We start from the raw sequence: 57671 nt of genomic DNA, 5'->3' as shown, positions 1-57671 counted from the left end.
CTGGAGCGCCACGACGGCGTCTCCGCCGCACAGCTCGCGCGCGACTCCTTCGTCACCGCCCAGTCGATGGCCGACATGGTCCGCGCACTGGAAAGCCGGGACCTGGTCCGCCGCGAGCCCAATCCCGCCAACCGCCGCGAACGGCTCATCCTGCTCGCCCCTCCGGGGCGGCGACTGCTCGAGGAGTACGCCGGGCCGGCCCGCGCGCTGGAGGAGCGCATGGTCGCCGACCTGAGCGCCGAGCAGATCGCCGTACTCCGGGAGGCCCTGGTGGGGGCGTGGCGGTCCCTGTCCTAGGGAGTACCTTGCCGACCGTTCGACGGGCGCGCCGTGGGCCGCGCGGATGGCTCGCGGGCCACGGGGGCCGACGCCCGCGACAGCAATCCGCCTGCCGTCCGACCTCCGGAACGGGAATGCGGAGGAGCCAAGGAGAAGTCGCCGTCCGCCACAAGGTGTTCGACGTGCCGAGTGCGGAAGCCACCTACGGTGACGCGGCCAAGGAACTCCTGCAAAGCCCCAGTCCTACCGGGCCGGCACGGTACTCAAGCAGTGAGGCGGACCGATTCGCGGGTCCGATCAGCCTCACGTCGGAACCACCCGGGTTACCAGTCGGCGGTGTCTGCGGACTGACTGTGCCGGGGCTCCTCACGGACAGTGAGATCAGTGAAGGGCTGGGCGGCTTCCCGTGCAAGACACGGCTAGCTTTGAGCCCCACGTCGCCGAGCGTCCCGATGATCCCGTGGTGTCAAGCGGCGGTCAGGTCGTGAGCCGAGCGAGCAGGGCCGGCCTGACGTGCGGCGGGAAGGCGCCGCCACCGTGTCCCAGACTCCTGCCGCCTGGCTGCCAGTAGTCCGGTCAGGAACCGCGAGGTAGGGCTGGACAGGTCAGTCGACTGGGGTCTCACTTGCTCGGGCGGAGCCAAGAGCTTTGGGGGAAGGGCAGGCAAGCACGCGAAGCTCATGGCGGACACGGGTGACCTTGGTCGAGAACCCGTCCGCCAGAAGCTTCGTCGTTGCGCAGGACTGCCCAGCTCGCGGTCAGCACCCCCCACTCGGAAAGGGCTCATGGACGCACCCGCCGATCTCAGGCCGGTTCGTGCAGGGTTGCCTCACCGGTGACCCGGATGCCGATCCGGCCGCCCGGCCGTACCTGGAGCGGACCGGGTGCGCGGATGTCGATCCGCTGCTCCAGGCCGTCGACGGCGACGGTGACCATGGAGTCATGCCCGAAAAAGCGGACGTCGGTGACAGTGCCTTGAGCGGTCGCCTCGTCCGGGCCGGTGAGGTGGAACTGCTCGGGACGGAGAAGGACCCGGCCCTCGCGCAGGCCCACGGGCGCGGCGGCAAGGGGAATGCGGCCCAGTCGGGTGGTGGCGGTGTTCTCGTCGGCCGTGCCGGTGACGAAGACGGCGTCACCGACGAAGGAGGCCACCCAGGGGTCGGCGGGGCGTTGGTAGAGCTCCTCGGGAGTGGCGCATTGGGCGACGCGACCGTCGCGGACGACCGCGACGACGTCGGTGGTGGAGAGCGCCTCCTGCTGGTCGTGCGTGACGAGGACGGCGGTGGCCCCGCTGGCCCGGAGCACCGCGCGGACCTCGGCTCGTACCGCTCCACGCAGACCGCTGTCGAGGGCGCTGAACGGTTCGTCGAGAAGGACGAGATGGGGTTCGGGGGCGAGGGCGCGGGCCAGGGCGACGCGTTGCTGCTGGCCGCCGGACAGCTCGTGCGGCATCCGATCGCCGTAGCCGCCGAGTCCGACGAGGTCCAGCATCTCGTCGACGCGCTTCGCGCGGGCTCCGCGCTCGCTGCCGGTCAGGCCGAAGGCGACGTTGCGGGCCACGCTCAAGTGGGGGAAGAGCGCGCCTTCCTGGGGGACGATGCCGATGCGGCGGCGTTCGGGCGGGATGTGGACCCCGGGGCCCGCGAGGGTGCGACCTGCGACGGTGACGGTGCCCGCGTCGGTGCGCAGGAAGCCGGCGATCACGCGCAGCAGGGTCGTCTTGCCGCAGCCGGAGGGGCCTAGGACGGCAGCGAGGTGACCACCCGGGACGGTGAGGTCGAGCCCGTCGAGAACGGTGGCGCCGGGCCCGTACGACTTGACTACGCCGCTGACCTGGAGGTCGTTCATGTGCGGTGCCTTCCGAGGAGGTAGGAGGGAACGGCGGCCAGCAGGATGAGGACGGCGGCGTACGGGGCCGCGGCGGCGAAGGATCCGCTGCCGGTCTCCGTCCAGAGCCGGGTGGCCAGGGTGTCCATGCCGGTGGGGCGCAGCAGCAGGGTGGCGGGCAGTTCCTTCATGCAGACGACGAAGGTGAGGGCCGCGCCGGCGGCGACGCCCGGTGCGGCAAGCGGCACGGTGACCTCGCGCAGCACCCCGAAGGGGGTACGGCCCAGGGAGCGGGCGACGTCGTCCAGGACGGGTGGCGCCTGGAGTACGGCGGCGCGGGTGGCGGCCACGGCCACGGGCAGGAAGAGCACCACGTAGGCGCAGATCAGCAGGGGCGCCTCCTGGTAGATCGGCCGGGCGTAGCGGACCGCGAAGAAGACCAGGGCCAGCGCGACGGTGATGCCGGGGACAGCGTGGCCCGCGTACGCGGCCTGTTCCAGGAGGTGGGCGAGGCGGCCCCGATGGCGGGCCGCGATGATGCCCACGGGCAGGGCGAGCAGCGTGGTGAGCGCGGCACCGGCGGCGGCGACGCCGAGGGTGGTGAGTGCGGCGCTGGTGAGAGTGGCGGGGTCCCAGGTCGCGGAGGAGCCGACAGCGAGCCAGTACCCGAGGGTGGCGAGCGGGAAGCCGACGGCGGTCGCGACGACGGCGCAGCACCAGGCCAGGGCGGGCAGCCGCAGTCGCCCGAGCGCGGCGGGAACGGCCCGCCGGGCGGTTCCCGCTCCGGTACGGGCGTACCCGGCCCGGCCGCGGGTGCGGGTCTCCGCGGCGACGAGCGCGATGGTCATGAGGACGAGCACGGCGCTCAGCGCGGCGGCCGGGGTGCGGTCGAAGCTGGCGCGGTAGGACGTGTAGATGCCCCGGGTGAACGTGTCGTACCGCATGAGGGACACCGCGCCGAAGTCGGAGAGCACATAGAGCGCGACGAGCAGTCCGCCGCCCGCTGCGGCCGGTCGGAGCTGGGGCAGGGTGACGCTCAGGAAGGTGCGCAGGGGGCCGCGCCCGAGGGAGCGCGCGACCTCCTCGTGACCGGGGTCGGTTCCACGGAGCGCTGCGGCGACCGGCAGGTACACGTACGGGAAGCTGGCGAGGGTCAGAGCGAGGGCGGAGCCCGTGAAACCGGCCAGCGAGGGGGCCGCGGAGAGCCAGGCGAAGGCAGTGACGTAGCTGGGCACGGCCAGGGGCAGGGTGACGAGGACCGACCAGGCGCGGGCGCCGGGAAGTGCGGTCCGCGTGGTCAGCCAGGCCAGGGAGACGCCCAGGAGCAGGCAGGCGACGACGACGGTGGCGGTCAGGCCGAGGCTGCGCAGGAGCAGTTGCCCGGTCCGTTCGCCGGCGATGACGTCCCAGGCGAAGGCGGGGCCACGTTCGAGGGCGCGCACGGCAAGGTAGCCGAGGGGCAGGACGGCGAGCGCCGCCGCGAGGCAGGCGGGCACGATCAGGACCCATGAGGGTCTGGCGGCGCGGTCGGTGCGGCCGCCGGCACGCTTCCGTTCGTCGGCGCGGTTCCGCCCGGCGGGCGCGGGGGCGCTCGCCGGGCGGGTGTCGTGCCGCGTCCGGACGGGGGAATCCGGTGAGGTCACGTCAGACCAGTCCGGCTTCCTGGAGCATGGCCAGGGTTTCCTTGAGCGAGTCGAGCTTGCCGAGGTCGATCTTCGGCGGCTGGAGCGTCTCCAGTGGCGGTACGCCCGCCGCGGACTTCACCCCGGCGGCGAGGGGGTACTCCTTGGTCTCCTCGGCGAAGTAGCTCTGGGACTCGGCGGAGAGCAGGAAGTCGACGGCCTTCTGGGCGTAGGCCGCCTGCTTGGCGTCGGCGCCCTTGAGGATGCCCACGCCGGCCACGTTGACGAGACCGCCCGGGTCGCCCTTGGGCAGGAAGTGGACCTTGGCCTTGACCTTGGCCTCGCCCTTCTCGGCGACTTGCTCGTACCAGTAGTAGTGGTTGAGCAGGCCGAGCGAGACCTCGCCCTTGTCGACGGCCTCCAGGACGTTGTTGTTCCTCTCGTACGCCTTCGGCTCGTTGGCCTTGAGGCCCTTGAGCCAGGTACGGGCGGCCTCGTCTCCCTCCAGGATGCGCATGCCGGTCACGAACGCCTGGAAGGAGGCGTTCGTCGGGGCGAAGCCGATCTTGCCCTTCCACTCCGGCTTGACGAGTTCGTGGACGCTGTCCGGGGGCGTGGGCACCTTGTCGGGGTTGTACGCGATGACGCGGACGCGGCCGCTGACGCCGGTCCAGTCGCCGGCCGCACCGCGGTATTCCTGGGTGACCTTGTCCAGGGTGGTCTTGGGCAGCGGGGCGAGGCGGTGCTCCTTGGAGAGCGCGCCGAGGGCTCCGGCGTCCTGGGAGAGGAAGAGCCCGGCCTCGGTCTTGTCGCCCTCCTCCAGGAGCTGCGCGGAGAGCTCGGCGCTGTCGCCGTAGCGGACCTCGACGTTGGTGCCGAGGTGCTTCTCCAGCTTCTCGATGAGTGGCTTCACGAGGTTCTCGTTGCGGCCGGAGTAGATGACCAGTCCGGCCGGTTCGCCGCTGCCGCAGCTCGCGAGCGCAGGGACGAGGAGGGCTGCCGCGGTGAGCGCGGTGAGCGTGCGGGCCAAGGGGCGGCGCATGGTGAGGTGATGCCTTCCTGCCGTGCCGGTCGCGGCCGTCGCCTGTGGCGACGGGTCGTACGACGAGCGACGAAGCGATACCGGGAGAACCTGTGAATACGGCATTGATAAGGTAAAGCTAACCTAATGGTCAAGGCAGGGTTTGGTAACGGACCGGTCGCAAATGAGCATCCGGTATCAGCACCCCCTCTTCTCGATTAGGAAAGCCTTACCTACGATGCGCCCGTGACGCTCCTCCCTGCCCCGCCCGTCGGCGGCCACACCCTCCCCCTCGCCCACGGCCTCGCGCTGCACGGCGACCGCACCGCCCTGGTCACCGCCGAGGGCGAGGTCTCCTACGGCGAGCTGGCCCAACGGGTCGCGGACACCGCCAGGCGACTCGGCCCCGGACGCCGCCTCGTACTCCTTCCCGGCGGCAACACCGTCGGCGCGCTCGTCGTCCACCTGGCCGCACTCTCGGCGGGGCACCCGGTCCTGCTCGTGCCCGGCGACCATCCGGAGGCCGTGGAGGCCCTGACCGCCGCCTACGATCCCGACGTCGTCGCCCACCCGAGCTCCGGCTCGGGATCCGGCTCCGGCGAGTGGCGGATCGAGGAGCGGCGGACGGGCTCCGCTCACGACTTCCACCCCGATCTCGCCCTGCTCCTGAGCACCTCGGGCTCGACCGGCTCCCCCAAGCTCGTCCGGCTTTCGTACGAAAATCTCCAGGCGAACGCCGAGTCGATCGCCACGTACCTCGGGATCCGCGACACCGACCGCGCCGCCACCACCCTGCCGATGCACTACTGCTATGGCCTGTCCGTCATCCACAGCCACCTACTGCATGGCGCCGGCCTCGTCCTCACCGAGCTCTCGGTCGCCGACGCCTGCTTCTGGGACCTGTTCCGTACCGCCCGCGGCACCGCTCTGCCCGGAGTCCCGTACACCTTCGATCTCCTCGACCGGGTCGGCTTCGCCGAGATGGAGCTTCCGCACCTGCGGTACGTGACCCAAGCCGGCGGCCGCCTCAGTTCCGAACGTGTGACCGAATACGCCGAGTTGGGACAGCGACGCGGCTGGGATCTCTTCGTCATGTACGGCCAGACCGAGGCGACAGCCCGCATGGCCTACCTGCCACCGGAGCTCGCGACCGCACATCCGGAGGCGATCGGGGTTCCGGTTCCCGGCGGTGCGTTCTCCCTCGAAGCCGTCGACGAGACCTCCGGAGAGGACGTCGGCGAACTCGTCTACTCCGGTCCGAACGTCATGCTGGGCTACGCCCACACCCCCGACGACCTCGCCCTCGGCCGCACCGTCGGAACCCTGCGCACCGGCGATCTGGCCCGGCGCACCGAGGAGGGCCTGTACGAGATCGTCGGCCGGCGCAGCCGGTTCCTGAAGATCCTCGGCCTGCGGATCGACCCCCAGCAGGTCGAGGCCACACTCGACGAGCGCCACGGCCTCAGCGCGCTGTGCGCGGGGGACGACGAGGGGCTCGCCCTCGCCGTCGTGCGCGAGCCGGGGTGGGACGAGCGGCGGATCCGAAGACGCGTGGTGGACGAGTTCGGCCTGCCGGCGCGCGCGATACGGGTCCACCTCCTGCCCGAACTCCCCCGCCTGCCCACGGGCAAGCCCGACTACCAGGCCGTCCGCGCCCTGGGCCGACCGGACGACACCGACGTCCCGCCCGGTGGCGCGGGCACCGACGACCTGTGCGCCCTCTACGCCCGGATCCTGGACCGTACGGACGTGACTCCTGACAGCACCTTCGTGGGACTCGGCGGAGACTCCCTGTCCTACGTCGAGATGTCACTCCACCTCGAAGAGCGCCTCGGCCACCTGCCCACGAGCTGGCACACGACGCCGATCAGCAAGCTTCGGGTCCCCGAACGCAAGACCTGGGGCCGAGGCAGGTCCCTGGAGACCAGCGTCGCCCTGCGCGCGGTCGCGATCGTGTGCATCGTCGGCTCGCACGTCCGGCTCTTCGAGGTCCGCGGCGGTGCGCATCTGCTGCTCGCGGTGGCCGGATTCAACTTCGCCCGCTTCCTGCTCACCTCCGCCGAGCGACGCGAACGCGTCCGCCGCACGGGACGGAGCATCGCGCGCATCGCGCTGCCTTGTGCGGCCTGGACAGCCTTCGCGATCCTGATCGGCGCCGACTACGACCTGAGCAACCTCCTCCTCCTGCACAACGCTCTCTTCCCCCAGGACATGGGGCCGGGACTGCACCTGTGGTTCGTGGAAGCACTCGTGTACATCCTGCTTGCGACGCTCGCACTCCTCGCACTGCCCGCCGTCGACCGGGCGGAGCGGCGCTTCCCGTACGGCCTTCCCCTCACCCTCGTCGCACTGGGCCTGCTGACCCGCTACGAGCTGGTCGGCCTCCCCGAGCGCTCCCAGATCACGGACGCGGTCACCGTCTTCTGGCTGTTCGCCCTCGGCTGGGCGGCCGCGAAGGCCCGCACGACGCCGCATCGGCTGCTCGTCACCCTCGCAGCGCTCGCCACGGTCGCCGGCTTCTTCCCCGGCGAACCCCGGCGCGAGGCGTTCGTCCTCGTCGGCTTCGTCCTGCTGGTGTGGTTCCCGACTCTTCCCAGCCACCACCGGGTCAACCAGGCAGCGGGGCTCCTCGCCGCCAGTTCACTCTCCATCTACCTGACGCACTGGCAGATCTACCCGATCCTGGACGACATCTCCGAACCCCTGTCGTTGGTCACGGCTCTCCTCTTCGGCATCGCCTACGCCAAGGGTGCGGACCATCTGACCCGGAGGCTGTCGGCACTCCCCCGCCTGGCCACACTGCGCACAGGATGGCCCGGCTCCCGCCGGAAGCGCTCCTGACCCCGTACCACGACCGGCGCGGCAAACCGACACACGAGGAATGACGACGTCCTCAGCACCGCCCGGTCAAGGGGGCAGCGCTCAGCAGCAGGCGGATCCACCACGAGCCCCGGGAACGGCCCACGCCGCCCCCGGGACCTCGCCGTCTCACCGCCCATCCGCAACATCGATGTCAGATTGTCCGGCTGCCTGTACCACCCACCCATCACCCGTCGCTCCTTCGCTCCCGACCCACCGCAGGCCGCCGGGAGCGGGCGACACCGTCCGCCCTTCAGCTCCGGTTCAGGCGGCACGGGTCACAATCAGGGCATGCGGGTTCTGATCGTGGACGACGAGGAGCGCTTCGCCGAGGGGCTCCGCAACGGCCTGGAGGCGGAGGGCTTCGCCGTCGACGTCGCTCTGGACGGTACGGACGGCCTGTGGCGGGCGCGCGAGCACGCGTACGACGCGATCGTCCTCGACATCATGCTCCCCGGCCTGAACGGCTACCGCGTCTGTGCCACCCTGCGCGCCGAGGGGAACTGGACCCCGATCCTCATGCTCACCGCCAAGGAAGGGGAGTGGGACGAGGTGGAGGGCCTCGACACCGGCGCCGACGACTACCTGAAGAAGCCCTTCTCGTACGCCGTGCTGCTGGCCCGGTTGCGAGCGCTGCTGCGCCGCGAACCGCGCGAGCGGCCCGCGGTCCTCACCGCCGGCGACCTGCGGCTCGACCCGGTGGCCAAAGAGGTGTCGAGGGGCGGGGTACGGGTCGAGGTGACCGCCCGTGAGCTGGCGCTGCTGGAGTTCCTGCTGCGCCGGCGCGGCGAGACCCTGTCGAAGCGAGAGATCCTCGCGCACGTCTGGGACGACGCCTTCGAGGGCGACCCGAACATCGTCGAGGTCTACGTCGGGCACCTCAGAAACAAGCTGGACCGGCCCTTCGGCCGGGCGTCCATCGAGACCGTACGGGGCTGCGGATACCGCCTGGCCCCCGACGGAGGGTAGGCGGCCATGAGCGTGCGGTTCCGGTCGACCGTGGCGGCCGTCCTCGTCGTGACGGTGGGCCTGGTCGCGGGAGCGGTTGCCCTGGTCGCGCTCCTGCGGGCCGAACTGACCGACGACGTACGACAGGCCGCGCGGGCCCGCGCCGAGCAGGTGGCCGCCGTCATCGAGTCGGGGCGCGGGGTGCCGTCGCTGACCGTGAGCGATCCGGACGAACAGTTCGTCCAGGTCCTGGACTCCCGCGGGGACGTGGTCGCGGGCAGCACGAATGTCGAGGAACTGCCGGCCCTGGCCGACCCCCGACAGGGCACCGAGTCCACCCTCACCACGCCGCTGGACGAGGACCCGTTCCTGGTGGTGGCGGTGACCGCCGAAGGGCCGGGCGGGGACCGGACCGTACTGGTGGGGCGGGCGCTGATCGCCGTCGCCGAGTCGACCCGGATCGTCACCCGGCTGCTGCTCGCGGGGCTGCCGCTGCTGATGGTCGTGGTGGCCGGCGCGACCTGGATGGCGGTCGGGCGGGCGCTGGCGCCCGTGGCGGCCATCAGGTCGGAGGTCGAGGCGATCTCCGCGGCGGAGCTGCACCGCAGGGTGCCGCTGCCACGCGGCCGCGACGAGATCGCACGCCTCGCCACCACGATGAACCGCATGCTGGACCGGCTCGAACGTGCGCAGAGCGCCCAGCGCCGGTTCATCTCCGATGCCTCGCACGAGCTGCGTTCCCCGGTGGCGTCCATCCGCCAGCACGCCGAGGTCGCACTCGCCCACCCCGACCGGCTGACAGACGCGGCGGCGCGCGAACGGCTGGTCAGAACGGTGCTGGCCGAGGATCTGCGGATCCAGCGGCTGGTCGACGACCTGCTGCTGCTCGCCCGTGCCGACGAGGGCGCGCTGCGCCCCCGGCTGCGGCCGGTGGACCTCGACGACCTGGTTCTGGACGAAGCGCGCCGACTGCGTGGGGCGGCGCCCGGGCTGCGGATCCGTACGGTCGGGGTGTCGGCGGCGCGGCGGCGGGCGGACCCGCAGGGCCTGGTCAGGGTGGTGCGCAACCTGGGCGACAACGCGGCCCGGCACGCGCGCTCCGAGGTCGCCTTCGACCTCGCTGAGCAGCCGGACGGCCGGGTGGTGCTGGGCGTGGAGGACGACGGTCCGGGCGTGCCGGCGGCGGACCGGGAGCGGGTCTTCGAGCGATTCGTACGCCTGGACGAAGCACGGGCCCGCTCGACGGCCGACGGGGGCGATGCGAGCGATGCGAGCGATGCGAGCAACGCTTCCGGCAGTGGTCTCGGGCTTGCCATCGTCGCCGAACTGGTCGCGGCGCACGGCGGTACGGCGACGGTGGCCGACGGGCGACTGGGCGGGGCCCGTTTCGAGGTGGTGCTCCCGGCGGACCCGCGGGTCTGAGGCCGGGTCGCCGTTCCTGAAGGCCGGTTCAGTTCCGTTCAGGCTGCCTTCAGGAGCCGGGTGGCAGCGTCGATGTCACGGCGGAGGAGGCAGTCATGAGGAACATGCGGAGCAGACGTCCGGCGGCAGCCTTGAGCGCGGCCCTGGCCGCGACCCTCACGACCGGCGCGTGCACGGCCGGTGCCCTCGGCGGCGGAGCCGCGAGCGGGACCCTCGCGGCGGGCGTGGACTGCGTACGGGTCGTGGACAGCGGCACCGGCAAGAAGACCGACGTGTGCCTGCCGCTCGCCCCGGAGCAGGACCGGGTCGACCGGGGCACGCCCGTGTTCAGCCGGCCGACCGCCGTCACCAACCCGCTCCACCCCAGTTCGGAGATCCAGCAGGTGATCTACGGCGGTCAGGTCGACGGGAAGCCGTTCCGTACCGAGTTCACCCTGCTGCCCGACATCAAGACCGTCACCGTGAACGGCGAGCAGGTCCGGGCGCGCACGCTCCAGTACATGGCCTTCTCGGACGGGCGGATCCACGAGGTCGCACTCGACTGGTTCGCGCAGGCCGACGACGGATCGGTGTGGTACCTCGGCGAGGACGTCTTCAACTACGAGAACGGGGTGGTGGCGGACACCGGCGGCACCTGGCTGGCCGGGAAGACCGGACCGGCTGCGATGATCATGCCCAACGAACCGAAGACCGGTGACGTGTACCGGCCGGAGAACGTCCCGGAGGTGGTCTTCGAGGAGGTCACCGTCAAGGCCGTCGGGCAGACGGTCCCGGGGCCGTACGGCCCCGTCAAGGGCGCGATGACCGTGACCGAGCTCCACATGGACGGCACGCGCGAGGACAAGGTCTTCGCCCCCGGGTACGGCGAGTTCTCCACCGGCCGGCCCGGCGCCGACCTGGAGGCGGTCTCGCTGGCCGTACCGACGGACGTCACCCCAGGCCCCGTACCCGCCGAGCTCACGGCCCTCTCCACGTCGGTCCGCGCGGCGCACGCCGGGGCGACCGACGCGAGCGTGGCGAAAGTGCGCGCCGCCTGGGACATGTACCGGGCTGCCGACCGCGTGCCCCAGCTGCTCACCCAGCAGATGGACCGTGACCTCGACTCGCTCACCGCGGCCGTCAAGGCACGCGATGCCGTGCTCGTCCGCGGTGCGGTGCTCCGGGTCGCACAGAACGACCTCGACCTGCACGTACGCTACGAACCGCTCGCGACCGTCGAGGCCGATCGCATGGAGCTCTGGGCGCGCCAGTCGACGCTGGACAGTGCCGCCCGGGATGCGGGCGCGATCGCCGGTGACGTGACCAGCCTCGAACTCACCTGGGACCGGGTCCGGCACGACACCGACTCCGCCAGGGCGGACCGGATCGACGCCTCGCTGCGGGCCTTGCGTGACGCGGCCGATCGAAAGGACGCGTCGCTCGCCCACCAGGCGGCAGCCGGGCTCACGTCTGCCCTGGCAGGCTAGAGGTGTCGTGGAGCAGGCCGGACGTCTTGGTCGGCAACATCGCCGCCCACCCGGGCCTGACGCGCCGAACCACGTCCGCGAACACCCCACGGCGACGGTTTCCGCAGGTCAGCGGTATAGGGGCGACGACTTCCAGAAGATGTCGTCGCCCTGTCAGGCGTTCACGGCCGACAAGCCCGAGAACCGCCGGCCTGCAGATCGGTCGATGTACTGAGAGCGTGTGTCGTAGGGCTCCTTGTCGAACGTGGGGTCCATGCGACGGTCCGATCTCCGGATCGTCGCTCTTGTCGTCCTCCCGGTGTCGGTGCACCACGGGAGGGCTCAGTAGCGGAGCAGTCCCGCGTCGGTCCGTTCCCAGGCGGCGCGCAGTTCGGTGAGGCGCGCCTGCTCGAACGGTGCGCGGTCGGCTTGCTCGCGGGCGTCTTCGGTCAGGTGGAACAGCTGGTCGCGGCCGGACTTGCCCCGGTAGTACTTCCAGTCGCCGCGGCGCAGGGCCCGCTCGCCGCGCACCCGCCAGAAGAGGTCTCGCTCGGGCACCTCGGTGCCGCGGAGCAGGTATCCGGCGAGGCTGGTGCCGTCGAGGGGGTACGCGGGGTGGGGGCGCGCGCCGGCCAGTTCGAGCAGGGTCGCCGTCCAGTCGGGTGTGAACACCGGCAGGTCGCTGACCTGGCCGCCGTCGATCCGGGCGGGCCAGCGCAGGATCGAGGGGACGCGGATGCCGCCTTCCTGGAGGGAGCCCTTGTTTCCGGCGAGCGGCCAGTTGTAGGAGAAGCGTTCGCCACCGTTGTCGCTGGCGAAGAACACGAGGGTGTCCTGGTCCTGGCCGGAGCGCTTCAGCGCGCGGAGGACCCGACCGACCGAGCGGTCGAGGTCCTCGACCATCTCCTTGTACTTCTCCACGGAGCCGCCGTCCTGGTGCCAGAGCGCGGAGCGGTCGCCGGCCTTGATGCGACGGACGATCTCGTCGCTGGCCTCCTTGTCGCCGTCGGCGATCCAGGGCCAGTGAGGGGTGGTGAAGTTCAGATTGAGCAGCCAGGGCTTCTCGTGGTCGCGGGCGACGTACTGCTCCGCCCGCTCGGTGAGGATCCGGGTGTAGTAGCGCAGGTCCTTGTACTCGGCGTCGCCCTCGTAGAGGTCGTACTCGCCGCCGAGGCCGAGCTTGGAGTAGTACTCCAGGGCTCCGCCGAAGTTGCCGAAGAACTCGTCCCAGCCGGAGCGGGTGGGCGAGTAGTCGGGCAGGTAGCCGCAGTGCCACTTGCCGATGAGGGCGGTGGCGTAGCCGGAGTCCCGGAGCAGCGAGGCGAGCGTGGGATGGGTGGGCTCCAGGCCGACGGACTTGTCGGCGATCGGCTCGGCGAGCCCGCCCTTGGTGCGGCCGGGGTAGCGGCCCGTGTAACAGGCTGAAGCGGGTGGGTGAGCAGGTCGCGGAGCCGGAGTAGGCGTCGGTGAAGCGGACGCCCTCGCGGGCGAGGCGGTCCAGGTGCGGGGTGCGGATGTGCGGGGCGCCGTAGGAGGAGAGGTCGGCCCAGCCGAGGTCGTCGCCCAGGATGAAGAGGATGTTGGGCCGTCGGGAATGACGGCGGGGGTGGGCGGATCGGAACGGACGCTCCTGTACTTCGGTCGCGGGGGCCGGCTGTGCGGCGGCCGCGGGGGTGCCGAGGGCGGCCGCGGCGGCGGCGCCGGCGGCGACCCCGCCGAGGGCACGGCGGGACAGGGGCGTGGACATATGAGGCTCCAGAAAGGGCGTGCGAACGTGCGGGCATGACTCCGTGGCCCCGCGGGCGGGGGACGGCGCCGCGGGCAGAGCGGGAGGAGGAGCGTGGGGGGTACGGCGAGTTGAGCGGGACGCGCCGTCAGACGCAGCGACAGACCGCGCTCGCTACGCGGACGAGGTCCACGTGGCGGCGCTGGACGAGGGTGACCGAGTGGTCACGTGCGGGCTGCATGGGCCAGGAGTCTCGTCGACACGCACGGGGGGCGTCAACGGCGTACGGCGAGGTCGACGCGCGTAGTTCGCATGATCGCAACGCCTGCGGAGCAGAGGCGTGAAGGGGAGCCGTTCGGACCGTGCGGGCCGCGGGCTCCCGGCGAATCGCGAACCACGAACCACGAACCACGAACCACGAACCACCCGGGCAGCACCCACGACCGTGGATGCTGCCCGGGTGGTTCCGCGCTGGGGTCCGGGCCGTGCGGGCCTGGTCATGCATAGGCGGCGACGGCAGCGAAATAGATGCCCAGGCTGGTGGCTGCCGCGCCGGCGCCGATGAAGATCGCTTGGGGGATGTCGGTGCCGGCACGGCGAGCCAGCAGTCCCGCGGTGATCGCGATGTTGAGTGCTGTGGACAGGGCGAGCAGAAGGGACAGGATCTGCAACGGGCTCATCGAGGTAACTCCCCCTGGGTGGTGACGGCCCGGGGCGGGCCGTGCGGGATGACCTCGACGCTGCCTGTCCAAGGGGGCGTCCAGCAGGAGTCCGGTCGCGGATCGCGACGTATCCGGCCGTGTGGACCGGCCGGCGTTAGAGTTCAGTTGCGGCCGGAAGTGCGTGTCCACCGGGGTGTCCAAGGGTAGGGCGGACACGCGCGCGCAGGCCGGGGGAGGGAGAAGCGCCGTGCCCACAGAGCCCGCGGGGCGGGAGCCGTCGTACGCAGCGTTGATCGCAAGGCTGGTCGCGTTCCGTGAGACCCGTCTCAGGGGTCTGCCGTCGGACCGCGCGATCGCCAAGGCAGCCGGAGTAAGCCCGACCACGATCGGAAAATGGCTGCGCGATGGTCAGTTCCCACAGCAGATCGATCCGTTGCTGACACTCGTGCGAGCGGTGCGCGCCCAGGCCGAGCGTGTCGGGGTGGCCGGTGGCCAGGCGGAGGCGGAAGCGGAGGCGGTACTTGACCCGGGGCGGTGGCGACGGGCCTACCTGGGCGAAGCCCGCCGACGCGCAGACGCGACGGGCACCGCGGTCGAGGCGGAGCAGGCGCGGGCAGCGCTGCGGCGCCTGCGACCCGGCCGGCCTCTGTCGGAGGTGACCGACCCCTTCACCTCCGATCTGGAGGTGCACCGCGCGATCCGATCCCCGGTCGCCGGCCTGCCGGCACTGCCCGCCTATGTGCCGCGCGAGCACGACCGTGCGCTGGCCGAGGCGGTGGCACACGCCGCGAACGGCACCAGCCGGATCGTGGTGCTGGTCGGCGGATCCTCCACCGGTAAGACCCGGGCCTGTTGGGAAGCCCTCCACCCGCTGCGCGCACGGGACGAACCCTGGCGACTGTGGCATCCCCTTGACCCCACCCGCCCCGACGCCGCCCTGGCGGGGCTGAACGACCTCGCCCCGTACACCGTGGTGTGGCTGAACGAGGCCCAGTTCTACCTGACGCCCGACGCGGTCGGCGAGCGGGTGGCGGCGGGCCTGCGAACCCTGCTGCACAACCAGCCCGGTCCGGTGCTGGTACTTGCCACGCTCTGGCCGGACCAGTGGGACACCCTGACCACCCGTGCCGTCCCCGACCGGCATGCCCAGACCCGGGAGTTGCTGGACGGGCACAGCATCAGGGTGCCGGATGCGTTCAGTGGAGTCGACCTGGCCACTCTGGCCGACACAGCCGGCCGCGATCCCCGGCTCAGAGAAGCCGCCACACATGCTCGGGACGGCCGCATCGCCCAGTACCTGGCCGGCGGACCGGCCCTGTTGGACCGTTATGAGAACGCCCCGCCCGCCACCCGGGCCCTGATCGACACCGCCATCGACGCCCTCCGCCTCGGCGCCGGACCGCACATCCCTCTGACCTGGCTGACCGAAGCCGCCCCCGGCTACCTCACCGACAGCGAATGGAACCAGACCGACGACGACTGGGTGGAACAGGCCCTCGACTACATCACCACCCCTTGCCACGGCACCCCGGGCATCCTCCTCCCCGTCAAGACCGGCACCAACCGCAATCAGCGCGCCACCGGCCCCGCTGCCGGACACGGTCCCGGGGCATCGGGGCCTTCGTACCGGCTGGCCGACTACCTCCACCACCACGGCCGCCGACACCGTGCCGAGACGATCCCGCCCATCGCCTTCTGGACCGCCGGCGCCGATCACGCCCACCCCGCCGACCTGACCGTCCTGGGCAACGCGGCCATGGCCCGCGGCCTGTTCCGCGACGCAGCCCAACTCCGCAAACGCGCGACCGCGCATGGTGATCCCCACGCCGCGGCCGCTCTCGTCGACCACATGCACCGCCTCTCCCCCGCCGACCACCGCCCCGCCCAGTACGCCGCCGCTCACGTCTCGCTCGACGACGTCTCCGCCGTAGTGGAACTCCTGAACGTCTTGGAACGGAGGGGAGCAGGGGAACAGGCTGCGGCCCTGGCCCAACGGGCCGCCACACAGACCCCCCTCGACAACCCACGTGCCGTGGCCGGGCTGTTGCATCACCTGACGGAGGTGGGAGCGCAGGAACAGGCAGCGGTCCTGGCCGAACGGGCGGCTCTGCACACGCCGCTGGACGATCCGTCCGCCGTGGCCGAGCTGCTGAACGGCCTCAGGGAAGCCGGGGCGCGGGAACACACGGCGTCCCTGGCCCAGCGAGCCGCGACCCACTCCCCCGTGGACGACCCCCACGCCGTGGTCGAGCTGCTGAACCAGCTCACGGGGCCCGAGACTCCAAACCAGGCAGCCGCCCTGGCCCAACGAGCCACCGCACACGCACCCCTGGACAACCCGCGCGTCGTCCGGGCGCTGCTGACTGGCCTACGGCAGGTATGGGAGCCGGCGCCTGCGGCAGCCTTCGCCGAACACGTCGCCAAGCACGCCCCCCTCGACGACCCATGTACCGTGGTCGAGCTGCTGGCCGTTCTGCGCGATGCCAGGGCTCAGGAGCAGGTGGCCACGCTCCTGAGCCGGAATCCGGCCGCACACGTCTCCCTCGATGATCCGTCGGCCGTGGGCATGCTGCTCGCACCGCTTGGCAGGGCCGGGTCACGGGAGCAGGCAGCGGCTCTGGCCCAACGGGCTGCCCTCCACGCCCCCGTGGACAACCCTGGCGCCGTGGCCTCACTTCTGGCTGATCTTCAGCAGGTCTGTGCACAGGAGGAGTTACGAACCCTGGCCGAACGAGCCGCCACGCACGCCCACCTCGACAACCTGGACGCAGCGGCCGCACTGTTGCATGGCCTGGTGGAAGTCGGAGCGCACGAACAGGCAGCGGCTTTCGCCGAACGCGCCGCCGCACATGTCCCCGTGGACGACCCTCGCGCCGTGGCCACCCTGCTGCTGGATCTACGGATGGCAGGTGCCCAGGACCAGTCGGAAGCCCTGGCCCGGCGGGCCGCCGCACGCACTCCCGTCGACCGCCCCGTCGCCGTTGCCGTCGCCGAGGTGTTGCGGCATCTGGTGAGGGCCGGGGCGCGGGAGCAGGCCGCAACCCTGGCCCAAGAGGCGGCCGTGCACACGCCCCTCGACAATCCGTACGACGTGGCCAGGGTGCTGGTCGGTCTGGTCAGTGTGGGGGCGAGGGACGAGGCAGCAACCTTGAGCGAACGGGCCGCCGCACACGCCCCCCTCGACGACCCGGCCGCCGTGAGCGACCTGCTGGACGCGCTGGAGGCGTGCGGGGCCCACGAGCACACTGCCGCATTGCTGACGCGGGACCCCGCCGAGCACGTACGCCTGGACGAGCCGTCGGCCGTCGCTGTGCTGCTGCAACGTCTTCATGGTGCCGGAACACGCGATCAGGCAGCCGCCTTGGCCGAACGGGCCGCCGCACACGCCCCGCTCGACAGCGCAGCCGCCGTAACAGACCTGCTGGTCACACTCCAGATATGCGGTACTCAGGAGCAGGTAGCCACGCTGCTGGCCCGAGACCCCGCCGCGCGGGTTTCCCTCCACGATCCGCCCGCCGTGAACCTTCTGCTGGACCTTCTGCAGAACATCGGGCAACACGGACAAGCTGCGGCCCTGGCCGAACGACAGCCTGGCGCAGGGCAATTTGATGACTTCGCGACGATCGGCGATCGCCGGAAGCAGTTCACGTTCGGCAGGGAACCCGACGGGAGAGCCGCGCTCCGCTGGTCATGGGATGACCTGCGGTGATCCGAGGAGCCAGCGCCTGACAGACGGCTTCCGCCCAACGGAGAACAGGGACCGGCCACCGAAGGGGGCGGCGTGACACGCGGGCAGGAATCCGCGCGCTCGACCGTAGTAGGCCCGCCGGCGGAGCGCCGGATCGGACGGCAGCGAGCTGGACCGGCTGCAGCCGGTGACCTGACCGCTGCGGGCCCGCCGACCGTCGGGGGCCGGCAGAGCGGCCCCTCGCGACAGCACAGGGCCGATTCACCCGATCATCCGTCAGTTCTTCTTCAGTTCCTCGGCGAGCATCACCAGGATGCCGCTGGGACCGCGGACGTACGTGAGTTTGTAGACGTCCTCATAGGTGGCGACACCGCGAAGGGGATGGCATCCGTGCTTTGCGGCTGTCTCGAGGGCTTTGTCGATGTCGTCGACCGAGAAGGCGACGCGGTGCATGCCGATCTCGTTGGGACGGGTGGGTTCCGACTCGATCGCTTCGGGGTGGATGTACTCGAAGAGTTCAAGGCGACCATGGCCGTCTGGTGTCTGGAGCATCGCGATGTTGGCGTGATTGCCATCAAGGCCGACGGCGGTGTCGGTCCACTCGCCACTGACCGTGGTACGGCCGACGACCGTGAGGCCGAGGTCGGTGAAGAAGGAGATCGTCGCTTCGAGGTCGCGTACGGCGATCCCGACGTTCTCGAGTTTGATGGCCATGCTTTGCATGCTATCGAGCCGGGCCGATCAAGTGCTGTCGGCAGGCCCGGGCTCCTGCTGTTCATCCGCGTGAACGGGCGGGCGTCGGGCAGGTGCCCGGCGCCCGCCCAGGGTTCTACCAGTCAACGGCCTTGATGCTGAAGCTCTGGTTGGGGTTCTGGGTGCACGACCACAGCCGCACGGGGGCGCCCGGCTGCGTGCTCCAGTCGGCTATCTCCAGGCACTTACCGCTGTTGGCGTTCACGTAGTAGTACGCCCCGGGGTCACCCGCAGGGGAGTAGCGGTGCCACTTCTGGTTGTCGCCGCCGGTGCAGGGCCACTGATGGGTTTCATGGTCCTCTGCAATCGATAAGGGAAAATCCGGCGAAGCGACCGGAAAGCGCCGTTCGTGATCGCATGGGTTTGCGACTAAATGATCTTCACCATCGCCCACTTGGGCCGTGGCACGTCGCGCGGGCCCGGCAGAGGCGGGTCGCACCCCGACAGGGTTCCGTCGGGGTGCGACCCTCAGCTGCTCGGATCAGTGGGCCGAGGCTGCGGCGGGGGCCTGGGAGCCGCCGCCCATGGTGACCCGCAGTCGGTCGGGCTTCAGTTGCCCGTCAGTCTGCTTCAGGGTCACGTCGATCCACCCCCGGTGGGCGTCGGGCAGGGCGACGTAGTAGACGTCCCGGCCCGTCCGTTCCGGACTGAGTTTTCTGACGAGTCGCCAGGACAGCTCTTGTCCGCGGTACTTCACGGATGTCACCGTCACTCCCGGCTGGGAGGCGAAGACGATGTACGACTCCGCGAAGCCCATTCCGGGGCCGAAGAGTGCCGCGAGGCTTGAGTTCTTCTCTTCCGGTGTTGCTCGTCCGGCGCTGCAGGCGATCTCCTGCGCCGCGCCGGAGGAGGTCTGTCCGAAACAGACTTTGCCGCGGGTGGTCTCCCATAGGTAGGAGGCGGATCTCCCGGACTGTCGGGCCAGGCTGAGTCCTTTGTTCGTGGGGGTTGCGCCGGACTGGCGAGCCTGGGCCGCGAGGGCCGTCTCGAGTGGCGCCGGGTCGGGTTCGTGCGTGCTGGGAGTTGCGTGGGTGGTGGGGGTTGCGAGGCCGACTGGTGTGACGGCCGGCGGGTTCGCCGTCGGTTGGGGTCCACAGCCCGCTGCCAGGAGCACAGCTGTGGTGGCTGCCAGGAGCAGGCGTGCGGCGCGGGTTCGGTGGCGGGTCATCGGCCGCAGGTTCCTACCTGGGTGCACATGACCACGTCCAGTCTCACCAGGTTGGGCGGGGCTTCCTTGAACTTGTTGCCCTGCCAAGTGTGGATGTCGAACGTGCCCCAGCTCTTGGTCGAGGTCTTTCCGTCGGCGTCCTGGTAGATGGTGTCGTACCGGGTGACGTAGCCGGAGGGCACGTAGCCGTAGAGCTCTCCCTTCTTGAGCTGCATGGTGCTGGCTTCGGCGGCTGTCGAGGTGTTGGTCTTGGTATCGGAGTTGGTCCAGGTGTAGTCGCCGTTGAGGCCGAACGTCGTCTCGACCGAGCCTTCGGCGACCAGGGGGATGCTCGCCTTTCCGCCCGCCTTCACGGACGCCGACCAGCCGAACTTGTCGGCGAACTGTTCCATCGCCGCGTACATGGCGGCGTAGGTGTAGGTGAACTGCAGCGTCTGGTCCTCGGTGACCTCGCGGACGTTGGCGCCGGTGGAGAAGTCGGTCCACGGACCCTGGTAGGTCACGACGGTGGATATGGCCTTGGTGCCGGGGGGGCCGTCGGGCACGACGACGCCCTTGGGCAGCCTGGGCGGCAGCGGCTGGCATCCGTCGCAGTAGTGCTTCGCGGACGAGCTGCCGCCACCGCCGCCGCCACCGCCACCGCCGCCACCGCTTCCTCCGGGGTCGCTGGTGGTCTTCGGGGTGTAGCCGACGGAGTCCTGGACGTCCTTGGAACAGTAGGCCAGGTCGTACAGGCACGAGTTGGGCGGGGAGCCGATCTCGGTGCCGGCCGGGTCGCTCAGGGTCAGCGGGTTGTTGTTGCTGTAGGTGTAGGCGTTGTGCTGGCGCGGGTCCTCGGTGACGAACAGCGGGTCGACCGAGATGAAGCGTCCGGTCGCCGGGTCGTACTCACGGGCACCGAGGTGGACCAGGCCGGTGGCGGTGTCGTTCGTGCCGCCGACGAAGCCCTTGTCCCCGGACCAGCCGGTGGGTGAGGTGCCGCGCGTGGCGCCGAAGAGAGTGGACTTGCGGCGGGTGATGGTCTGCGCGGCGTCGGCCGTGATCTGAGTGGTGCCGGTGCCGTGGTGGTCGCCGAGTGCGAACGTCAGCTTTCCGCCCTTGCGGACGGCGATGGTCTGCGTGCCCGACATGTAGTAGCGGGTTCCGCTCAGTACCCCGCTGGTGCTGCGGCGCAGCTCGTTGCCTCCGGGGAGGTACAGGGTCGTGCCGGTGGCGTCCTTGGCGAGGAGCCGCTGACCTTGGGTGTCGTAGAGGTAGCCGGCCTTCTCGGTCGTGCCTTCGGTGACCGATGCCAGGTGTCCCTCGTCGTCCCAGCTCAGCGTCTGCTCGGCGGCGGTGCCGATCTTCCGGGTACGGGTGTTGCCGGCCGCGTCGTAGGAGAAGGTCTCCTCGTGCGCGTCGGCGCCGGTCTGGGTGACCTTGGGCAGATCGTGCTTGCCGGTGGTCGGCGCGGCGTACGAGCGGGTGGCGGCCGGGCCCGACGACGTGGTGTGTCGGGTCTCGGTCGTCCGGTTGCCCATCACGTCGTAGGTGTAGGACGTCCAGTAGGCGTCCTGTCCGCCGACGACGGACGTCGAGGGCGTGCCTGCGCACTGCTGACCGGTGTTGGTCCAGGCTTCGGTGATGCGGCCCAGCGGGTCGAGGTCGACGCACTGGGTGTCGGTGGTGCGGTTCGCGTCCTGGCCGTAGGCGGTGGCGACGGAGACGACGTTGCCCGAGGGGTCGTAGCCGTAGCTGGTGTCCTCGACGCGCTGCGGGGCCGCTTCCCGGTCGGTGTAGGTGCGGCTGAGGACGCCGGAGTGTTCGTCGTACTCGTTGGACACCCATACGTGCTGGGCGAACTCGCCGAGTTCCATACGGGTGTTGCGGCCGTAGTGGTCGTAGGTCATGGCGGACACGATCGGGTCGACGCCCGCGCCGACGGTGTTCAGCAGACCGGTGCCGGACGTGTAGGTGTTGACGACCTTCTCGGCCGGCAGGTCACCGATGGCGGGGTGCTGGGTCCACATCACGTCGCCGGTGTTGAGGTTGTACGAGGTGGTCCACTTGTAGACGCCGGCGGGCGCGCCCGCGCCGTCGGGGATGGTCAGCTGGGTGACGACCGGCTTGTAGAGGCTGTTGTACGCGGTGATCGCGGACTCGTACGCCTTGCCGCCGGCCCATCGGGTCGCCTTCGACAGCTGGCCCTTGGCCACGGTGTCGTACTCCCACGACGCGAGCGTGGTGGTGCCCTTGGTCAGTGCGGTCTTGCGTCCCAGCTCGTCGTAGTCGGTGTGCAGGGTGATGCCGCGTCCGACGTGGGTGACGTCGGTGGAGCGGTCGCCCTGGTCGTACGTGGTCTTGGTGGTGCCCTTGTCGGGGTCGTCGACCTGGATCTGACGGCCGCGGACGTCGTAGGTGTACGTCCAGGTGGCGTCCGAGGGGTCGGTGATGGTCGCCATCCGGCCGCGCTTGTCGAAGCCGTAGCGGGTGGACTGGTAGGAGGTGCGGGCGACGTCGGTGTACTGGCGTGACTCGACGGTCCGTCCCAGCGCGTCCACGATCATCGTCGATGCCGTGCCGCCCTGGGGCGGGACGACGGTGGTGGTGTCACCCGTGTACTGGGTGACGGTTCGCCGGGTCTCGTCGCCGAACCTCTTGGAGATCTGGGCCGTGACGCGTCCCGCTCCGTCGTACTCGGTGTCGGTGGACGCCGGGTACTTCAGCTCCTGTCCGGTGGCGAGGACGGGCTCGGCCGCCCCGGTCGCGAAGAAGACGCCGGAGGTGCGCCACGCCTGGCCGCGGGTGTCGTAGAAGGTCTCCGTGAGGAGCCGGCCGGCCCGGTCGGGGGACTCCGTCTGGGTCTGGCGGGGCCGCAGCAGACCGTCGTAGAAGGTGTACTCCGTCTGGTAGGTCGAGTCGTGGGCCAGCGTCTTGGCCGTGATGACGGCCGGAGCGTCGTTGCGGAGCTGGTAGTCGAAGACCCTGTTGGGGGAATTGGGGTAGGTCGCGGCGGAGCGCGTGGGCAGCCACACCTTGGTGACGCGGCCCAGTGCGTCGTAGGCGGTGGTCGTGACCTTGCCGTTGGCGTCGGTCACCTGGGTGGGCTGGCCGCGCAGCGGGGTCATCTGGGTGGTGGCGGCGTGGTTGCGCGGGTTGGTGACGACGACGGTCGTGGGTGCTTCGCCCGTGGCCGGGGTGTACGCCGTCCTGGTGATCTTGCCGAAGGCGTCCGCGACCGTCAGACCGCGGCCGTAGATGTCGAAGTCGGCGGCCGGGGTGCTGGTGGTGACGTCGTAGCCGTCGCCCGCGCCGTTGATCCGCTCGGACCGGGTGACGTCGCCCTTCGTGGGCGCCGCGCCGAGCGCGCCGCCGTCGTAGTAGGTCCGGACGTCGTCGATCACGTCGCCGGGTCGGGCCGCGGTGGCGCCGCAGGTGACGGCGACCGTCTCGACCTGGCTGACCTTGTCGAGGATCCTGCCGGCGTTGGTGCGGGCGTAGCTGGTCGTCTTGCAGCTCTCGTCGCCGGTCTTGGCGGTGTCACCCGTCGTGGACTCGGTGGCGATCATGCCGTAGCCGTCGAAGGTGCGGTCGACCTCGGTGGTGCGCGTACCACCGCTGACGGTGGTGCGGGTCGACTCCTTCTGTACGCCGGTCTGGTAGGAGGCCAGGTCCGGAAGGCCGGACCGGGTGCGCGTGGCGATCGCCGTGGACCGCCACGGGGTGTACGAGGTCGCCGTCACCAGCTTGCTCGTGTCGTCGCCGTTGTAGGTGATCTTCTCGCGCTGCATGCCCGCGAAGGCGTCGCGGTCGGTGACCGCGTTGCCCGTCGAGTCCTTGACGTCTTGTCCGTCCCGGCCTCGGAAGTACCGGTTCTCCGTCAGGGTCTTGGGGTCGAAGGCGGTGCCGACGCGGGTCTGGACCCGTTCGTAGCCACGGGCTACGGAGTAGGTGCGGTCCTCGGCCTTGGTGAGCTCGTCGGTGCTCTTCACCCAGGCGGCTCCGCCCAGGTAGGAGTAGGACGTGACCTTGTCGGGCGACTCGACGAGGTTGTCGCCTTCGACGACCTGGGTGGCCACGTAGGTGTTGAACCAGTCGAGTTTGGCGTCGTTGCCCTCGTAGGCCCACTTCACCGGGTAGCAGCGGGTGGTGTTGCCGGCGTCGGCCGGCGGAAGGGTCGTCGCGGTGCACTCCGGCTCGGAGTAGGTGACGCCGATCGTGCCGCCGGTCTCGGTGGTGATCTGGTACATCCGCAGGCGGATGAAGGGCGCGAGGCCGTCGCCGGTCCTGTCGACGCGGTTGGCCCTCTGCTCACCGGCGAACGTCACGGCCGGGAGCGGGGCGCTGCCGCCCGCCAGACCGGTGCGCTGGATGGACTTGAGCCACATGGGCGTGGAGATGCCGTCACCGGAGGCGGGGAAGTCCTGCCCCAGGGTCCAGCTGTCGACGTCCTTGTACGCTCCGCCGGTCAGCAGCTTGGTGGTGATGGTGGCGAGTCGTTTGCGGGACCAGAACGTCGGGGAGAACTGGTCCTTGCACTCGGTGGAGCCGTCCTTGCAGTACTGGTCGAAGGGGACGTCGGGCCAGTTCTTGGCGTTGGTCTCGTCGAACGTGCCGCAGTTCGCCAGGCAGCGCTCGTCGACGGCGAAGTGGACCTGCGCCATCGCCTTGCCGGAGTAGACGGCGTCAGCCCGCAGGCCGTAGTCGATCCGCTCCAGGTAGCCGCCCCGGATGTACGGGGTGACCGTGGCCTTGCCCGTGGTGTCCGAGACGTTGCGCCCGTAGTTGTTCGTCTCGGTCTTCCAGTAGTACGCCATGGCGTTGTCGCGCGGGTCGACGACGTAGTCGAGCTGCCAGCGCCATGCCTGCTGGCACCAGCCGCTCGCGAAGCTCGCGTTGTAGCAGGGCTCCCCCGACTGGTTGCCGAACACCGGCACGGTCCAGGTCGAGTTGGTCGAGGGCGCACCGGCGGTGGCACCCGGGAGCCGGTTGAGGCCGAAGAAGTACTGCGTGCCGTCGGCCGTGGTGACCTTCCAGTGCTCGCCCTTGCCGTCGACACCGTCCGTGCCGCCGTCGCCGTTGTCGGCTCCGGTCAGCTTCTCGATCTTCGTGCCGTTGTCGGCGACCTCGTGCCAGCCCTTGCCCGCCTGGTAGACGAGTTCGGTGGACTTGCCGCCCAGCGACAGGGTCGCGTTGTCGTTGAACCAGCACATGTCACCGACGCGCGTGGTGTTGGTGCTGTTGGTCTTGTCGTCGTTGCAGGACTTGTACCGGCGCTCGATGAAGCCGGGCTCGTAAGACCAGCCGTCACCGATCCAGGACGGCTGGTTGTTGGATGCCGCGGTACGGCCGTCCACCGCCTGCGAGTTGTAGTCCAGGGAGATCTTCGGCTGGACCCCGCCCGGAACGGTGGGCACGTTGATCGGGTGCGACCAGGCGAAGCTGCCCATCGACTCGCCGGCGGTCCACGAGCCGGCCGGCTGCAGGGACGTCGCCTTGTAGTCGCCGCTGGCGCCGGCCTCCTCGGCGGCGGCGGCCAGGACGGTCGTCGCGCCGACACCGACCGGTGCGCTCAGCGTCCCGGTCCGGGTGTTGTTGGTGGTCGCCAGCGGCGTCTTGATACGGCACTCGGCCTTGTCGGGCGTGGTGAGCGCACAGGCCGGCAACCGCACCAACCGCAGTCGTGCCGCCCAGTCGCCTCCGTACGCGCCGCGGAAGGAGTCGTAGTTCACTTCCACGCGGGTCTGCACGGACTTCGACGCGCCGTCGGAGCGCCCCACGGACAGCAGCAGCCCGTCGACTCCGGCCTTGCGTGCGGCGGCCCGTTCGGAGACCTTGACCTTGACCTTGACGGTGGCCTGGGTCTTGGTGTCGGACGGCGGCGTGGCCTTGCCGTCCTTCGCCCCGGGGGCGGCGGCCGGCTGCCCCTGGTCGGTCAGGGCGACAGCCACGGGCAGGTTCGCGGCCCGTACGGGTACGGGTGCGGCTCCTCGCCGTGAGGCGGGCTTGCCGCTCACGGGGGCCAGTTCCACCTCGGCCGTCGCGGCGCCGGGCCAGAGGACCTTGGGGCCGCCCTTCCAGGGGTGGGCCGCCGCGGCGTCGGGTCTCTTGACTCCGCCGATGCGGGCGTTCTTGACCGGGACCGGTTTCGGTTGATGCAATCCAGGAAGCGGAGTTCTTTCATCCGCATTAGCTGTCACGGCTCCCCATGTGGGCAAAAGACCCATAGCGATCGCGGCGGCCATAACGGCCGCGGAGCCGCGTATTCGTGGAACTCTCACACTTACCTCTCGCGTAAAGCGGAAAATGTCGCCGAACGCTAGCAGTGCGCCCACTCAAGAAACCGATCACTTGAGCAAGATCTGAGATCCACGGGGAAAACCGCGAAATCCCGCCCGATCGATTGACGATCGGGCGTTTTGTACTCCCGCGCCGGCGGCGCCGACCGTGCCTCTTTCGGCTCGTCGGAGGACGCCGAAGCCTCCGGGGGTCGGCTTGCCCATGCCTGAAGCAGGGCGAGTGCGGGGCACGGCGCCACATCGACCCCCTTCGCGCACGAGCGCCTGCGGGATGCCTCTGCCTCGCCTCACGGCTGGAGGTGGAGGCCGGCCGTCTCCGGCGCTGGCGGGCGGGCTTCCGTACTCCCAGTAGAAAAGTCCGAGTTGATCATGGAAACCTCAAAGGTGGCCACTTTGTCGCAGGTGAACGCGGGGTGCACACGCGCCGGCACTCGCCATGGCCCACCCCAGCAGCCCGGCGAGTACACCGCCGGCCGCTCCGGCCCACGGACTCTTGGCAACGCCCGGACATGAGGTGGCCGACCCCGACCCGCGGCCGGTTCGTCGGGCCGGTCGGACCCCTTGGCCCGCCCGGGCACACGGCCCCCGAGCCGGTGGGGCCCTCCGCGTCCGTGTGCGAGGTCACGAAAGGCAACAGCGGAAGAATTCATTCCGGGCGGGAATGAGCCCCCTCGCGGACAGGGAGCTTGCGAACGCAATCAAATTCGGCCCCTTCGGCACGCGCCACCGCCTGGCCCCGGTACGGCGGAGAAGCCACTCGGACAAAAGACCCCACCCCTCACGATGAACGGCCGGGAGTCGCGCGCGAGAGTCCCATCGGCGCACCCTTCCGGCAATCCATTTGAGCGGAACTTGAGCCCGCATGCGCCGCCCTGTCAAACGAACACGGACACCCGCCGTTCGCGCCGACGAGCCCCGCCGGCGACTGCCTGAAGCCGCTTAATTTGAGGTGGATTTGAGGCTTCTCCTCGAATCCGCATTTCTCTCAGATTGACTGCTGGAATTACGGTCCCGCCCGCTCGACGATCGACTAGTCTGCGCTGGCGCGGGAGGCGCAGCCGGGGGGCAGAACACCCTCCAGGCTGCCTTCGCACGCGTTGCGCCACCTCACCGACACGCCGGCTCGCCGCCCCGCCGCCGCCTGGACTCCCCAGAGGAAGGGCCACGTTCGGCGGACGGCACTGCCCGAGCACCACCGCACTCAGAGAAGAGAACTCCTTTGTCGAGTACGCGTAGCAGGAGTCGCTGGAGACGGACTCTCCACCGGGCCACAGCGGTAGCACTAGTGGGCTCGATCGCCCTGTGCATACCGCCGGCGTCGGCCGCCGAGCGGGCACAGGCGACCGTCGTGACGCCCGAGGACGACGGCAGTGTCAGCCCCGAGGACAAGGCCCTCCAGGAGGCGAAGAGCACTGGGAAGCCGGTCGAACTGACCTCCGCCCGGACCGAGTTGTCCGACACCTGGGTGAACCCGGACGGCACGTTCTCCGAGAAGAAGTACGGTGCGCCGGTACGTGTGCTGCGGGGCGGCGCATGGGTCGCCACGGACCCGACGCTCGAGTTCGCCGCCGACGGATCGGTGAGGCCCAAGGCCACCACCGTCGTCGTCACCTTCTCGGGTGGCGGCACCGGGCCGCTCCTCACCGGTGTGAAGGACGGCCGCACACTGTCGCTGTCCTGGCCGTCAGCGCTGCCGAAGCCCACCCTCAACGGCAATGTGGCCACCTACGCCGAAGTGCTGCCCGGCGTCGACCTCCAGCTCAAGGCCGAGGTCGAGGGCTTCTCCCAGCTCGTCGTGGTCAAGACCCCGCAGGCGGCCGCGAACCCGGCGCTCGCCCAGCTGAAGTACACGATGTCGACGGTCGGAGTCACGGTCGCCACCGACCCCGCGACCGGCACGGTGACCGCGACCAACCCCGCCGGGCAGACGGTCTTCACGAGCCCGTCCCCCATCATGTGGGACTCCACCACCACCGGAAGCGGCACGGCCGCGCCGCAGAGCCTCAAGCAGACGGCGGCGGCCCGGTCCCTGTCGGCGACAGAGCCCGAGGCCCCCGAGCCCGACAGCTCCTTCGAGCAGCCGTCCGGGTCCAAGGAAGCCGTCATGGCGACCTCCGTGAACGGCAGCACCCTGCAGATCACCCCGGACCAGCAGCTCCTGCAGGCGGCGGACACCACCTACCCCGTCTACATCGACCCCTCGTGGGCCTGGGGCGGGCGCAACAACTGGACCCGGGTGTCGAAGAAGTACCCGACCAAGAACTACCTCAACTCCAACGAGGTGGCCCGCGTCGGATACGAGAACGAGACCAACGGCCTGTCACGGTCCTTCTTCCAGATGGACACGGCCAACGTCCGCGGCACCAAGGTGCTCAGCTCCACCTTCCGCATCAAGAACGTCTGGTCCTGGTCCTGCCAGGACCGGCCCGTTCAGCTGTGGCACACCAAGGCCATCGGCGAACAGACCACCTGGAACAACCAGCCCGCCAAGATCGACTGGCTCTACAACGTCAACGACTCCAAGGGCTGGTCCAGCAGCTGCCCGGCAGGCAACCTCGAGTTCGACCTGACCTGGAAGATGCAGCGCATCGCCGCCGCCGGCGACACCAGCATCACCCTCGGCATGTACGCCGAGAACGAGTCCGACACCTTCGGCTGGAAGAAGTTCGACCCGAAGACCGCGACCCTGGAAACGGTCTACAACAACCCGCCCGCCACCCCGACCGGCCTGGGCACCAACCCCAAGACCGACTGCGCCAACGGCGGCCTCATCGGCAACACCACCGTCAGCCTCTACGCGTACGTGACCGACCCCAACGCCGGCAACCTGTCCGCCCAGTTCCAGGTCTTCCGCGGCGACGGAACCATGGTCGCCGACGAATGGATCCCCGGACTCAAGGACCGCGTCTCCACCCTGGTCGTCCCCGACGCCAAGCTCCCCACCGGCAGCTACACCTGGAAGGTACGCGCGTACGACCAGAGCGAGTACTCGGCCTGGAGCCAGACCTGCAAGTTCACCGTCGACCGCACCCGGCCGGCCGAGAAGCCGTCGATCAGCTCAAGCACCTTCCCCAACGGTGAGAACGGCTGGCCCGCCGGCACCGGCAAGGCCCGTAACCCCGGCTCCTTCACCCTCTCCGCCAACGGCGTCGACGACGTCACCTGGTACGGCTACTACACCGACTGGGACCCCGAGGTGAAGAGCGTCACCGTCCCCGCCGGCGGCTCGACCACCATCCAGCTCACCCCGCCCGGCGTCGGCCCGCACTTCGTCTACGCATTCAGCCAGGACCCCGCGGGCAACCGCTCCGACACCGCCGCCTACCTGTTCTACGCCGGCCGGTCCACCGCACGAGACCAGCCCGGCGACCTCAACGGCGACACCCTCCGCGACATCTGGAGCAAGGACACCTTCGGCACCCTGCTGACCTACGCCGGCCAGGGCAACGCGAAGTTCTCCGCCACCACCAACGGCGATATCAGTGGCCTGGGTTCGGCGCTGACGACCAGCTCGCTCGACTGGGGCCAGGACGGCTACAACGACCTGATCACCCTGCAGCACGACGCCAACGACAACATCGACAAACTCTGGGTCCACACCAACAACGGCCTCGGCCGCGTACAGGCGAAGAGCGCCCAGCAGATCAACGTCAGCTGCCCCGTCCGCGACGATGAGACGGGCTGCACCGAGGAGGGCGACGACCACTGGCAGGGCGCTTCCCAGATCATCAACCCCGGTGACCTGAACGGCGACGGACGAGCCGACCTGCTCGTCAAGCAGGGCAAGCACCTGTGGGCCTACTTCGGCGAGCGCAACCTCCTCCTGGACATGCACGGCGCGCCCGTGCTCGTGGGTGGCGAGGACTGGGACAAGTACAGCGTCATCACCCCCGGCGACCTCAACGGCGACAATGTCCCCGACCTCTGGCTCCGTGACAACGCCAACGGCGACATCCTGCGCACCTACGGCAAGCCGAGCTCCGACAAGAAGGCCGCCGTCGACCTGGCGACCTGGGGCTCCGCACCCCGCACCAGGGTCGGCGTCGGCGTCACCCAGGCCCTCTACCCCGAGGTCGGCTCGGTCGGCGACCTGTCCGGCGACGGCGTCACCGACCTGTGGGCCAGAAAGGCCGACGACACCGTCTTCGGCTGGTACGGCGAGATCGTGAGCGGCGCCGTCGGCTCCTTCTCCGGCGGATTCGACATCGACGCGGTGGCCGGCGCCCGGATCGCCTCCGGCACCACCCTGGCCTCCGGCGAACAGTTCACCACCACCGGCGCCAAGCTCGTCATGCAGACCGACGGCAACCTGGTGCTCTCCACCAAGGCCAACAAGCCGGTCTGGGCCACCAACACGGCAGGCAACCCGGGCGCCTTCGCCCGCATGCAGGCCGACGGAGCCCTCGTCGTCTACACCGCCAACGGATCCACCGCGCTGTGGAGCAGCAAGACCGGCAACAAGCCCAACTCCTACGCCGTCGTACTGGCCCGCGGAGTCCTGGTCCTCTACGACGCCGTCGGCCGAAGCCACTGGACCAGCGGCGGCCAGAGCCGACCCGACTACAACGACGACGGCAACACCGACGTCCTCGCCCGCGACGCCAACGGCGACATGTGGGTCTACCCGGGCACCGGAGGAACAGGCACCAGCACCCTGGGCAACCGCTACTTCGTCGGCAACGGCTGGTGGCGCGACTGGTGGACGAACGCCTACAACACCGACCTCAACAACGACGGTTACACCGACATCGTCGGACGCGACCGCAACGGCGAACTCCACCTCTACCCGGGTACCGACGGAAAGGGCACCTACCCCTTCGGCTCTCCCTCCCTCATCGGCCTCGGCTGGAACATGTACGACACCCTCGGCTTCGGTGACATCAACGGAGACGGCCGCACCGACGCCATCGGCCGCGACAGCGGCGGCGAGCTGTGGGTCTACCCCGGTACCGGCGGAACGGGCACCAGCACCTTCGGCAGCCGAATCTTCATCGGCAACGGCTGGTGGCCGGCATCGTGGACCAGCATGCGCTTCGCCGACATGAACGGCGACTACAAGGTCGACATCATGGGCCGCACCGACCAGGGCGACCTGTACGTCTACCCCAACACCAGCACCAACAACGGGAGCATCAGCTTCGGCGCCCGCTACTTCAACGGCAACGGCTGGTGGAACGGCTACTGGAACCCCTTCGCCACCGACCTCAACAGCGACGGCCCGGCGGAGTCCGTCGGTGTGACCAACAACGGGGAGCTGTACGACTTCCTCCCCAGCGGCCGCACCCTGATCGGCACCGGCTGGCAGTCCTTCGACGTCATCCTCTGACGACCGGCACCACACGCCACTGATAAGGGTGGGGCCCCGTCCCGGACGGGGTCCCACCCTTCGCGTTCCCCACCGGCTGCGAGCCTCTCCACCGACACGCCGCACCGCAGGCCAAAGCCCATCCGGCAGCCATGGCTGCCATCGGAATCCCCCGCACCAGCCGTCTATTCTCCCGGTATGCAGCGCAGCGATGTGAGGCGGGATGACGGCACGTGGGCGGGCCTGTCCCTGGACGCGCGGGACCGCCCCCGGCCCGGGCTGTGCGTGCTCAGTGCCGGGCCCCGGCTACTGGTCTCCCAGCTGTCGCGGCCTGCGCTGCTCGCCCTCGTCGACGAGCCCTCCAGGGCGTCGACTTCTGGCGCACCGACGCGTACCACTCCTTTGTCCCGCCGCTGCGCGCCGATGTCGGCCGCGCCCTCGCCGGCAGCCCGGAACGGTGGGCTCACCGCTTCGCACAGTACGTCGCCGACGCACCGGACAGCCCCCTGCTGCCCGTCTGCTCCATGACCTGAACACCGCGGGAAAGCCGACTTGGGCGTGGCCCTTGCCGGGCGGGGAGGCTGAGTGGCACCGCATCGCGCACGAGGTGACGGCCGGCCGGGACTGGTCCTGCGCCTGAGTCTTGGCAACTCCCGTGCCGCGCGGGCCTGAAGGGGTCGGGCGTCTTCTCCGGTTCATCTCGAAGGAGCGCAGCGGTAGGAGGTCGGCGATACAGTGCGCGCCGTGGATATACCCGACTGGTCCGTCTGGATCGCTCTCGCCCTGACGCTCCTGCAGGCCCTCGGCCTCGTCTCCGTGATCCGCCGGCTGGGCGGGCCCGACCCTGTGGTGCGCTCCAAGGCGCGTCTGGACCTGCTGGAGACCGTCGGCAGCCTCCTCGCCCTCGCAAGCTTCCTGCTGGGCCTGAAAGTGGCGGAGCCCTGGTTCTCGCTCGCCTTCGCCGGCTTCGCGCTCATGACCTTCGCCTACGCCGTGAAGGCCGTCCGGCTGCTCCGCGCCCGCCACCGCCCTACCGCCTGATCCGGAGGCCGGGCCGGAGCTACGACGTCCCGAGCACCGGAGCAAGGGCCGTCAGCAGACGGACTCCGAGGTCCCGCCTCGCGACCTCGGTGTCCGTGCGCTCGCGCCGCAACGCGGCCTCCGGCTTGCCGAACGGACGGGGGCTCAGCGCGGTGAACGGGGCTGTCCAGGACGGCTCCCTTTTCGCCGTGATCACACCAGCCACAGCGCATGGCACCATAGCGACCATGTCAGGTCAGGTGTGGGTGTCCCTCATATCATTGGGCGGCGTTTTCCTCGGCGGCATGCTGTCCTACCTCGTCCAGCACAGGACTCAGCTGTCAGCGGAGCGAGCCGAACAGCGGCGGCAGCAGAGTACGTTGTCAGAGGCACGGCGCGCGGAACGGGTGGCGCTGCTGGAGCGGTTCATCGAGGTGGCGGCCGAGGCCGAGCGGAGCGCCTTCAGCCGGCCTTCCGAGTGGGACGATTCCCACGCCTGGTTCATCGCGACCCAGGGCGTCATGAACAGGCTGTGGGTCGCAGAGCGGCTCATCCGCGTCCAGTTCCCCCTGCCCGTTCATGACGCGGCCCGGGCGTACTTCCTCGACCTCAACCGGACGGTGTGGGAAGGCTTGCCGGACGGCGAGAGCGTGCGGGACTACCTGGAGGGCAACCGGCTGACGTTCCTCGACGCGGCCCGGGCGGTCATGGGATAGCCCTCCCACCGGTCGGCCGAAGATCGTTTACGGTGCAGCCCTTGGGCGCCTGCTTCCTCTCAGCCCGTCCAGGGCTCTGCGGGCAGTGAAGTGTGCCCGGCGCTTTGCCCCTCACTTCCTTTCCGTACTTCGGACGGGGCTGTGTTGTGGGGATGGTCTCCCACCACGTCGACAGGAAGGGCGGCACCACGCATGGCTCATGAGAACGGCCGGACCTCCGGCCCTGAACGCTCCTCTCAGGTCCCGGTCCGGGCACCCGCGCCGCGGTCCGGTGCACTGAACATCCAAGGGACCGCTGGGAACATGGCGATGGTCCAGATGCTTCGCCAGGCCGGGCACACCTGGGTCCAGCCCTCCCGGTCCGAGGGAGCCGAGCAACATCAGCACGGGCCTGGCTGCAGTCACCAGGCCACCCGGGACGCCGGAACGACGGACGCGGCCCCGGTGCAGCGGTCCACCGTTCACGATGTACTGCGCGCCCCCGGCCGCCCCCTGGACGACACCACCCGCACCGACATGGAATCCCGCCTCGGCGCGGATTTCACCGATGTCCGCATCCACGATGACAGCGCGGCCCGCGAATCCGCCGCCGAGGTCGGCGCCAGGGCGTACACCTCGGGCAGTCATGTCGTCATCGGTGCCGACGGTGGTGACGACCACACGCTGGCTCACGAGCTCACTCACGTCATCCAGCAGCGCCAGGGGCCGGTGGCCGGAGCCGACCACGGGGACGGCCTGCGTGTCAGCGACCCTTCCGACCGCTTCGAGCGCGAAGCGGAAGCCAACGCCACGCTCGTGATGAGGGCGACCACAGACTCGACGGCTGCGGAACCCGGGGCACGTGGCCCTCTTTCTCCTGCCCGGGACAGTTCCCGCACGGCCGCCGTGCAGCGAATGCCACTCGATCCCCGGGGAAAGCAGAACGCCGCACCACCCCCAAAGCAGGGAGACCACCTCTTCAACAAATTGGCCGAGGCCGCGAATCTGCTCGGAGCAAACGCGAATGCGCGACTGGCAGCCGTTTTCAACGCAATCGACGAACCCACCAGAGCGGGCCTGCAAGCAAACTGGGCGGCCTTCAGGGTGATTCGAGACCGCTTTACAACCAATCGTGATCTGATGCTGAACAAGGCGGCTGAGGCCAAACAGGAGCGCCACCCGCACGACTACCCAAGGACGTTGTTCTTTGCCGCCGAGGGCATCGTCAGTCAGGCTGGCGGCGATGCCAACTCTCAGACATTCGGGACCTTCAGCAACACCCTGGCCAATCTGCCGGCTCTCTGCGGGACCACTGCCGGCGGGGTTGTCCAGCCCCTGACTCTTCCCGCTGACGTCAGCGGCGCACAGGGCGGATGGGAAAACCTCAAGGGCAAGGTCTACGACAGTGACGCGGAAAGGCGAGTAAAGGCCGCCCTGAAGGGAATCGAGAAGGGAAAGCACCTGAAGGGCTTCAACAAGTGGCTTCCCGAGACGAAGGACACCTATGTAGAACTGTACGAGTTGATGCTATCCACCGTCGAAGCACTTCAGGAAGTGACTTCGATGATCATCAGAGGCGGCGCAGCCACTGCCGCTGGTGCAGCTGCGGACAATGCCGCAACCACGAATTCCGCCGCTCCTGCCGCCGGGGAGACGGGAGCGGAGGGCCAGACCTGACGGGCGGCGATTTGCCCACGACCCCTGAGGCCGGGCCGGCAAGACCGCGGTGATGATGCCGAGACGGCGCACGTGCGCGCAGTCGGTGCCCACCTCAGCACGCGCCGGCCGCCAAGCCGACGCTGCCGCCGGACAGCTTGGCACGGTCACCACGGCAGCGCGTGTCAGGAGTGAGGGTCCCGGACGCGGCCATAGCCGGGCGGTAGTCAGCGGGATGAAGGCGCTGCGGGGCCACCGTTCCGGACGCCCTGCAGCGCTGCGTCTACGGCTGCCTCGGCGTGAATTCGCGCGGTGGGGAAGACCGGAACGGGACTGTCCTCCGGGCCGATGAGAAGCTCGATTTCCGTACAGCCCAGGATGATCCCTTCCGCGCCGGCGGCAACGAGGTCCCTGATGACCTCCCGATAGGCAGTGCGCGATTCCTCCCTCACGATTCCGAGGCAGAGCTCCTCGTAGATCACCCGGTGCACGAGCGCTCGCCCGTCGGAATCCGGAACGCAGACGTCCAGACCGCCCGCTTCGAGACGGCCTCGGTAGAAGTCCTGCTCCATGATGAACGCCGTACCCAGCAGTCCGACCCGGCGCAGGCCCGCCGCCCGTACAGCTTCCGCGGTGGCGTCCGCCAGATGCAGCAGCGGGATGGACACGGCCGCCCCGACAACATCGGCGACCTTGTGCATGGTGTTCGTGCAGATGAGCACGAGGTCAGCGCCGGCTGCCTCCAGAGACCGAGCAGCCGCGGCAAGGACCTCGCCGGCCTCCGCCCAGCGCCCCTGGACCTGCAACTGCTCGATTTCCGCAAAATCCACCGAATAAAGCACGCATCGAGCCGAATGGAGTCCACCAAGCCGGTCACGCGTCAACTCGTTCACCAACCGGTAGTACTCCGCTGTCGACTCCCAACTCATCCCACCGATCAGCCCGATCGTCTTCATCGCCCCACTCCTTCCGACCCCGAGCGCCATCCCGCTCACGGACCACCCATCCTTCCATAAGTGAAATAAGCAACGAGACTCGATGACATAAGACTCCCTTTGAGGAGGCGTCGCGGGCGGCGCTGAAAGGCAGTCGCATCCCCCTACAACTCCCACTCCCCCTCACCCCGCGGGCGGCTATGAAGGCGGCGAGCTGCGCCAGACCGTCGTTTGCTGGCCGGTCAGAGGGCATCCAGAAGGTCGCACCGGAGTGAAGGGGCGGCTTCAAGACGGGGTGGAGGCCGGGCAGCGATTCCGCGGGGGCGTCCGCTTGGGGGCCGAGCTCATGATGCTGCACAGCCCGAACGCACGGTGCGGCCGTCACGCCTCGGTTGCGGTGCCCTGGTGCTCGTGGCCGGTGTCGAAATAGTGGTCCAGATACGCTTCCTCACCCAAGGAACTGTCGCGCAGGAGAGAGAAGACCTCGTCTCCGTCGCCCGGCCGTCCTGCGGTGTCCAAGCGGTAGCACTGGGCCAGCTCCAGGTAGCGATGGCCGTTTTCCCTTGCATAGGTCCGTGCCTCGACCTCTGCCCTGGCGATGGCCTGGTCCATCGAGACGGCCTGCCACAACGTCAGGCGCTCCTCGTAAGGTGCGCCCTCCGAGGCATCCCATCGGAACACACAGCGAACCGCGTACCAGGACTTCCCGTCTGCCATGCCCGCGGCTACCATGCTGGAACTCCTTGAATGACACACCGCTCTGGGCATGTCGACCGGGTGCCCAGGACCTGGACAACCGCCGATTCTCACCGCCGAGAGTCGCCCCTGCAACCGGTTACTTGCACGGCGGGGCTTGTTCATAGCCCGGGTGATCGCGTGAGGTTGCAGGCAAGCGGTGGTGCGACCAGTTGCTGCTGGGCCGCCACGAAAGCAATGAAGCTCCGGTTGGCCTGGGTGACCGCCAAGTCGCCTACGCCATACCGCCTACCGCGAGGACACCTCCAAGGTCCGCACCGGACGCGGACCAGAGAACATGGCCGCCCTGCGCAACGCGGCGGGATCAACACTCTCCGCGGCCACGACCACCACAGCATCGCCGCCGGACTCCGCCACATCTCCTACGAGCCCTTCACCCGCCCCCTGGACCTTCTGCAGATCCCGTGGCCAGCGGCGCAGCACCATCACCACGACTCTGAATCAGCCCTCACCGGGTGGCCGCGTGTAGGTCCCGGATGTACCAATCGAATCGTGTGTCGTCATTGCGGTCCGTCTGCCCGCCCGGGGTGAACCCTGCCCGCTGGGCCACTGCGGCAGATGCGGGATTCTCCGGATCCACTTGGATCACCGCCTTCGTCGCGCCCTCGCATGCTGCGTACCGGGATGCCAACAGAACCGCACGCGTGGCCAGGCCACGTCCTCGCCAAGACGGATAGAGGCCGTACGCGACATTCACCTGCCCGGGCTCCAGACCTTCTGCTTCGAACCGCAAGTCGATCGTTCCGGCAAGTACCTCGCCAGCTCCCGCCCTGATTCCGAACGCGCGGAGCGGCCCGGCAGCCTCCCATTGTTCCCGGCAGTGCCGGAAGTACGTCTCGACGCCCTCGCGCGTGCCGGGACCGCCGTTGAGCCAGCGAACGAGCAACTCATCCTCTCCCGTGAGATGCGCCTGTGCATCCTCCAGGCGCAGCGGCGACAGAGCGATGAACCCGTCGGACAGCTTCACTTCATGCATCCGATGATTCTTGACGCCAGCACCGGGTCACACCATCGGATTCCGCAGGGCAACGCGCCGACCACAAGGGATGATCTCGGCGTGGCTGGGCTCGCGCCCGTGCCGCGGGAACCCGCGCCCCCGGTCTCCGCCAGGTAGCGGGCGTTGTGGGCCTCTTCGTCGCCGGTACGTACACGGTGGCCAGGCGACGGTCGAACCCGTGGAGCCCGAGCACCTCGACCGCCTTGTCGCTTTGCCCGGTCAGCACCTGTGGGCGCACCGGGTTACCGGTGACGACCGCCAGGTGGCGGACCGGTTCCGGCAGCAGCGGCACGGATGACTCCGAGGTCACCGCGATCCGCGAAGCGGACCTGGCCAGCCGGCGGTTGGCCAGGCCACTGCGAGTCACGGGTGGCTCGTCCCCTCATGGCTATGGCGTCACACCGGCAGGACGTAGGGACCAGAGCTCGGCCTGTGAGGCTCCGTGGGACTATCGCCTGTATGGACCTGCCCGAACCCGAGGATCTGACCTCGCTCGTCCTGCGTACCGACTTCAGCAGCGCTGCGGCGTGGGAGGCGGTGCGAGCCGCGATCGACGACTCGCACGAGAACCCTTTTGCGACGTACGTCAGCGATCACGCATTCAAGGGCGTGAGTGTTCAGGCACTGGTCGATGCAGATGCGGCCGCTGACGACGATGACGCACTCTGCTACCTGTTCGTCGCGGACGCGCTCACCATGACGGACGAAGAGCATTCGCTCCTGGCCGTCGACCTCTATGACGAACCCGGTCGCACGTTCCGGGTGCCGCCACGCTGGTACGCCGACGTCTCCGCCAACCTGACGATCTCCAACATGGACTTTGCCGAGTTCGCCGATGCCGCGGACGCGTCTGGTACGTTTCGCGGCTTCGACGGCGACTGACTGGCCGTCGGGGCCGCAGCCAGTCGTTGACGGTAGGACGACACCGCTGGATGTTGCACGGTCGACTGCGTGGTTGAGGTCGGCGTCACCGGGTGTGGTCGCCGGGGGTGTCTCGTTTCCCAGGGCCGTCAGCTTCGGTGATCAGCCGGGGGCTACTTCACGGGCTTCCACACGTGGCAGCCCTCGGATGTGAAGTGCCCATCCGACGGCCGGATCGTCACCGTGCTCTTCCGCGCGTCGGTGGCGTACTTGCTTTCGATGATGCGGCCGGCTTCGCTGGTGCGTTTCCAGTAGCAGGATTCCTTGTTGCCCTCGGAACGGTACGTCCCCGGCGGCATCGACTGCTCGCCCTCCGCCGGCTTCGGTGAGACCGCGTATGTGCCGTCCCTGAACCAGCGGTCGTACTTCCCTGATGCCGCAGCCCTCACCGCAGCCGTCCATTTCGGGCACAGCTCCGGGATCCCCGCCAGCAGAATCTGCTTGCCGTCGTCCCAGAAGTAGGCGCCTTCGGCGAGCCGCTGGGCCGGCGACTGGTCGTCCTTCTCGGCCCTGGGCAGTTCCTCGCACACTGTGGTCACCATGTCCGACGGCGAGTCGTACGTATCGTCGTCGTATTCCCAGCCCTTCTGCGCGGCGAGCGCGTCCAACTTCGCCGCCGGCCCCACGGGCGGCCCCTCGATAACCGGCGCCGTCGGCTTCTCCGTGGCATACGCGTCTTCCGTCGGAAACGGCAGCTCTGTCGGCAGCGTCGCCTCGTCCAAGGGGGCCTCGCCCACCACAGGCGGTGCGGGTGACACTCCATCACCCGCACCGCCCGAACACCCCGATATCAGCACCGCCACAGCCACCACTGCTGCCGCGGCCCCCACTCCTCGTACATACCTCATGAGCCGAACCATGCCACCCAGAGCAGGCCCGGGGGATCACAAACCGCAGATCGACGATCACCACGTGAAGCGGGCTCGACAGCCGCATCACGGGACATCCACCGTGCCGGCCTCTCACCCCCGGCAGGCCGGAGTCGCCGCGCGCTCGAACGCCTCGCCCGCGATCTCGATCGCCGCGGTCACGGCTGCCTCCTCCATCCCGCACCGCGGAAATGTGATGTGCGTCACGCATTAAAAGTCCTTTAAGGAGCAAGGTCGCGAAAATTCCGATTTCTTCTGCATTGGGGTCAGTTGACGCTCACTTTGAGCGGCGGTCAAGATCTGTACGGCTTCGCCACACCTCCCTCAGCTTCACCTCATCTGGAGCACTCCATGCGCAACAGGGCTGCCCTGACCACAGCAGTCACTTCCGGTGCCCCTGAACCTGCGTACGGGGACGATCGGGGCAACCGCGTCTTCGGGAAGGTCGCCGGGCCGGACGGCAGGGGTGCGGGGGCGCGCGGGCGGGACGTCGAGCTCTTCGATGCCAACGTCTGGCTGCCGGAGGTCCCCGCTCGGGTCACGACGGCCGACCGCGGGGCACGACGGGCCCGGAGTGCCCCTACGACACCCCTGGCAAGGCGGCCCATGTCGCTGCCCCTGATGGTCGCCGGCGCGCTTTCCGCCGGGGTCGGCGCCGCGTTGACGGTCTGGCTCGGCACCGAGCCCGCCCCCGGGCCTCCGTCGGGTCCCTCGCTCACGCTTCCTGTCGTCGTGGCACTCGACCGGCCGTCGGTTCAGGACGTGGCCGGCGCGCCGTCGGCCTCCAGAACGACCGCCGCACGGTCGACGTCTCTCGCCACACCATCGGCCGGCCTGCCCCACGCCCCCACGCCGACCTCCACGCCCTCGTCCACCGACACGCCCTCCCCCACAGGCACGTCCGCCCCCGCCCCCTCCCCCGTCGCCGCATCGACGCGCCCGCCGGCATCGCACCGTCCCCATCGAACCCCACGACCCGAGCCGCGCGACCCCGCTCTGGGAAGTACCGGCCCCCAAGTCGCCGACCTCCAGCGCCGTCTGCAGCAGCTCTACCTCTATCTCGGCTCGGCCGACGGCGTCTTCACCGAGACCGTGGGGGAGGGCCTGCGCCGCTACCAGGTCGCGCGGGGCATCCCGGAGGAGTACGGGGTCTACGGCCCCCTTACTCGCGCCAACCTGCGATCCGAGACCGACTGAGTCCTGCCGCCGGGCGCACCCGGCCGGCTCCACATCCCCCACCATCCCCTCGTAAGAAATCGAAAGGTTCACGTAGATGAGCACCACCGCAAGCACGGGCAAGCGAGTGAGCAGCGCCATGACAGTCGCCCTTGGCCTCACGCTCGGCCTCACCGCAGCGGGCAGCGCCTTGGCAGCCACGCCGCTCGCCCCGGCACCGGCCCCGGCAGCGGGACAGGCTCGGACGTGCCCGGCTCCCGGCGAAGAGCCCCGGATCGGTCACGAACCGCGGTTCACGGACGCCAACGTGGCTCTCTACACCGGCGGCGACTACGCCGCCGACGGTGCGTCAGCCGAGGCCGAAGGCTTGCTCGTCGTCGCGGGCGACGCCACCTTCGCCAAGGCGTCCGGCGGTGTGTTCAACGTCGGGCGGGTCGGCGCCGGTTCCGGCATCCTGCCCGCGCCGGGATCCGTGATGCTCGCCGTGGGCGGGAACCTGACGATCGCCCGTGGCACGACGGTCGACGTCGGCCACGGCCTCACGTCCGGGCCCGGCTACGGTGGCGCCGTCCGTGTCGGGGGCGGGATCGACGAGAAGGGGACCCTGGAGACGAACGGCGGGGGCCGCTCGTCGGGCGTGGGAGCGCGTGCGGCACTCACGCCGTACGACGCGTTCGCCGACACCGTCCGCAGTGAGTCGACGTCCCTTGGTTCCCTGAAGCCCACCGGGACGACCAGGCGACAGGGCGGCACCGTCACCTTCGAGGGCGGCCGTGGCGCGGCCGGGAGCCCGCAGGTGTTCGAGATCTCCGCCAAGGACCTCGACGGTGCGTCGTCCTTCGACTTCCGGTCGATTCCGGAGGGATCCGCCGTCGTGGTGAACGTGACGGGCAGCCAGGCCGTCGGCATCTCCCCCCTGTCCGTCGGCTTCAACGGCGACCGCGTCGACGTGTACGACTCCGCCCACTTCGGTGAGGCCGCGTCGCGGATCCTGTACAACTTCGAGGCGGCCCCGTCCCTCACCCTGGGCGGCGGAGGGAACTTCATGGGCTCGATCCTCGCGCCCAAGGCGTCGGCGGACCTGACGGCCAGCACGAACGGCCGCGTCTACGTCGGAGGCGACCTGCGCACCCACGGCACGGGCAACGAATCCCACAACTACCCGTGGACCGGCACCTCGACGTTCGCGTGCAAGCCGTCGCCCGGTGGCCCGAGCAGCACCCCCACGCGGCCCCTGCCGACGCCCTCCACGCCGTCCCCTTCCTCCTCCACCGAGACGCCCCCCGCCACCCCGGAAACGACGGAACCCGCCCCGTCCGCTCCCTCCACTCCTCCCACTGAGGGCGGCTCCGCCCCCGCCGCACCCCACACGGCGCCCCCTTCGCCGTCCGCCACCGAGCACGGCGACGGCTCGCTCGCCACCACGGGCGCGCACTTCACCCCGTACGCCGCCACCGCCGCGGTCCTGGCCGCCGTCGGCGCCGCGATCCTCGTACTCACCCGCCGCCGCCGCGCGAACGCCAGCGCTGAGGAGCCTCGTTCGGATGCGCGCCACCGTCGGCTCCATCGCGGGGGGGCGGGTCCGGAAGCCGCGGCCCGATCCGCGCCCACCGCCTCCACAACAAGTGCTTCACATGCCACCAAAGGAGCGACGTCTCAGTGTGCTCTAGCGCGGCACGTGGTAGCGGAGGTAGACGACTCCCGAGGGGAAGGTGCGGGTCTCGAGGAGTTCGAGATCGACGCGGCGCTCGCGGTGGGGAAAGAACGGAGTGCCACCGCCGACCAGGACCGGGTAGACCATGGCCCGGTACTCGTCGATCAGGTCCGACGCGGCCGCCTCGGCGGCGAGGGTCGCGCCGCCGATGGCGATGTCGCCCTCTCCAGGCTCGGCGCGCAGCCGCTCGATCTCCTCTGCCAGGCCGCCGGAGGCCAGGCGGGCATGGCCCTGCACCGCTGACAGTGTCCTGGAGAAGACCACCTTGGGGAGCGGATTCCAGAGCGCGGCCCATTCGAGCATCGAGTCGTCCAGCGACGGATCCTGATCGGCGGTCTCCCAGTACAGCATGGTCTCGTACAGCCGTCGCCCCAGCAGATGGACGCCGACGTCTCGAATCTCGTCGATCCAGAAGCGAAATACCTCCTCGTCGGGTGCGGTCCAGTCGAAGGTGCCGTCTGGCCCGACGATGTATCCGTCAAGTGAGGTGCCCATCGAATAGGTCACGCTGCGCATCAGAAGTCCTCCTCGGTAGCGGATTCGACAGTACGGCCGCCGGACGTCGGACGCCGAAGGACTCGGCGCGGCTCGCGGGATCCCCTGTGCCGAGTCACCTCACGAGATCTCACTGGGTCACCGGCGGGAAATGACCGGGTTCAAACGCATGGCCACCGGTGACGACGAGGCGGGCCTGCTGCTCGCCGTCGTCCTCCAGGTGGGTAAGGCGCATGCAGAGGGTCCGTGACCTGACGGCGGCTGTGCCGTGCCGCGTGGGAGATGATGGGGGTGGAATGATAAAACGCGAGGTCAGGAGCTTGCATGGCGAAGCGGGTTCATCAACCGCGTGAGGACGCGGAGTTCGATTTCATCCTCAGGGTGAGCGGAGTCCCGGTCCTGGCTTACTTCATCGGGACGTGGCCCAAGGCCGTCGAGCCCAGCCGGGTGATGGACCTCGTCGTGGGTGGTCTCGCCGACGAGTACGCGGGCCGTCTCACGGCCGTGCGTGTCGACATCACGCGCTGTCCGGCCGCGACGGAGCGGTACGGGATCACCGGGGCCCCGTCCTACGTCCTACTGAAGGACAAGCAGGCGGTGGCGCATGGCACGGGTCCGACGAGCAGCGTCGAGGTCCGGAAATGCCTGGAGGAGCATCTCTGAGGCACGGCTCCCTCTCCGTGGAGGGAGATGTCTCATGCGCCTTCGCCGGGTGGGGCGGGGCCGCCCTGGTGAGGTCCGTCGCAGATCGCGGTCGGAGGCAGGGGCAGGAGCAGGGGCTGAGGAGCATGGCTGCTCGGGTCGGCGGCGTTGTCAGTGGGGTGGCGTACGGTCCTGGGTGATGGCCGGTCGGAGATCGTGAGGGACTCGCGGCGATGGGGGGCGGGTCGGACAGGCCCCGGCTGTGGCTCGGGTCTGGAGATGTGATGCCGTTGCCTTGCCCCCCCAACTCCACCGGTGTCGGCGTGCCGGCCTCCGGCGGGGTGGCTGCCGGGTGTGGTCGTCAGGTGCGGGTCGGCACGGGGCCGCACAGGTGGTTGCCCGGGTCGGCGGGGTTGTCGCTCGTCCAGAACTGGATCCACAGTTCGGTGAACTCGGGGCGGCTGAGATAGCCGTCGCCGTCCTGGTCGAGGTGGTCGAAGACATCGGCGATGTCGACGTTCTCGCCGTGCCACGTGTCGACGAGCCGCTGGTGCTCGGCGGGGGAGATACGGCCGTCGGCGTTCTCGTCGACCGCGTCGAAGACGGTCTCGGCGGTCGCGGCGACGACCTCGCGCATCGTGGGCAGTCTGTCGACCATGGCGAGGATCTCGTCCAGGTCGACCTTGCCGTCCTTGTTCGTGTCCGCCTGGGCCGCGAGAAGGTCCCACCATCCCAGCATGACCCCGTCCACGCGCGCGGCAAGGTCGGATCCCGGCAGCACACGGGGCAGGCCCCTCCAGCGTTCCGCGAGGGCCTGGAAGTCGCTCTGGTCGAGGTAGCCGTTGCCGTCGGCGTCGAACGCGCGGAACATGTTCACGAGCTTGTCGCGCTGGAACTCACTTGCCACGGTCAGCCTTTCCGTCGGGTTCCCGGCGATCCTGCCCGCGTCGGGCCGCGCCCCAACGGCGCCTGGCAGCTCGGGAGGGTGTGCACGGCCCCTGCTCGCGCACCCGATGCCTCACGCGCCCCGTTTGACCGCCCGGGATCACCCCTGGGGGTGAAACGCGGCCTCCCAGGGCGGCGGTATCGAGTGGGCGCCGCGTCCTTGACCGGACACCCCCTCGGGCGGGTCGTCAGCGGGCCGGGAGGTTCGGACCGTGATGCTGCCCAGCCAGCCGAGGGCGAAGCCGAGGGGGATGGAGAGGGGGGCGACGGACTGGAGGGGGAGCAGGGCGAAGTCGTGGTGAGGGAGGAGGGAGGAGGGGAGGCCGGAGACGACGGGGGTGAAGGTCTGGAGGACGAGGACGCCGGTGGCGCCGCCTGCGAGTGTCCACAGCAGGCCGCGTTGTGTGAAGCGGCTCCAGAAGAGGGAGTAGACGAGGGCGGGCAGGAGGCTGGAGGCGGCGAGGGCGAGGGCCACCCAGCTGAACATCTGCATGTTCCAGGCGAGGGCCGCGTAGGTGAGTGCGATGCCTGTCGCGCTCACGGCGACCGCGCCCCAGCGGGCGGTGCCGAGCTCGACTTCTCTGTCCTGGGCGTGGGTGCGGCGCAGGGCGTGGCGGTAGAGGTCGTGGCCGATGGCGGCGGAGGCGGTCAGGGTGATGCCCGCGATGACGGCGAGGGAGGTCGCGAAGACGGCGGTGGCGACGAGGACGAAGAGGATCGCTCCCGGGGTGGAGCCGGGGCCGCCGGCGAGGGTGCCGGTGGTGAGCATCAGTGCGCCGGTGCCTCCGGGGCTCACCGCGGCCAGTTTCGCGCTGCCGACGGTGGCCGCGGTGCCCAGGCCGATCAGGACGGTGAACGCGATGACGGTTGCGACCACGAGCAGCGCGCCGCGGACGGACCTGCGGGCGGCCTCGGGGCCGGGCGTGGCGTGCAGGCGCATCAGGACGTGCGGCATCACGGCGGCTCCGAGCACGATGCTGAGCTGCAGTCCGACGAAGTCGAAGGTCCAGCTGGCGCTCGGGTTGGAACGCTGGAGGAGCCCCGGCCGGAAGTACGCGGGACCGGCGCCGTTGGTGGTCTCGGCGGCGTCCAGCAGGGCGGCCGGATTCCAGCCGAAGCGGGCGAGGAGCGCGCCGGCGACCAGGGTCAGCGCCACCAGGACGACGACCGACTTCGCCGTCTGCAGGGCGGTGGCGCCGCGCATCCCGCCGACGGCGGTGGCGCAGGTGATGAGCACCCCGGTCATCACGGCGATCGCCCGTTGCGCGCCCACTGTCTCCAGGCCCAGGAGCTGCGCGGTCACCAGCGCCACCGCGGAGAGCTGTACGACCAGGTAGAGGAGACACACGAGCAGGGTGACGACGGCCGCCGTGACCCGCACCGCCGTCCCCGGCGCCCGGTCGGCGAAGACGTCGGCGAGGGTGAAGCGTCCGCGCGCCCGCAGTGGGCCGGCGAGGAGGAACAGGAGGACGAGGGCGGCCAGGGCACTGCCCGCGACGAACAGGCCGTCGAACCCCATGAGGGCGACGGTCCCCGCCGTGCCGACCACGGTCGCCGACGACACGTAGTCGCCCGCCAGCGCGAGGCCGTTGCGCAGGGGCTTGTTCCGGCGCCGGCCGACGTAGAAGGTCTCGGCCTCCTCGCGTTGGGGCCCCAGGAGCAGACAGGCGAAGAGCGCGGCGACGACGACGAGAAGGAAGCCGATCAGGACCGCGCTCCGCGTGTCACCGGCGGACACGGACGGTTCTGCGGCGAGGAAGACAGGGGCGGTCATGGTTCTCCAGGGCGCGGGGAGAGGCAGTGGCCCACGAGAACACGGTCCGGGCCGTCAGGGCAGGGGCACGCCCGCAGACGGGTCACCGGCACACCGGAGGGGTCCGGGGATCTGTGCGCGCGACCAATGCCGTGCGCCCCGATGACCGCCGGGTGAAGGGGAGTTGTTCGTCGGTTCGCCTACCAGGTGACGCGGAGGGAAGCGTCGGGGCCGGCCCCGAGGGTGAGGCCGTTGACCGCCACGGTTCCGTCGGTCCAGGAGAGCGGTGGCGTGTTCGATCCCGCTTGCCATACGCCGCTGGAGCCCATGGCCAGATTCGGCGCGCCCCGGTTCATGGGGGTGCGGGTGGGGTCGATGTGCCAGATGAGGAGGCCGTCGCCGGGGAAGGAGCGGTCGTACCTCCGGGGCCCGTTGCTGTTGCGGCGTTCGAGGATGAAGTACTCCGAGGCACCGCGGCTCGGATGCCAGAGGATCACCGCTCCGTCCGGACGTTGCGGGGAGATCTCGGCGACGTCCACGCTGCCCTGAGCCGTCAGTTCGACCTGCCGTGGCTCGCACCAGCCGAGCTGGAGCTTGTGCCAGGCGTCCAGGTGGACGGTCGCCTGGTCGTTCGCGTAGAAGGGGTAGGCGCCCATCAAGGTGAGCAGGTAGTTCATGCTGCCGGGGTTGTACATGTCGATGGCGCCCAGGGAGTGAACGACCTCGTGCGCTATCTGGTAGAAGGGCGTGAAGGGGCCGGCGAAGGCGATCCGCACTTCGAGGGAGACGGTCACCTGTGAGAGCGGGTCGCCGAAGAAGAGGTCGGTCGTCGCGTACACGGGGTTGTTGGGCCGGTTCGCCGGGAAGCGCTTGCGGATGTTCTCGATGACGAGGACCACGAGTTCGTCGCTGCTGACCAGCAGGTCGAACACGTCGCCGTCGATCCCGATGAACGCCCACGGCGAGTAGTCGATGATCTTCTGGGCCACTCTCTGTATGTGCGTGGAGTCGTCGGGGGTGCCGAACGGCCCCATGGGGAACGGGCCGGCTATCGCCACTCGGGTGAAGGAGAACCTGCCGATCGAGCATTCCTCCACGTAGCCCGCGAGACCGGCCGGGTTGACCGGAGTGTCGGTCGTGAACGGAGGAGTGGGAGACCCGAAGGCCAACTGGTCGTAGTAGGCGGGCGTATGCGCGGAGGCCAGGCGCGGGAAGTCGCCCTGCGCGTTGTCGTCGTACTCCAGGAGAAGCGCGAGGAGGGGGCGCGAGCCGAGCGCGTTCCTGCCCAGCATGCGCATGGACGCGTGCCCGAACTCGGCGAGGGTGGGTGCCATGAGAACCAGCCCGGGGTCAGTGGAATCACTCGACCGGTACGAGACGCTCGGAGGCCGTCTCGGGGAGTTGCCACATCGGCTCTACCAGCCAATATCGCACGACGGGGCCTCCCCCGCACTCCGGGCCGCTGTGCCGGGCCCGACCCTCTCGTGGCCATCCCGGAGCTCTCTCGTGGCCCTCTCGGGGGGGGGGCTTCCCGGAGGCCGGCCCGCGCAGTCGCCGGTACGGAGGAGGAAGCCCTCCGCACCGGACGTCGGCGTGGGCGTGGGCGTTCGGTCAGCGTTCCTCGCGCAGGCCCCACGGGGATCCGTACGCGCCGAGCAGGTCGAGGAACGGCCGGGGCGGCAGGGCTTCGGGGCCGAGGACGCCGTTCGCCTTCCATGTACCGTTCGCGATCAGTTCGAGGGCGATCACCGGGTTGATGGCGGTCTGCCAGACCACGGCCTGGGAGCCGTACTCGCGCATCGTCCACTCGTTGTCGACGACGTGGTACAGGTACACCTCGCGCGCGGCACCGTCCTTGGTGCCCTTGACCAAGGTGCCCGCGCAGGTCTTGCCCTTCATGCGGTCGCCCAGTGTGGCGGGGTCGGGCAGGCAGGCGGCGACCACGTCACGCGGGGAGACTTGGACCGGCCCGTCCGTGCCGGGGACGGTGACCTTCGCCGTGGAGTCGAGTCCGAGTTCGTGGAGGGTCTTGAGCTTGGCGATGAAGTCGTCGCCGAGGCCGTACTTGAACGTCACCCGGCGCGCGTCCAGCCAGCGGGGCATGAGGAGGACCTCCTCGTGCTCGACGTTCACGCACTCCACGGGGCCGATGCCGTCGGGGAAGTCGAAGACCTCCGGCTCGCTGAAGGGGGCCGTGGTGAACCAGCCGCGGTCTTTCTCGTAGACGACGGGCGGGTTGAGGCACTCCTCGATGGTCGTCCAGATGCTGAAGGACGGCGCGAAGTCGTAGCCCTCGACGGTGAGGTTCGCGCCGTCGCGGACGCCGAGCTCGTCGATCTCGTCGAAGAGTTCGTCGGCCGCGTACCGGGCGAAGACATCCGACAGGCCCGGCTCCACGCCCATGCCGACCAGGGCCAGGCGGCCGGCGCTCTCCCATGCCCCGGACTGGGCGAACTGCTCGTCGCCGAGCTTGACCCCGCACTGCTCGTACGGAGCGGTCGGGTGGGGCACGGACAGCGACATCGCCATGTCGACGTAGTGCACGCCGGCGGCGAGAGCGCTGTGGAACAGGGGCATCACGAACCTGGGGTCGGTCGCGTTCAGCAGCACGTCGCAGTTCTCCTCGACGAGGAGACGACGGACCGCCGTCTCGTCGGAGGCGTCCAGGCGGCGTGCGGTGAACCGGCCCTCCGGGTCGTCGAGGGCGGCGACGGCGGCCTCCGCCCGGGTCTGGTCGTAGTCGGCGACGACCATGCGGGTCAGGAAGTCACGGCGGGCCGCGATGCGGGTGACGGCGGTTCCGACGCCGCCGGCACCCACCAGGAGAACACGCATGTCACACACCCTTTTCGTCGAGGCAGTCCGGGCTGTCGCCCGGGGACGCCTCGATGCAACACGATGCCCTCGGTTAAGGTCTACAGCGTTGGCATAAGGAACGGGAGGCGGTGCGCGATGCCGAAGAAGGTGGTCGCGGAGACGGAGCGGCGCAGGCGGCGGCCGACGCGCCAGGGCACCGTGCTCTCGGAGAAGCTGATCGTGCAGACCGCTCTGCGCATGCTGCGCGAGCACGGCAGTGCCGGGCTGACCGCCCGCCGGCTCGGCGCCGCGCTCGGCGCCGACCCCAGCACCCTGTACCGGTACTTCGCCGGCCTGGACGGGCTGACCCGCGCCATCGGCGAGGAGCTGATGGGCCGCGCCCTGGACAGCTGGACGCCCACCGGCACCTGGCGTGCCGACCTGCGCTCCCTCGGGCTGGCCATCCACGCCTCCTACCTCGCCCACCCCCAGGCCGCCCTGCTGACCGCCAGCCGCGTCACCGGGCGCCCCCGCGAGATCGAAGTGGACGAGACCATCCTCGGCATCCTGCGCGACGCGGGCTTCGACGACATCGACGCCGTGGGCACCTACCACGCCTTCATCGATCTGGCCCTGGCCTTCGCCGCCCTGGACGCGGGCGCCCTGGCCATCAACGACGACGTCCGAGAAGCGGACGAGGACATGTGGACCTCCACCTACGCCCACCTGCCTCCCGAGACCCACCCGCACATCACCGCCACGGCCCACCTGCTCGCGGACCGGATGAACCACAGCGCCTACCCCGCCGTCCTGGACACGCTCCTGAACAGCGCGGAGGCACGACTGGCCGGCCGGGAGGGGTAGGTCCTGGGAGCGGGCCTTCGCCTTTCCCGGCGCGGTCGCCGTCGCGACGGTCCGGCTGCGGCCGCGCTCCTGACCGCGCCTCAGTGCGCGGGTCGGGCCAGGAGGAGTGCGTTCAGGGCGGCGTAGTCGAATCCGCTCTCCAGCACGGTGGTCGTGCCCTTCTCCAGCAGTTCGCGGGCGGCCCGCTGGACCAGCTCGTACGCGGCCTCGGCAAGGGAGGACCCCGCGCTGATACGGGCGGCTCCCGCTCGGGCGAGCTCGGACACCGGTGGTGCGCCCGGGCCGGCCAGCACGTTCACCGGCAGGGGCTGCGAGGCCACGAGCGTCATGACCGTCTCGGCGTCCGGTGTGCCGAGAACGAAGATGCCGTCCGCGCCGGCCGCCGCGTACGCGCGGGCGCGGGCGCGCGTCTCGTGCAGCCAGACCGTGCGGTCGCCGGGCGGCAGGCGGTGTGTGTCGATGCGGGCGTTGATGAACAGCGGGACACCGCTCTCGTCCGCGGCCTCGCGGGCGGCCGCGATCCGTTCGGCCTGCTCGGCGACGGGACGGAGAGTGTCCTCCAGGTTGATGCCCACGGCTCCGGCCGCGAGGACGCCCCGGACGGTCTCGGCCACGCCGGGGGCGTCGGTCGCGTAGCCGCGTTCGATGTCGGCGGTGACGGGTACGTCCACAGCGGCCGCGATCCGGGCGATCGCGCCAAGCGCCTGGTCGCGGGTCAGGTGATCGCCGCTGCTTCGTCCTGCCGGAGCTCCTTGCGGCTGGGGTGACGCGGCTTCCCCGCACGCACAAGGGAGGGGGCCGGAGGGCATGGTTCCGGCCGCTGGAACACCTGATCCGGCCACCCGCTCCGGGTTCGACGGGGGTTCGATTGCGGGCGTATGGCAGATGCATGACAAGACCTCAACTTCCTTGAGCTACGCCCGTAGAGCGGCCAGGCTGCTGATCACGCCGGGACCGGAAACACCCGTCCAGGCCGTGTACGTGGCCCCACGTACACCCCCCCCCACGGTCGTCGCGCCGCCCCACCCTCGGGCGCGACGCGCATGAGGAGGAATACCTCGCAATGGCACTCCCGAAGAAGAACAAGACCCGCCTGGCCGTGACGGCCTCCGCGGCGGCCGCCGCCGCCCTGCTCGGCACCTTCGCCGCCGTTCCCGCCCACGCGGCCCCGGCCGAGGGCACCGTCCTCGCGGCGGGATCGGCCGACGCGATCCCCGGCAGCTACATCGTCACGCTGAAGCAGGGCGCGGGCTTCAAGGCCGCCTCCGCCAAGGGCCGGGACCTGATATCCGGTTACGGCGGCACGGTCCGCAAGACCTTCGGCTCCGCCTTCAACGGCTACACCGCCGGTCTCGACGCGTCGGAGGCCCGCCGCCTCGCCGCCGACCCGGCCGTCGCCTCCGTCGAACAGAACCAGATCGTGCGCGCCGACGCGACGCAGACCAACGCACCCTGGGGTCTGGACCGCATCGACCAGACCTCCCTGCCGCTCTCGGGGACGTACACCTACCCCGACAGCGCGGGCAGCGGCGTCACGGCCTACGTCATCGACACCGGCGTACGGATCAGCCACGCGGAGATCGCCGGGCGCGCGGTGAACGGGTACGACGCCGTCGAGGGCGACTCGGTCGCCCAGGACGGCAACGGGCACGGCACGCACGTCGCCACGACCATCGCCGGATCCACGTACGGCGTGGCCAAGGCCGCGAAGATCGTGGCCGTCCGCGTCCTCGACAACAACGGCTCCGGCACCACCGCCGGCGTCATCGCCGGCATCGACTGGGTCACTGCGAACCACACCGCCGGTGCCCCGGCCGTGGCCAACCTCTCGCTCGGCGGCGGCGCCTCCACCGCCCTCGACAACGCGGTGAAGAACTCCATCGCGGACGGCGTCACCTACGCGGTCGCCGCGGGCAACTCGGGCGTCAACGCCTCCTCTTCCTCGCCCGCGCGGGTCGCCGCGGCCATCACGGTCGGCGCGACCGGCAACACCGACGCCAAGGCCAGCTGGTCCAACTACGGTTCGGTCCTGGACCTCTTCGCCCCCGGCGTCTCCATCACCGCGGGCTGGAACACCGGCGACACGGCCACCAACACCATCTCGGGCACCTCGATGGCCACCCCGCACGTGGCGGGCGCCGCCGCGATCTACCTGGCCGGGCACCCCTCCGCCACCCCGGCCCAGGTCGCCACGGCCCTCGTCAACGGCGCCACCCCCAACAAGGTGACCAGCCCCGGCAGCGGCTCCCCGAACCGCCTCCTGAAGATCGTCCCGTAGGACCGAGCGCGGAACCGTCCCGGAGGCAGCCGGCGCCTCCGGGACGGTTCCGCGTCCGTGGTTCCGGCTTCTGTGAGGGCGGCTTCGGCTGCGGCGACGTACTCCTCCGCCGCTTCGGCCCACGTGCGCTTCGGTGACGTACGCCTTCGCCACCCCGGCCCAGTGCCCTCAGGAACTCTGCGGAACGAGGCGCAGCACGGACTGCCGTGTCATGCGGGCGAGTTGTTCGATGTCGGCGTGCGGCATGTCCTCGGCCTTGAAGGTCACCGAGCCCATGCTGCCCTTGTCCGCCCAGAAGCAGAGGGCCTTGGTCTTGCTCGTGAGGTCCTCGACGTACCGGGAGCACTGCATCCATCCGCCGTACGCCCCCGCGTTCGCCCTCCACGTGTCGTCGAGCCCGGTCACACCGGGCGTGCCCGACAGGAGAGCGTCGCTCTCGTACGCGGTGGCGGCGGTGGCCTCGTGGAAGTCGCCCGCGGACCCGCCGACGGCGAGCTCGGACCCGTCGCCCGCACCGCCGGTGTAGTAGTACGCGAACGTCACGTCGCCCCTGCGGCCGGCGTCGCCCGGTGCCGCGGCACCCATGGTGTCGGACATGTCCATGCGAGCCATGCCCCGGAAGCTGTCCGGAGCGGCCACCTCGTACCGCGGATAGGCGGTGAACTCGGCGTACGCGAGGACGCTCGACGTCACGACGGCGGTGAGCGCCACCACGGCGCCGGCTCCGAGGAACGCGAGCTCGCGGGGCGCGTGGCGCCGTACGGGAGGCAAGGACAGTTCGGCGTCGGCGGGTCCCACCTCGGCGACCGCCGATGCCCTCGCTTCGCCACGGACACGCGCGCCGCGCAGGAGCAGCCGCAGCGCCATGAGGGGAAGGTCGAGGAGGACACCGACCGTCAGCAGGACCCAGAGCGGGAAGGGTCCGATCGCGTGCCGCGCGATCAGGAGCACGGCCAGGGTCGTCTGGACGGCGAACCGGTACTCGGGATTCCGGCGGAGGAGGAACCGCAGCGGCGCCCGGCGGGGACGGGCGAGGGAGACGAGCGTCTCGTCGAGGACCGCGAGCCGGCGGTCGTGGGGCGCGAGGGCCACCCGCCGTCGGGCGTCCTCCTCCGCCGCCCGCGGTGAGGCGGCGGCGGCGAGCGCGTCGACGGCGTCATGGCGTTGCACTCGTGCGGCCGACGGCGCCTTGGCCGAGGCCGCGACGAGGACGGAGGTCGACTCGGTGGCCTGCCGCAGCTGCGGGGAGTCGGGCGCGAGCTCCCGGAGCCGCTCCAGGAGGACGGGGCCACGGGCGTGGCGGCCGGGCCGGTCCATGGAGTCCGAGCGCAGGCAGAGTGCGGTGTATCCGGCGAGGAGATCGACGTGGTCGGGGAAGGTGTCCAGGGCCCGGCGGAAGACGCGTTCGGCGTCGTCGTCGTGGTCGTCCTCGTCCTCGGCCATGTGCGCGCGAGCGAGGGCGAGGAACAGCAGGGGCTCGGGGCCGTCCGCGTCGAGCGCCGCTTCCGCGACCCTTCTCGCCTCGGCAAGGCGGCCCGCGGCCATGAGCGCGGTCGCGTGAACGCACGCGGACACGGTGTCTTCTACGTTGTGCAAGAGTCCCCACCCCTGAGGTTTCGGCCATTCGTTCTCGGCCGCGAGGCGTCACTATCACCCGCGGAAGAATGGCTGGTCAACCATGTTCCGAGTCGCGTGGCAGCGGGTCACCTGCGTCGAGGCCGGGGTCGCGGGCGTCCAGGCCCGGATCACGGGGCGCCTGCCCGGGTCGCGGGGCGTCCGGGACCGGGTCACGGGGTCCGGCGTACCGCGAGGAGGGTCGCGTCGTCGGACCGGTGGGGGCCGTCGAGGTCGGTCACGAGATCTTCCGCGAAGTGCTGGAGCGTGGCGTGGTCGTGGACGCGTCCGGTGGCACGCAGGCGTTCCTCGGCGGCGGCCAGCAGGCGGGCGGTGTCCTCGTCGGGGTCCGTCTCACGGCGTTCGACGAGGCCGTCCGAGTAGAGCAGCACGATGTCGTCGGGGCGGAGGACCGTCTCGGTGGCCGTGTAGGAGCGGCCGGGGAGGACGCCGAGCGTGAGGCCGGGGCCGTCCGGCGGGACGGGGAGCAGGGTGGCACGGCCGTCGCGCAGGAGGATGGGCAGGGGGTGGCCGGCGCAGGTCCAGCGGAGCATGCTGGTGTCGGGGTGGTAGCGGGCGATGACGGCGGTGGCTGTGGACTCGGTGCCGTCGTCGCAGGCCATGTCGTTGAGCCAGCGGGTCAGTTGCTCGACGGGTTCGTCGGTGTAGACGAGGCCGGCCAGGGCGTAACGGAGTTTGGCCATGAGGGTGACTGCCTCCAGCCCGTGGCCGCGGGCGTCGCCGAGGGCGATGAGGAGCTTCCCGCCCGGGAGACTGCGGGCCTTGTACCAGTCGCCGCCGATGCCCGCGCCGGTGGCGTCGGGGCGGTAGACGGCCGCCGTGTCGAGGCCGTAGGGGGTGAGTTCGCCCGGGGAGCGGGGCAGGACGGCGTCGCGGAGGGCGTCGGCGACCTCTCCGAGGGTCTGGGCGCGGCTGTGCTGGCGGCGGGCCTCGGCGCCGGCGGCTTCCGCGAGGGCCCGGCGGCGGCGGTCGTCGGTGACGTCGACGAGGACGGCCCGGACGGCCCAGACGGGTCCGCGGGGAGCCGCCCGGACCGGTTCGGCGACCATGCGGATGGTCCGTTCGTACGCGCCCGGCAGGCGCAGGTCGCATTCGGAACGCCACTCGCGGAGCAGGACGTCGTACAGGAGGCGGTACAGCTCGGGAAGGCTGGCGGGGGCGATCAGGTCGGCCAGGCCGAGGAAGTCGGCGGGGTCGGGGGCGTCAGGGTCGAGGCCGAGGACGTAGCCGAAGCCGAGGGACGGCTCGACCGTCCCGTCGGAGAGGTTCCATTCGGCCCAGCAGGTGCGGACCAGTTTCTGGGCGGCGACCGCCATCGGGACGCGGTGCCCTGCCTCCCACAGGATCAGGAGGTAGTCCCCGCAAGGGGCCACGTGGACGTCGTTGCTGAGCCGGGCCGGCGGGCCGGAGTCGCGGGGGATGAACCATTCCACGGCCTCGGGCCCCTGGGGCGCGCGTTCGTGGTGGGCATCCGCGAGCATGCGGGGCAGTCCGGTGTACTCCAGGACGGGAAACCGGTCGAAGAGGGAGACGGGGCCGGCCCACGGGGGGACCGATTCGCGGGGGATGTGGGCTCGGGAGTAGGAGGCGGCTCGCGCGTTCTGGCTGACGTACAGGAACTCGGAGATCCGTCCGCGGGCGTCGACGACGGGGGCGACGAGGATGCCGGCCATGGGCAGGGCGTCCAGGATCTCCTGGGCGAGGGCGGGGAGCGGCGTGGACGGCTCGGTGGCCGGCGGGCCGTCGGGGAGCGGGCGGGCCGGGCAGGTCCGCGCGTAGGAGATGATCCGGGCGCGCTGGGCCGAGAGGAGTTCACGCAGTGCCTGGTGGTCGAGGGTGGAGCGGGCTTCGTGTCCGGTGGGGACCTGCTCCATACGTGGCCTCTCCTCAGGTGACCGGGACGGGACAGCTCCGGGACAGAGGCTTTCGACCCCTGAAGGAGATCTGCGCCACCCAATAGAGTGCACCATATGTCCGACATTCCCGATATCCCTGGCGGGCATCTGTCACCCGGGGCGCCACTGGCCGGCGCCCACGTCCTCCTCGGTGAACGGGACGAGGAGACAGCCCAGCGGCTCGCCCGGGCACTGCGGAACGCCGGGGCCGCCTCGGCGCACATCGTCGGCTCACCCGCCGACTTCCTCCGTGCAGGCGCCGATCCGCCCCCTCCCCGTACGCCTCCGGGACGCGGCCGCGTGGCACGCGGGCCTTGTCGAGGACGAAGGGGAGCCGGCCGCCGGTACTGGGCCGTCGGCGCGGCCAGCGGCCGGGCGTCCCCGTGGTGGTGACCGACGAAGCGCCCAGCACCGGACTCGCGGTCGTCGCACTGAGCGGCCGGGCCGCCGACCTGGTCGAGCGGGTCCGGCACCGACAGCCTCGTGGCGGCGCTCAGCCGCGCCCTGAACGAGCGCGCCGACCCGCTGGGCGTCGAGGGCACGGGACAGAACTCGCTGCACATGCTCGTGGTCGGCGCGCACCCCGACGACGTCGAGATCGGCGCGGGCGGCACCATCCACCGCCGCGCGCACAGCGGATGGGACGTCACCATCCTGACCATGTCCCGGGGCGGCGGGGCGGCGACCCCGCGCAGCGCCGCAAGCAGGCCCACCGCGCCGCCGAGGCGATGGGCGCACGGCTCCTCATGAACGACCTTCCCGACGGGTCCATGGTCGACGACCGGGCCACCGTCCAGGTCATCGAGCGGGCGGTCGCCGACGTCGGGCCGGACGTCGTCCTCGTCCACTCCGAGAACGACACCCACCAGGGCCACCGGGCCGTCCACGGCGCCACGCTGGTCACCTGCCGAACCGGTTCGTCGAGCTGAGCGAGACCGACGTCGAGGCCAAGCTCGCCGCCATCGCGGCCCATCACTCCCAGGCGGCGCGCCGCCGGTACCTCGGCGAAGACCTCCTGGTGAACGTGGAGCAGAACCAGTCCCGTCCACGCCCGCGCGCCGGTGAAGGCATCCCCGGCGACCACGGCAGGAAGCCCGACCGCCGCCGTGACCTTCCCGGAGGCGTACGACTGGCGGATCCGTCCGTCGCCGACGGCGTCGCCGTCCTGGAAGGCGAGCAGTGTCCCGGGCTACGGGCCGTTGCGGCAGGAAGGCGGGGGCACGGATGCCGCGAACGGGGAACCTGTTGGCATCCTGGAGCCGTGCATTCTGAAGAATCGCCCCTTCGCCCTCTGCTGGTGGTCGACGGGGCCAACGTCGTGGGTTCGGTACCGGACGGCTGGTGGCGCGACCGCCGCGGAGCCGCCGAGCGTCTGCGTGACCGGCTCGCCGCCGACGGCGGCCCCCCAGACGGCCCGTACTCACCCCCGTACGAGATCGTCCTGGTCGTCGAGGGCCGCGCCCGAGGCATCACCTCCGTTCCCGGCGTGCGGGTCGAGGAGGCCCCCGGCAACGGCGACGACCTGATCGTCGAACTCGCCCGGAACGCGCACGGCCGCCCGTGCCTAGTGGTCACGGCCGACCGCGAGCTACGCCGACGAGTGACGGAGGAAGGCGCCCGTTGCACAGGCCCCCGGAGCATTCTCCAAAAACCCACGTAGGCCGGGTCGGGTCCGACGGCTCAGATCCCGCTGCGTTGTGCGGGGCCGGTTCGGGTCCCTCTTCCTGCCCCTACCGGCCTGACAACTCACCGCCGAATCGCCCGCATTAACCTCGCGCTTTCACGAAGCGGGCTGTCCGACGGATGGCCAGGTAAGTGAGAAGTGCCTCTGACCAGCAAGAATGAAGATTGCTGTGGTCCCTTTTCCTGCCACTGTCGGAGGCACTTCCCAGGTGAAGAAGCGTGTCCCAGCCATCCCCGCGTCCGCGTTGAGGATGGCGGTCATGCAGTGGTGCCTCAGCCCGGGGCTGTACTGCTGGTCGAGACGGCCCGCAAGGCCGGGCTGGGCTAAGCCAAATCGACGGCGCTGACACCGTGGCGGCGACCTCGGGCGGTGCATTTTTCACGTAGCGGTCCACGATTGATACGCACCTCTACGAGGTTGCCTGTGCTACGGCTTCGGGGCCATGCCTTCCTTCTGCTTGGCCGAGGGGGCGGGAAGTGGCGAGCGACGTCGCACGACGGCGCGGTGGCGTACGACTCTGATTAGCGTTAGGGCCGCCGTCACCAGCGCAGCGCTTCCTGGAGCGCCGAACAGTGCGTCGCGCAGCGGCTCCGGCACTAGGCACTGTTTCTTGGATCATGTTCGGAGCCAGATGACGAGAGCTGCGAGGGTGACGGTGCCGAGGTAGATGTAGGCGCGTTTCTCGTAGCGGGTGGCGACGGCCCGGAAGCCTTTGAGGCGGTTGATGGCGCGTTCGACGGTGTTGCGTTTCTTGTAGCGCTCGCTGTCGAAGCCGGTGGGCCGGCCGCCTCGGGAGCCGCGGTTCTTGCGGTGTCTTTGCTGGTCGAGGCGTTCGGGGATGGTGTGCCGGATGCCGCGTCGTCGCAGGTAGCGGCGGTTCTTCCGGGACGTGTAAGCCTTGTCCGCCAGGACGTGATCGGGCCGGGTGCGGGGTCGACCGAC

General features: G+C 70.2%; 38 protein-coding genes and 5 pseudogenes (1 of these 43 running past the window's edge). 18 read left to right on the top strand and 25 right to left on the bottom strand.

Annotation, left to right across the window (positions count from 1 at the left end; all coding sequences use genetic code 11):
- Positions 1-297, top strand: the 3' portion of a protein-coding gene (locus tag ACFVZH_RS28365) for a MarR family winged helix-turn-helix transcriptional regulator (protein ID WP_384901574.1). 117 nt of this gene lie to the left of the window's left edge; the window shows 297 of its 414 coding nt (coding positions 118-414); its start codon lies off the left edge, out of view; the stop codon is at positions 295-297.
- 786 nt (positions 298-1083) lie between these two features.
- Here ACFVZH_RS28365 and ACFVZH_RS28360 read toward each other — a convergent pair.
- Genes ACFVZH_RS28360 through ACFVZH_RS28350 form a run of 3 tightly spaced genes read right to left on the bottom strand, consistent with a single transcriptional unit; the run spans position 1084 to position 4770 of the window.
- Positions 1084-2127: an ABC transporter ATP-binding protein gene (locus tag ACFVZH_RS28360; protein ID WP_384901572.1), complete on the bottom strand. Its 1044-nt coding sequence runs from the start codon at positions 2125-2127 to the stop codon at positions 1084-1086.
- Entirely contained in the window at positions 2124-3749 is a 1626-nt protein-coding gene (locus ACFVZH_RS28355) for an ABC transporter permease (protein ID WP_384901570.1), read from the bottom strand. The genes ACFVZH_RS28360 and ACFVZH_RS28355 overlap by 4 nt, the downstream gene beginning before the upstream one ends.
- A gap of 1 nt (position 3750) precedes the next feature.
- A complete protein-coding gene (locus ACFVZH_RS28350) occupies positions 3751-4770 on the bottom strand; it encodes an iron ABC transporter substrate-binding protein (RefSeq protein WP_384901569.1) in 1020 nt (339 codons plus the stop codon).
- Positions 4771-4995: 225 nt separating this feature from the next.
- Between ACFVZH_RS28350 and ACFVZH_RS28345 the strand changes: the two genes are divergently transcribed.
- The 4 genes from ACFVZH_RS28345 (at position 4996) to ACFVZH_RS28330 (ending at position 11444) form a co-directional block, all read left to right on the top strand.
- Positions 4996-7590, top strand: a complete 2595-nt coding sequence (locus ACFVZH_RS28345; protein ID WP_384901567.1) for an AMP-binding protein — start codon at positions 4996-4998, stop codon at positions 7588-7590.
- A 309-nt stretch (positions 7591-7899) separates the two neighbouring features.
- Positions 7900-8577 (top strand): response regulator transcription factor, encoded by a 678-nt coding sequence (locus tag ACFVZH_RS28340; protein WP_384901566.1) that lies wholly within the window; start codon positions 7900-7902, stop codon positions 8575-8577.
- 6 nt (positions 8578-8583) lie between these two features.
- Positions 8584-9978 carry a sensor histidine kinase gene (locus ACFVZH_RS28335; RefSeq protein WP_384901564.1) on the top strand — a complete coding sequence of 465 codons (1395 nt, stop codon included), beginning with the start codon at positions 8584-8586 and terminating at the stop codon, positions 9976-9978.
- A gap of 95 nt (positions 9979-10073) precedes the next feature.
- Positions 10074-11444, top strand: coding sequence for a hypothetical protein (locus tag ACFVZH_RS28330; protein WP_384901562.1), 1371 nt, complete (start codon positions 10074-10076; stop codon positions 11442-11444).
- A gap of 321 nt (positions 11445-11765) precedes the next feature.
- Here ACFVZH_RS28330 and ACFVZH_RS28325 read toward each other — a convergent pair.
- The 3 genes and pseudogenes from ACFVZH_RS28325 to ACFVZH_RS28315 all read right to left on the bottom strand — a co-directional run bounded on the left by ACFVZH_RS28325 (position 11766) and on the right by ACFVZH_RS28315 (position 13829).
- Positions 11766-13170: pseudogene (locus tag ACFVZH_RS28325) on the bottom strand (sulfatase).
- Positions 13171-13297: 127 nt separating this feature from the next.
- A complete protein-coding gene (locus ACFVZH_RS28320; protein ID WP_384901561.1) occupies positions 13298-13390 on the bottom strand; it encodes a putative leader peptide in 93 nt (30 codons plus the stop codon).
- 256 nt (positions 13391-13646) lie between these two features.
- Positions 13647-13829, bottom strand: a complete 183-nt coding sequence (locus tag ACFVZH_RS28315) for a hypothetical protein (RefSeq protein ID WP_384901559.1) — start codon at positions 13827-13829, stop codon at positions 13647-13649.
- 229 nt (positions 13830-14058) lie between these two features.
- Between ACFVZH_RS28315 and ACFVZH_RS28310 the strand changes: the two genes are divergently transcribed.
- The gene (locus tag ACFVZH_RS28310; RefSeq protein WP_384901557.1) at positions 14059-17520 is read left to right on the top strand and encodes a hypothetical protein; all 3462 of its coding nucleotides are present in this window, start codon (positions 14059-14061) and stop codon (positions 17518-17520) included.
- A gap of 255 nt (positions 17521-17775) precedes the next feature.
- Here the strand turns inward: ACFVZH_RS28310 and ACFVZH_RS28305 are convergent, their stop codons facing one another.
- The 4 genes from ACFVZH_RS28305 to ACFVZH_RS28290 all read right to left on the bottom strand — a co-directional run bounded on the left by ACFVZH_RS28305 (position 17776) and on the right by ACFVZH_RS28290 (position 25560).
- Positions 17776-18213, bottom strand: a complete 438-nt coding sequence (locus ACFVZH_RS28305; protein ID WP_384901555.1) for a VOC family protein — start codon at positions 18211-18213, stop codon at positions 17776-17778.
- Positions 18214-18328: 115 nt separating this feature from the next.
- Positions 18329-18646 carry an RICIN domain-containing protein gene (locus ACFVZH_RS28300; protein ID WP_384901553.1) on the bottom strand — a complete coding sequence of 106 codons (318 nt, stop codon included), beginning with the start codon at positions 18644-18646 and terminating at the stop codon, positions 18329-18331.
- 87 nt (positions 18647-18733) lie between these two features.
- Positions 18734-19009 carry a hypothetical protein gene (locus ACFVZH_RS28295; protein WP_384901551.1) on the bottom strand — a complete coding sequence of 92 codons (276 nt, stop codon included), beginning with the start codon at positions 19007-19009 and terminating at the stop codon, positions 18734-18736.
- Positions 19010-19416: 407 nt separating this feature from the next.
- Positions 19417-25560 (bottom strand): RHS repeat-associated core domain-containing protein, encoded by a 6144-nt coding sequence (locus tag ACFVZH_RS28290; RefSeq protein ID WP_384901549.1) that lies wholly within the window; start codon positions 25558-25560, stop codon positions 19417-19419.
- 1423 nt (positions 25561-26983) lie between these two features.
- Between ACFVZH_RS28290 and ACFVZH_RS28285 the strand changes: the two genes are divergently transcribed.
- A complete protein-coding gene (locus tag ACFVZH_RS28285) occupies positions 26984-31024 on the top strand; it encodes an FG-GAP-like repeat-containing protein (RefSeq protein WP_384901547.1) in 4041 nt (1346 codons plus the stop codon).
- Positions 31025-31747: 723 nt separating this feature from the next.
- The gene (locus ACFVZH_RS28280) at positions 31748-32044 is read left to right on the top strand and encodes a hypothetical protein (protein ID WP_384901546.1); all 297 of its coding nucleotides are present in this window, start codon (positions 31748-31750) and stop codon (positions 32042-32044) included.
- 91 nt (positions 32045-32135) lie between these two features.
- Here the strand turns inward: ACFVZH_RS28280 and ACFVZH_RS28275 are convergent.
- Positions 32136-32249, bottom strand: a pseudogene (locus ACFVZH_RS28275) (IS5/IS1182 family transposase); the annotation flags it as partial.
- A gap of 22 nt (positions 32250-32271) precedes the next feature.
- Here ACFVZH_RS28275 and ACFVZH_RS28270 point away from each other — a divergent pair.
- Together ACFVZH_RS28270 and ACFVZH_RS28265 are read left to right on the top strand one after the other, a co-directional pair.
- Positions 32272-32739, top strand: coding sequence for a hypothetical protein (locus ACFVZH_RS28270; protein ID WP_384901544.1), 468 nt, complete (start codon positions 32272-32274; stop codon positions 32737-32739).
- Positions 32740-33042: 303 nt separating this feature from the next.
- Positions 33043-34395, top strand: a complete 1353-nt coding sequence (locus ACFVZH_RS28265) for a DUF4157 domain-containing protein (RefSeq protein ID WP_384901542.1) — start codon at positions 33043-33045, stop codon at positions 34393-34395.
- Between the two features lie 206 nt (positions 34396-34601).
- Here the strand turns inward: ACFVZH_RS28265 and ACFVZH_RS28260 are convergent, their stop codons facing one another.
- From ACFVZH_RS28260 to ACFVZH_RS28245, 4 genes and pseudogenes are all read right to left on the bottom strand, one after another.
- A complete protein-coding gene (locus tag ACFVZH_RS28260; protein WP_384901540.1) occupies positions 34602-35330 on the bottom strand; it encodes an aspartate/glutamate racemase family protein in 729 nt (242 codons plus the stop codon).
- A 360-nt stretch (positions 35331-35690) separates the two neighbouring features.
- Entirely contained in the window at positions 35691-36041 is a 351-nt protein-coding gene (locus ACFVZH_RS28255) for a hypothetical protein (protein WP_384901538.1), read from the bottom strand.
- 472 nt (positions 36042-36513) lie between these two features.
- Entirely contained in the window at positions 36514-37041 is a 528-nt protein-coding gene (locus tag ACFVZH_RS28250; RefSeq protein WP_384901536.1) for a GNAT family N-acetyltransferase, read from the bottom strand.
- Between the two features lie 166 nt (positions 37042-37207).
- Positions 37208-37423 (bottom strand): annotated as a pseudogene (locus ACFVZH_RS28245) (UDP-N-acetylglucosamine--N-acetylmuramyl-(pentapeptide) pyrophosphoryl-undecaprenol N-acetylglucosamine transferase); the annotation flags it as partial.
- A 98-nt stretch (positions 37424-37521) separates the two neighbouring features.
- On the opposite strand from ACFVZH_RS28245, the gene ACFVZH_RS28240 reads away from it, so the two are divergent.
- Entirely contained in the window at positions 37522-37944 is a 423-nt protein-coding gene (locus ACFVZH_RS28240; protein ID WP_384901535.1) for a DUF6924 domain-containing protein, read from the top strand.
- 152 nt (positions 37945-38096) lie between these two features.
- Here ACFVZH_RS28240 and ACFVZH_RS28235 read toward each other — a convergent pair whose 3' ends face one another.
- Positions 38097-38831 (bottom strand): hypothetical protein, encoded by a 735-nt coding sequence (locus ACFVZH_RS28235; protein WP_384901533.1) that lies wholly within the window; start codon positions 38829-38831, stop codon positions 38097-38099.
- A 627-nt stretch (positions 38832-39458) separates the two neighbouring features.
- Between ACFVZH_RS28235 and ACFVZH_RS28230 the strand changes: the two genes are divergently transcribed.
- Positions 39459-40049 (top strand): peptidoglycan-binding protein, encoded by a 591-nt coding sequence (locus ACFVZH_RS28230; protein ID WP_384901531.1) that lies wholly within the window; start codon positions 39459-39461, stop codon positions 40047-40049.
- 76 nt (positions 40050-40125) lie between these two features.
- Positions 40126-41190 (top strand): annotated as a pseudogene (locus ACFVZH_RS28225) (choice-of-anchor A family protein); the annotation flags it as partial.
- Positions 41191-41694: 504 nt separating this feature from the next.
- Here ACFVZH_RS28225 and ACFVZH_RS28220 read toward each other — a convergent pair.
- Positions 41695-42258, bottom strand: coding sequence for a dihydrofolate reductase family protein (locus ACFVZH_RS28220; protein ID WP_384901529.1), 564 nt, complete (start codon positions 42256-42258; stop codon positions 41695-41697).
- Positions 42259-42561: 303 nt separating this feature from the next.
- On the opposite strand from ACFVZH_RS28220, the gene ACFVZH_RS28215 reads away from it, so the two are divergent.
- Positions 42562-42900: a thioredoxin family protein gene (locus tag ACFVZH_RS28215; RefSeq protein ID WP_384901527.1), complete on the top strand. Its 339-nt coding sequence runs from the start codon at positions 42562-42564 to the stop codon at positions 42898-42900.
- A gap of 340 nt (positions 42901-43240) precedes the next feature.
- On the opposite strand, the gene ACFVZH_RS28210 is transcribed toward ACFVZH_RS28215, so the two are convergent.
- From ACFVZH_RS28210 to ACFVZH_RS28195, 4 genes are all read right to left on the bottom strand, one after another.
- On the bottom strand, positions 43241-43786 hold the full coding sequence (locus ACFVZH_RS28210) for an EF-hand domain-containing protein (protein ID WP_384901525.1): 546 nt from the start codon (positions 43784-43786) through the stop codon (positions 43241-43243).
- A gap of 138 nt (positions 43787-43924) precedes the next feature.
- Positions 43925-45598: a cation acetate symporter gene (locus ACFVZH_RS28205; protein WP_384901523.1), complete on the bottom strand. Its 1674-nt coding sequence runs from the start codon at positions 45596-45598 to the stop codon at positions 43925-43927.
- Positions 45599-45777: 179 nt separating this feature from the next.
- Complete coding sequence (locus ACFVZH_RS28200; RefSeq protein ID WP_384901521.1) at positions 45778-46911, bottom strand: hypothetical protein; 1134 nt, start codon at positions 46909-46911, stop codon at positions 45778-45780.
- A gap of 277 nt (positions 46912-47188) precedes the next feature.
- Positions 47189-48412, bottom strand: a complete 1224-nt coding sequence (locus ACFVZH_RS28195; RefSeq protein WP_384901519.1) for a saccharopine dehydrogenase family protein — start codon at positions 48410-48412, stop codon at positions 47189-47191.
- Positions 48413-48529: 117 nt separating this feature from the next.
- On the opposite strand from ACFVZH_RS28195, the gene ACFVZH_RS28190 reads away from it, so the two are divergent.
- Positions 48530-49237 (top strand): TetR/AcrR family transcriptional regulator, encoded by a 708-nt coding sequence (locus ACFVZH_RS28190; RefSeq protein WP_384901517.1) that lies wholly within the window; start codon positions 48530-48532, stop codon positions 49235-49237.
- A gap of 80 nt (positions 49238-49317) precedes the next feature.
- Here ACFVZH_RS28190 and ACFVZH_RS28185 read toward each other — a convergent pair whose 3' ends face one another.
- Entirely contained in the window at positions 49318-50046 is a 729-nt protein-coding gene (locus ACFVZH_RS28185) for an isocitrate lyase/phosphoenolpyruvate mutase family protein (protein WP_384901515.1), read from the bottom strand.
- Positions 50047-50300: 254 nt separating this feature from the next.
- Here ACFVZH_RS28185 and ACFVZH_RS28180 point away from each other — a divergent pair, with 254 nt between their 5' ends.
- A complete protein-coding gene (locus ACFVZH_RS28180; RefSeq protein ID WP_384901514.1) occupies positions 50301-51515 on the top strand; it encodes a S8 family peptidase in 1215 nt (404 codons plus the stop codon).
- 168 nt (positions 51516-51683) lie between these two features.
- On the opposite strand, the gene ACFVZH_RS28175 is transcribed toward ACFVZH_RS28180, so the two are convergent.
- Together ACFVZH_RS28175 and ACFVZH_RS28170 are read right to left on the bottom strand one after the other, a co-directional pair.
- On the bottom strand, positions 51684-53090 hold the full coding sequence (locus ACFVZH_RS28175; protein ID WP_384901512.1) for a hypothetical protein: 1407 nt from the start codon (positions 53088-53090) through the stop codon (positions 51684-51686).
- 212 nt (positions 53091-53302) lie between these two features.
- Entirely contained in the window at positions 53303-55024 is a 1722-nt protein-coding gene (locus ACFVZH_RS28170; protein WP_384901511.1) for a PP2C family protein-serine/threonine phosphatase, read from the bottom strand.
- A 582-nt stretch (positions 55025-55606) separates the two neighbouring features.
- Between ACFVZH_RS28170 and ACFVZH_RS28165 the strand changes: the two are divergent.
- Together ACFVZH_RS28165 and ACFVZH_RS28160 are read left to right on the top strand one after the other, a co-directional pair.
- Positions 55607-55974 (top strand): annotated as a pseudogene (locus tag ACFVZH_RS28165) (PIG-L deacetylase family protein).
- A 332-nt stretch (positions 55975-56306) separates the two neighbouring features.
- Positions 56307-56705, top strand: coding sequence for an NTP pyrophosphohydrolase (locus tag ACFVZH_RS28160; RefSeq protein ID WP_384901509.1), 399 nt, complete (start codon positions 56307-56309; stop codon positions 56703-56705).
- 639 nt (positions 56706-57344) lie between these two features.
- Here the strand turns inward: ACFVZH_RS28160 and ACFVZH_RS28155 are convergent.
- The coding region (locus ACFVZH_RS28155) for a transposase (RefSeq protein WP_384901507.1) at positions 57345-57671 on the bottom strand (327 nt) is incomplete at its 5' end.

Source organism: Streptomyces sp. NPDC059534 (genome assembly GCF_042743475.1).
In the GTDB taxonomy this organism is placed as follows: Bacteria; Actinomycetota; Actinomycetes; order Streptomycetales; family Streptomycetaceae; genus Streptomyces.
Note: the sequence above shows the minus strand (reverse complement) of the source record. Positions and strands in the feature narration are given on the sequence as shown.

What these genes read in the sequence shown, in the direction of transcription:
- ACFVZH_RS28360 (WP_384901572.1), bottom strand. Translation starts at nt 2,127, where the DNA reads ATGAACGACCTCCAGGTCAGCGGCGTAGTCAAGTCGTACGGGCCCGGC.
- ACFVZH_RS28350 (WP_384901569.1), bottom strand. Translation starts at nt 4,770, where the DNA reads ATGCGCCGCCCCTTGGCCCGCACGCTCACCGCGCTCACCGCGGCAGCC.
- ACFVZH_RS28340 (WP_384901566.1), top strand. Translation starts at nt 7,900, where the DNA reads ATGCGGGTTCTGATCGTGGACGACGAGGAGCGCTTCGCCGAGGGGCTC.
- ACFVZH_RS28335 (WP_384901564.1), top strand. Translation starts at nt 8,584, where the DNA reads ATGAGCGTGCGGTTCCGGTCGACCGTGGCGGCCGTCCTCGTCGTGACG.
- ACFVZH_RS28330 (WP_384901562.1), top strand. Translation starts at nt 10,074, where the DNA reads ATGAGGAACATGCGGAGCAGACGTCCGGCGGCAGCCTTGAGCGCGGCC.
- ACFVZH_RS28320 (WP_384901561.1), bottom strand. Translation starts at nt 13,390, where the DNA reads ATGCAGCCCGCACGTGACCACTCGGTCACCCTCGTCCAGCGCCGCCAC.
- ACFVZH_RS28315 (WP_384901559.1), bottom strand. Translation starts at nt 13,829, where the DNA reads ATGAGCCCGTTGCAGATCCTGTCCCTTCTGCTCGCCCTGTCCACAGCA.
- ACFVZH_RS28305 (WP_384901555.1), bottom strand. Translation starts at nt 18,213, where the DNA reads ATGGCCATCAAACTCGAGAACGTCGGGATCGCCGTACGCGACCTCGAA.
- ACFVZH_RS28295 (WP_384901551.1), bottom strand. Translation starts at nt 19,009, where the DNA reads ATGGGCTTCGCGGAGTCGTACATCGTCTTCGCCTCCCAGCCGGGAGTG.
- ACFVZH_RS28270 (WP_384901544.1), top strand. Translation starts at nt 32,272, where the DNA reads ATGTCAGGTCAGGTGTGGGTGTCCCTCATATCATTGGGCGGCGTTTTC.
- ACFVZH_RS28265 (WP_384901542.1), top strand. Translation starts at nt 33,043, where the DNA reads ATGGCGATGGTCCAGATGCTTCGCCAGGCCGGGCACACCTGGGTCCAG.
- ACFVZH_RS28260 (WP_384901540.1), bottom strand. Translation starts at nt 35,330, where the DNA reads ATGAAGACGATCGGGCTGATCGGTGGGATGAGTTGGGAGTCGACAGCG.
- ACFVZH_RS28255 (WP_384901538.1), bottom strand. Translation starts at nt 36,041, where the DNA reads ATGGTAGCCGCGGGCATGGCAGACGGGAAGTCCTGGTACGCGGTTCGC.
- ACFVZH_RS28250 (WP_384901536.1), bottom strand. Translation starts at nt 37,041, where the DNA reads ATGCATGAAGTGAAGCTGTCCGACGGGTTCATCGCTCTGTCGCCGCTG.
- ACFVZH_RS28240 (WP_384901535.1), top strand. Translation starts at nt 37,522, where the DNA reads ATGGACCTGCCCGAACCCGAGGATCTGACCTCGCTCGTCCTGCGTACC.
- ACFVZH_RS28235 (WP_384901533.1), bottom strand. Translation starts at nt 38,831, where the DNA reads ATGAGGTATGTACGAGGAGTGGGGGCCGCGGCAGCAGTGGTGGCTGTG.
- ACFVZH_RS28230 (WP_384901531.1), top strand. Translation starts at nt 39,459, where the DNA reads ATGTCGCTGCCCCTGATGGTCGCCGGCGCGCTTTCCGCCGGGGTCGGC.
- ACFVZH_RS28220 (WP_384901529.1), bottom strand. Translation starts at nt 42,258, where the DNA reads ATGCGCAGCGTGACCTATTCGATGGGCACCTCACTTGACGGATACATC.
- ACFVZH_RS28215 (WP_384901527.1), top strand. Translation starts at nt 42,562, where the DNA reads ATGGCGAAGCGGGTTCATCAACCGCGTGAGGACGCGGAGTTCGATTTC.
- ACFVZH_RS28205 (WP_384901523.1), bottom strand. Translation starts at nt 45,598, where the DNA reads ATGACCGCCCCTGTCTTCCTCGCCGCAGAACCGTCCGTGTCCGCCGGT.
- ACFVZH_RS28200 (WP_384901521.1), bottom strand. Translation starts at nt 46,911, where the DNA reads ATGGCACCCACCCTCGCCGAGTTCGGGCACGCGTCCATGCGCATGCTG.
- ACFVZH_RS28195 (WP_384901519.1), bottom strand. Translation starts at nt 48,412, where the DNA reads ATGCGTGTTCTCCTGGTGGGTGCCGGCGGCGTCGGAACCGCCGTCACC.
- ACFVZH_RS28190 (WP_384901517.1), top strand. Translation starts at nt 48,530, where the DNA reads ATGCCGAAGAAGGTGGTCGCGGAGACGGAGCGGCGCAGGCGGCGGCCG.
- ACFVZH_RS28185 (WP_384901515.1), bottom strand. Translation starts at nt 50,046, where the DNA reads ATGCCCTCCGGCCCCCTCCCTTGTGCGTGCGGGGAAGCCGCGTCACCC.
- ACFVZH_RS28180 (WP_384901514.1), top strand. Translation starts at nt 50,301, where the DNA reads ATGGCACTCCCGAAGAAGAACAAGACCCGCCTGGCCGTGACGGCCTCC.
- ACFVZH_RS28170 (WP_384901511.1), bottom strand. Translation starts at nt 55,024, where the DNA reads ATGGAGCAGGTCCCCACCGGACACGAAGCCCGCTCCACCCTCGACCAC.